General features: G+C 45.9%; 46 protein-coding genes, 1 tRNA gene, 2 riboswitches and 1 other annotated feature. Of the genes, 9 read left to right on the top strand and 38 right to left on the bottom strand.

Annotated elements, in window-relative coordinates; all coding sequences use genetic code 11:
- Positions 1–417: 417 nt before the first annotated feature.
- The 18 genes from lysS to DEALDRAFT_RS13560 form a co-directional block, all read right to left on the bottom strand.
- Positions 418–1,881, bottom strand: a complete 1,464-nt coding sequence (gene lysS, locus DEALDRAFT_RS13645) for a lysine--tRNA ligase (RefSeq protein ID WP_008518470.1) — start codon at positions 1,879–1,881, stop codon at positions 418–420.
- 45 nt (positions 1,882–1,926) lie between these two features.
- On the bottom strand, positions 1,927–2,397 hold the full coding sequence (gene greA, locus DEALDRAFT_RS13640; RefSeq protein ID WP_008518468.1) for a transcription elongation factor GreA: 471 nt from the start codon (positions 2,395–2,397) through the stop codon (positions 1,927–1,929).
- A 399-nt stretch (positions 2,398–2,796) separates the two neighbouring features.
- Positions 2,797–3,885, bottom strand: coding sequence for a shikimate 5-dehydrogenase (locus DEALDRAFT_RS13635; RefSeq protein WP_008518466.1), 1,089 nt, complete (start codon positions 3,883–3,885; stop codon positions 2,797–2,799).
- Between the two features lie 9 nt (positions 3,886–3,894).
- Positions 3,895–4,800 (bottom strand): PASTA domain-containing protein, encoded by a 906-nt coding sequence (locus DEALDRAFT_RS13630; RefSeq protein WP_008518464.1) that lies wholly within the window; start codon positions 4,798–4,800, stop codon positions 3,895–3,897.
- Positions 4,797–5,345: a helix-turn-helix domain-containing protein gene (locus tag DEALDRAFT_RS13625; protein WP_008518461.1), complete on the bottom strand. Its 549-nt coding sequence runs from the start codon at positions 5,343–5,345 to the stop codon at positions 4,797–4,799. The genes DEALDRAFT_RS13630 and DEALDRAFT_RS13625 overlap by 4 nt, the downstream gene beginning before the upstream one ends.
- Positions 5,346–5,434: 89 nt before the next feature.
- Complete coding sequence (gene dusB, locus DEALDRAFT_RS13620) at positions 5,435–6,394, bottom strand: tRNA dihydrouridine synthase DusB (protein WP_008518459.1); 960 nt, start codon at positions 6,392–6,394, stop codon at positions 5,435–5,437.
- A gap of 176 nt (positions 6,395–6,570) precedes the next feature.
- The gene (locus tag DEALDRAFT_RS13615) at positions 6,571–6,798 is read right to left on the bottom strand and encodes a helix-turn-helix transcriptional regulator (protein ID WP_008518458.1); all 228 of its coding nucleotides are present in this window, start codon (positions 6,796–6,798) and stop codon (positions 6,571–6,573) included.
- Positions 6,799–6,912: 114 nt separating this feature from the next.
- Positions 6,913–7,215: a YbjQ family protein gene (locus tag DEALDRAFT_RS13610; RefSeq protein WP_008518457.1), complete on the bottom strand. Its 303-nt coding sequence runs from the start codon at positions 7,213–7,215 to the stop codon at positions 6,913–6,915.
- Between the two features lie 12 nt (positions 7,216–7,227).
- Entirely contained in the window at positions 7,228–7,989 is a 762-nt protein-coding gene (locus tag DEALDRAFT_RS13605; RefSeq protein ID WP_008518455.1) for an ABC transporter permease, read from the bottom strand.
- The gene (locus DEALDRAFT_RS13600; protein WP_008518454.1) at positions 7,989–8,876 is read right to left on the bottom strand and encodes an ABC transporter ATP-binding protein; all 888 of its coding nucleotides are present in this window, start codon (positions 8,874–8,876) and stop codon (positions 7,989–7,991) included. The genes DEALDRAFT_RS13605 and DEALDRAFT_RS13600 overlap by 1 nt, the downstream gene beginning before the upstream one ends.
- Positions 8,876–9,274 carry a GntR family transcriptional regulator gene (locus DEALDRAFT_RS13595; protein ID WP_008518452.1) on the bottom strand — a complete coding sequence of 133 codons (399 nt, stop codon included), beginning with the start codon at positions 9,272–9,274 and terminating at the stop codon, positions 8,876–8,878. The genes DEALDRAFT_RS13600 and DEALDRAFT_RS13595 overlap by 1 nt, the downstream gene beginning before the upstream one ends.
- A 131-nt stretch (positions 9,275–9,405) precedes the next feature.
- The gene (locus DEALDRAFT_RS13590) at positions 9,406–10,374 is read right to left on the bottom strand and encodes an acyl-CoA dehydratase activase (RefSeq protein WP_008518450.1); all 969 of its coding nucleotides are present in this window, start codon (positions 10,372–10,374) and stop codon (positions 9,406–9,408) included.
- Positions 10,374–11,453 (bottom strand): hypothetical protein, encoded by a 1,080-nt coding sequence (locus tag DEALDRAFT_RS13585; protein ID WP_008518449.1) that lies wholly within the window; start codon positions 11,451–11,453, stop codon positions 10,374–10,376. The genes DEALDRAFT_RS13590 and DEALDRAFT_RS13585 overlap by 1 nt, the downstream gene beginning before the upstream one ends.
- On the bottom strand, positions 11,450–12,427 hold the full coding sequence (locus DEALDRAFT_RS13580; RefSeq protein ID WP_040379161.1) for an acyl-CoA dehydratase activase-related protein: 978 nt from the start codon (positions 12,425–12,427) through the stop codon (positions 11,450–11,452). The genes DEALDRAFT_RS13585 and DEALDRAFT_RS13580 overlap by 4 nt, the downstream gene beginning before the upstream one ends.
- Before the next feature lie 172 nt (positions 12,428–12,599).
- A complete protein-coding gene (locus DEALDRAFT_RS13575; RefSeq protein WP_008518447.1) occupies positions 12,600–13,121 on the bottom strand; it encodes a gamma carbonic anhydrase family protein in 522 nt (173 codons plus the stop codon).
- Positions 13,122–13,539: 418 nt separating this feature from the next.
- Entirely contained in the window at positions 13,540–14,796 is a 1,257-nt protein-coding gene (locus tag DEALDRAFT_RS13570) for an SAM-dependent methyltransferase (protein ID WP_008518445.1), read from the bottom strand.
- Positions 14,797–14,979: 183 nt separating this feature from the next.
- Positions 14,980–18,348 carry an MMPL family transporter gene (locus tag DEALDRAFT_RS13565; RefSeq protein WP_008518444.1) on the bottom strand — a complete coding sequence of 1,123 codons (3,369 nt, stop codon included), beginning with the start codon at positions 18,346–18,348 and terminating at the stop codon, positions 14,980–14,982.
- A 141-nt stretch (positions 18,349–18,489) separates the two neighbouring features.
- Positions 18,490–20,259, bottom strand: coding sequence for a dynamin family protein (locus DEALDRAFT_RS13560; protein WP_008518443.1), 1,770 nt, complete (start codon positions 20,257–20,259; stop codon positions 18,490–18,492).
- 106 nt (positions 20,260–20,365) lie between these two features.
- Positions 20,366–20,437, top strand: a riboswitch (Fluoride riboswitch).
- A gap of 43 nt (positions 20,438–20,480) precedes the next feature.
- On the opposite strand from DEALDRAFT_RS13560, the gene DEALDRAFT_RS13555 reads away from it, so the two are divergent.
- Both DEALDRAFT_RS13555 and DEALDRAFT_RS13550 read left to right on the top strand, forming a co-directional pair.
- Positions 20,481–21,716, top strand: a complete 1,236-nt coding sequence (locus tag DEALDRAFT_RS13555; protein WP_008518442.1) for a cation:proton antiporter domain-containing protein — start codon at positions 20,481–20,483, stop codon at positions 21,714–21,716.
- Positions 21,688–22,149: a CBS domain-containing protein gene (locus DEALDRAFT_RS13550; protein WP_008518441.1), complete on the top strand. Its 462-nt coding sequence runs from the start codon at positions 21,688–21,690 to the stop codon at positions 22,147–22,149. Before DEALDRAFT_RS13555 ends, DEALDRAFT_RS13550 begins: the two co-directional genes overlap by 29 nt.
- Before the next feature lie 58 nt (positions 22,150–22,207).
- Here DEALDRAFT_RS13550 and DEALDRAFT_RS13545 read toward each other — a convergent pair whose 3' ends face one another.
- The 11 genes from DEALDRAFT_RS13545 to DEALDRAFT_RS13495 all read right to left on the bottom strand — a co-directional run bounded on the left by DEALDRAFT_RS13545 (position 22,208) and on the right by DEALDRAFT_RS13495 (position 37,292).
- Entirely contained in the window at positions 22,208–23,584 is a 1,377-nt protein-coding gene (locus DEALDRAFT_RS13545) for a TrpB-like pyridoxal phosphate-dependent enzyme (protein ID WP_008518440.1), read from the bottom strand.
- Between the two features lie 47 nt (positions 23,585–23,631).
- Positions 23,632–23,877 (bottom strand) — a binding site (T-box leader).
- A 242-nt stretch (positions 23,878–24,119) separates the two neighbouring features.
- Positions 24,120–25,100 (bottom strand): DUF3231 family protein, encoded by a 981-nt coding sequence (locus DEALDRAFT_RS13540; protein WP_008518438.1) that lies wholly within the window; start codon positions 25,098–25,100, stop codon positions 24,120–24,122.
- 140 nt (positions 25,101–25,240) lie between these two features.
- On the bottom strand, positions 25,241–27,445 hold the full coding sequence (locus tag DEALDRAFT_RS13535) for a PAS domain-containing hybrid sensor histidine kinase/response regulator (RefSeq protein WP_008518437.1): 2,205 nt from the start codon (positions 27,443–27,445) through the stop codon (positions 25,241–25,243).
- A 26-nt stretch (positions 27,446–27,471) separates the two neighbouring features.
- Complete coding sequence (locus tag DEALDRAFT_RS13530; RefSeq protein ID WP_008518436.1) at positions 27,472–30,405, bottom strand: chemotaxis protein CheB; 2,934 nt, start codon at positions 30,403–30,405, stop codon at positions 27,472–27,474.
- 292 nt (positions 30,406–30,697) lie between these two features.
- Positions 30,698–31,669, bottom strand: coding sequence for a DUF3231 family protein (locus tag DEALDRAFT_RS13525; protein WP_008518435.1), 972 nt, complete (start codon positions 31,667–31,669; stop codon positions 30,698–30,700).
- 408 nt (positions 31,670–32,077) lie between these two features.
- Entirely contained in the window at positions 32,078–34,027 is a 1,950-nt protein-coding gene (locus DEALDRAFT_RS13520; RefSeq protein ID WP_008518434.1) for a methyl-accepting chemotaxis protein, read from the bottom strand.
- Between the two features lie 19 nt (positions 34,028–34,046).
- A complete protein-coding gene (locus tag DEALDRAFT_RS13515) occupies positions 34,047–34,547 on the bottom strand; it encodes a chemotaxis protein CheW (RefSeq protein ID WP_008518433.1) in 501 nt (166 codons plus the stop codon).
- Positions 34,548–34,621: 74 nt separating this feature from the next.
- Entirely contained in the window at positions 34,622–35,194 is a 573-nt protein-coding gene (locus DEALDRAFT_RS13510) for an HD-GYP domain-containing protein (RefSeq protein ID WP_008518432.1), read from the bottom strand.
- Between the two features lie 157 nt (positions 35,195–35,351).
- A riboswitch (cyclic di-GMP riboswitch) is annotated at positions 35,352–35,438 on the bottom strand.
- A 355-nt stretch (positions 35,439–35,793) separates the two neighbouring features.
- Entirely contained in the window at positions 35,794–36,450 is a 657-nt protein-coding gene (locus tag DEALDRAFT_RS13505) for a TMEM165/GDT1 family protein (RefSeq protein WP_008518431.1), read from the bottom strand.
- A gap of 274 nt (positions 36,451–36,724) precedes the next feature.
- Entirely contained in the window at positions 36,725–37,042 is a 318-nt protein-coding gene (locus DEALDRAFT_RS13500; RefSeq protein ID WP_008518430.1) for a type II toxin-antitoxin system RelE/ParE family toxin, read from the bottom strand.
- Entirely contained in the window at positions 37,032–37,292 is a 261-nt protein-coding gene (locus DEALDRAFT_RS13495; protein WP_008518429.1) for a type II toxin-antitoxin system prevent-host-death family antitoxin, read from the bottom strand. Before DEALDRAFT_RS13495 ends, DEALDRAFT_RS13500 begins: the two co-directional genes overlap by 11 nt.
- Before the next feature lie 176 nt (positions 37,293–37,468).
- On the opposite strand from DEALDRAFT_RS13495, the gene DEALDRAFT_RS13490 reads away from it, so the two are divergent.
- Positions 37,469–37,545: transfer RNA gene (locus tag DEALDRAFT_RS13490), tRNA-Pro, on the top strand.
- A gap of 71 nt (positions 37,546–37,616) precedes the next feature.
- On the opposite strand, the gene DEALDRAFT_RS13485 is transcribed toward DEALDRAFT_RS13490, so the two are convergent.
- Positions 37,617–38,810, bottom strand: coding sequence for an MFS transporter (locus DEALDRAFT_RS13485; protein ID WP_008518428.1), 1,194 nt, complete (start codon positions 38,808–38,810; stop codon positions 37,617–37,619).
- Between the two features lie 149 nt (positions 38,811–38,959).
- Here DEALDRAFT_RS13485 and DEALDRAFT_RS16250 point away from each other — a divergent pair, with 149 nt between their 5' ends.
- Genes DEALDRAFT_RS16250 through DEALDRAFT_RS13470 form a run of 3 tightly spaced genes read left to right on the top strand, consistent with a single transcriptional unit; the run spans position 38,960 to position 40,280 of the window.
- The gene (locus DEALDRAFT_RS16250; protein ID WP_008518427.1) at positions 38,960–39,565 is read left to right on the top strand and encodes a TetR/AcrR family transcriptional regulator; all 606 of its coding nucleotides are present in this window, start codon (positions 38,960–38,962) and stop codon (positions 39,563–39,565) included.
- On the top strand, positions 39,543–39,866 hold the full coding sequence (locus DEALDRAFT_RS13475) for a cupin domain-containing protein (RefSeq protein WP_008518426.1): 324 nt from the start codon (positions 39,543–39,545) through the stop codon (positions 39,864–39,866). The genes DEALDRAFT_RS16250 and DEALDRAFT_RS13475 overlap by 23 nt, the downstream gene beginning before the upstream one ends.
- 9 nt (positions 39,867–39,875) lie before the next feature.
- Positions 39,876–40,280 (top strand): OsmC family protein, encoded by a 405-nt coding sequence (locus DEALDRAFT_RS13470; RefSeq protein ID WP_083798809.1) that lies wholly within the window; start codon positions 39,876–39,878, stop codon positions 40,278–40,280.
- A gap of 37 nt (positions 40,281–40,317) precedes the next feature.
- Here the strand turns inward: DEALDRAFT_RS13470 and DEALDRAFT_RS13465 are convergent, their stop codons facing one another.
- From DEALDRAFT_RS13465 to DEALDRAFT_RS16580, 5 genes are read right to left on the bottom strand one after another with little or no spacing between them, the layout of a single operon-like run.
- On the bottom strand, positions 40,318–40,812 hold the full coding sequence (locus DEALDRAFT_RS13465) for a spore coat protein (RefSeq protein ID WP_008518424.1): 495 nt from the start codon (positions 40,810–40,812) through the stop codon (positions 40,318–40,320).
- Between the two features lie 46 nt (positions 40,813–40,858).
- Positions 40,859–41,503 (bottom strand): cyclase family protein, encoded by a 645-nt coding sequence (locus DEALDRAFT_RS13460; RefSeq protein ID WP_008518423.1) that lies wholly within the window; start codon positions 41,501–41,503, stop codon positions 40,859–40,861.
- Between the two features lie 20 nt (positions 41,504–41,523).
- Positions 41,524–42,276, bottom strand: coding sequence for an alpha/beta fold hydrolase (locus DEALDRAFT_RS13455; RefSeq protein ID WP_008518422.1), 753 nt, complete (start codon positions 42,274–42,276; stop codon positions 41,524–41,526).
- Positions 42,277–42,299: 23 nt separating this feature from the next.
- A complete protein-coding gene (locus tag DEALDRAFT_RS13450; protein WP_008518421.1) occupies positions 42,300–43,187 on the bottom strand; it encodes a toast rack family protein in 888 nt (295 codons plus the stop codon).
- Positions 43,184–43,585 carry a PspC domain-containing protein gene (locus DEALDRAFT_RS16580; protein ID WP_008518420.1) on the bottom strand — a complete coding sequence of 134 codons (402 nt, stop codon included), beginning with the start codon at positions 43,583–43,585 and terminating at the stop codon, positions 43,184–43,186. Before DEALDRAFT_RS16580 ends, DEALDRAFT_RS13450 begins: the two co-directional genes overlap by 4 nt.
- Before the next feature lie 186 nt (positions 43,586–43,771).
- On the opposite strand from DEALDRAFT_RS16580, the gene DEALDRAFT_RS17065 reads away from it, so the two are divergent.
- Entirely contained in the window at positions 43,772–43,948 is a 177-nt protein-coding gene (locus tag DEALDRAFT_RS17065; RefSeq protein ID WP_008518419.1) for a hypothetical protein, read from the top strand.
- A 105-nt stretch (positions 43,949–44,053) separates the two neighbouring features.
- On the opposite strand, the gene DEALDRAFT_RS13440 is transcribed toward DEALDRAFT_RS17065, so the two are convergent.
- Entirely contained in the window at positions 44,054–45,166 is a 1,113-nt protein-coding gene (locus DEALDRAFT_RS13440) for a DUF362 domain-containing protein (protein WP_008518418.1), read from the bottom strand.
- Positions 45,167–45,254: 88 nt separating this feature from the next.
- Here DEALDRAFT_RS13440 and DEALDRAFT_RS17060 point away from each other — a divergent pair, with 88 nt between their 5' ends.
- On the top strand, positions 45,255–45,398 hold the full coding sequence (locus DEALDRAFT_RS17060; protein ID WP_008518417.1) for an LDCC motif putative metal-binding protein: 144 nt from the start codon (positions 45,255–45,257) through the stop codon (positions 45,396–45,398).
- Positions 45,399–45,427: 29 nt separating this feature from the next.
- Here the strand turns inward: DEALDRAFT_RS17060 and DEALDRAFT_RS13435 are convergent, their stop codons facing one another.
- A complete protein-coding gene (locus DEALDRAFT_RS13435) occupies positions 45,428–46,582 on the bottom strand; it encodes a glycosyltransferase family 4 protein (RefSeq protein WP_008518416.1) in 1,155 nt (384 codons plus the stop codon).
- 206 nt (positions 46,583–46,788) lie between these two features.
- On the opposite strand from DEALDRAFT_RS13435, the gene DEALDRAFT_RS13430 reads away from it, so the two are divergent.
- Positions 46,789–47,784, top strand: coding sequence for a glycosyltransferase family 4 protein (locus tag DEALDRAFT_RS13430; RefSeq protein ID WP_008518415.1), 996 nt, complete (start codon positions 46,789–46,791; stop codon positions 47,782–47,784).
- Between the two features lie 33 nt (positions 47,785–47,817).
- Here DEALDRAFT_RS13430 and DEALDRAFT_RS16240 read toward each other — a convergent pair.
- The coding region (locus tag DEALDRAFT_RS16240) for a S8 family peptidase (protein ID WP_143753466.1) at positions 47,818–49,425 on the bottom strand (1,608 nt) is incomplete at its 5' end.

Here is a 49,425-nt window from a genome sequence, read left to right as displayed (position 1 = left end):
GTTAGAGAAGATTTGAATGGCTCCAATTTGTTTTGAAGCATTGTTGTTCGTCCGGTTCAGGGCCAAGCCCTGCCTTGACAAAACGTAAAGTGTTACATCGTAATCGATGTTACTTCGCATGGCATTTCCTGTTTAGTTTTCAAAGAGCAAATTGCCGAAAAATATGGCCGCTCTGTTTAGGAGCGACTCTATGAATGTTACCACACTTTCGGGCGTTTGTCCATCCCTTTTTTACCGTTAGATTCTGGTAATGGTGGCAATATTCTCGCTGCCGCAACAGCGAATATAAATATAACATCCGTGAGCAAGAAAAACAAACTGTCCTAATGAAGTCTATCACCAATTAGATAAAATTAAACGCTTTTACCTCAGGCAAAAGCGTTTAATCTACGTTTTTCACATTAATTTATCTGGATGTCATTCCTTTTCCCGTAAAGTGGGGAAGAGGATAACGTCGCGAATAGAAGGAGAATCGGTCAGCATCATAATTAAGCGGTCAATCCCGATTCCCAGACCTCCGGTGGGCGGCATACCATACTCCAGGGAAAGAAGAAAGTCTTCATCCAGCATATGCGCCTCTTCATCTCCGGCTTCTCTTTTTAGAACCTGCTGCTCAAAACGCTCTCGCTGATCCAGGGGATCGTTTAGCTCGGTGAAAGCATTGGCAATTTCACTGCGGGCCATAAAAGCTTCAAAGCGATAGGTCATGGACGGATCATCTGCTTTTTTCTTTGCCAGAGGAGAGACTTCAATGGGATAATCCATTATAAAGGTAGGCTGAAACAACTGACCTTCCACAAACTCTTCAAAGAGTTCATTCATAATTTCCCCGCGGGAAGTGCCCGCCTTTACTTCCAGGCCTTTTTGCTTTGCCGCTTCCCGGGCCTCTTCAGCAGTTTGTATGTTATTGAAGTTAATGCCTGCGTATTTTTCAATGGCCTCCACCATGGTTAAGCGGGGCCAGGGAGATGTTAAATCCAACTCCTGTTCCTGATAAGGAACCTTTAATGTGCCCAGCACTTTTTGCGCAACTGTGGTGATAAGTTCTTCTGTCAGGGTCATCATATCCTCATAATCGGCCTGGGCCTGATAAATCTCAACAGAGGTAAACTCGGGATTATGCTTGGTGGATATTCCTTCATTACGGAAGATACGGCCTAACTCGTAGACCTTATCCATCCCGCCCACCACCAGGCGTTTTAAATGAAGCTCGGTGGCAATGCGCAAATAAAGGTTCATATCCAGCGCATTGTGGTGTGTGATAAACGGCTTGGCCGAGGCACCACCGGCCAGGGTGTGCATAACCGGGGTTTCTACTTCCAAAAAACCATCACTGTTAAGGAAGTTGCGGATTTCCTGAACAATTTTACTGCGCAGAACAAAAGTCTTCTTCACATCCGGATTCACAATCATGTCCAGGTAGCGCTGGCGATAGCGCATATCTACATTGGTGAGGCCGTGCCATTTTTCCGGCAGAGGGCGCAGGGATTTAGCCAACAACTGTAGTTCCTTTACCGCCACCGTTACTTCTCCCCGCCGGGTACGGAAAACATCCCCCGTCAGGCCTACAATATCACCTATATCTAATAGTTCGAAAACATCATAAGTACGTTGTCCCACATCATCAAGCCGTACATATATCTGTATTTGGCCGCTTTCATCCTGTAGATTGGCAAAGGATGCTTTACCATGGGCACGCACAGTCATTAAACGGCCGGCCAGAGTTACCGACTGCCCGTCCAATTCATCAAAACGACCGATAACATCGGCCGCATAATGTGTAACAGGATATTTATTGCCGTAAGGCTCGATGCCCATTTCTTTTAGCTTGTCCATTTTTTGCCGCCGGACAGCTTCATGCTCACTCATCATTTCTGTCATTTAAAAAATCACCTACCAAAAACTGCAGCCAGGCCGCAGAAAGAATTACGATATTTTTACGATTTGATATTTGAGAATCCCGGCGGGTACAGATACTTCCACAACATCATTGAGTTTTTTACCCAAGATGGCTTTGCCCACTGGTGATTCATTGGAGATCTTGTTCTCTGCCGGATTGGCTTCAGCAGAACCTACAATAGTATACTCAAAGTCTTCATCAAACTCCAAATCCTTAAGGATTACGGTAGAACCGACGGAGACGGTTTCACTGTCGGTTTCTTCATTAATTAACTTCACATTGCGCAGCATCTTTTCCAAGGTGATAATGCGGCCTTCAATAAAAGCCTGTTCGTTTTTGGCATCTTCATACTCTGAATTCTCAGAGATATCCCCAAAAGAAATCGCTGTCTTAATTCTATCTGCCACTTCACGACGCTTAGTGGATTTCAGATAGTCAAGCTCCTTCTCTAATTTCTCCAGGCCTCCCTGAGTCAAAATTACTTCTTTGCTTACCATATCTCTCGCTCCTTTGCAATAAGCATGCTCTCAAGTATATTCAGGCAGAGCAAAAATGTTTACTACAGATTTCACATCTGCAAGAAAGGCGCGTCGGTCAAACCTTACGCGCGCTTTACAGTGAACGGTCCCGCTGCTGCTTTGCAAATTGCAAAGCTCAATAATTTCCGGCGGCACAAATTAAATAACGAATCGCCAAAACGGCGATTCAACTCAAAAAACAATATTTTACTTTTTCCTATTATGGCTAGTCCGCGCCCAATTATTACAGCTTATGATTTGCAATTTTTTCTAGTCCATTATAAAACAGGAATTATTCTTTGTCAAACAACAAAAAACAAACGTAACACCAACGTAATGATTTCTTAACGGCAAAAAAAATAGCCAGGGATTACCTGGCTAGCTTTGTGACAGTTTCTGCGTATTGCGTTGAGCATTTTTGCGAATGTTCTCGATGGTTTCCGGAGAAATAGCCCGTTCAAAGCTACGAAAACCGGAAATCTTAAAGCCGTGTTTTTCCGCCAGGCGGGAGATGTCATCTACCTGGGCAACAGACAAATCCCTTCCCAATGTAAAGGACTCATACTTGCCCTCCAGGGACAGAATCATGGTCTCTGCCATACAGGCGTACGATGTGCGCGGCGGAAAACCGAAGTTAAATCCAAAATCCACATCTCCCGGCACATCCACCACACCACCTTCGATGACCAGCACATCATCACGGAGCTCAGCGGCCCGTTTGGATACATCACGGGGTCGGGCCACATCACAGACAATGGCCCCGGGTTTCAGATCCATCACGTCAATCACCGCTTCTGCAGATCCGGTAACCGCTATAATAATATCAGCCCGCTGTACCGAGCGCTTAACATCGGAAGAGACTTTTGTGGCCAGACCTGTTTCCCGCATAATGCGAGCCGATAATAGATCAAGTTTATTTTTGTCACGGGCCAGAAGAGTTAAAAACCGGGCATCCCGGGCCAGAATTCTGGCACAAACGCTGCCGATGGAACCGGTGGCTCCCATAACCAACACTTCTGCGTTGGCAAGATCGATACCCATTAACTCTGCTGCCTTTTTCGTGCCCTGCAAAGCCGTGGCCACCGTATAGCTGTTTCCGGTAGTCACTGCAATATCAAGATTTTTGGCAACGGTGATACCGGCATCGCCCACAACCGATGTCATGGCACCAAGGCCGACAATTTTTGCGCCCAGCTTCTCCGCCACTTTCCCGGCCCGGATAATTTTATTTATAACTTTATCCTCCGGAAGCTCCACCATCTGTTTTGAGGTCAGAGGGCAGGAAACAAAGTGTCCTGATGTTTGCGCATAATCCGACTGCACACCGGTTATCTCCGAAACTTTAAACGGTGGCAGTGCTTTAACTACCGTTTCCACCACCGGCACAGGCCAGCTGCGCATAAATTTTAATTTCCTGAAAACATCATCCAGTTCAATTGGATGAATTATAAAAGCAAAATCTCCCATGATGCCCTCCTATACCTCATTCAAATTTGTAATACGCGGGACAAAATTTACCGCATCAAGTAACGCTTCATACTCCCCTGAATCCAGCTCGCGATCTTTACCCGACAGAGCCACCAAAAGCGCCTCCATCACATTGGTGCCAAAGGAGCGCCCGTTTAATTCAGGAGTTGTGGTGATAAGGGTTGCAACGCCACGCTCTTTTAACAGGGCCACATCATCACTGGTGGTGGTGTTTGTGATGATTGTTTTGTTTTTCATATTCTCCGGCATGTACCGCCGGATAAAATGGAAATCCCCTGCAATAACATCAGCCTCGGCAAACAGTCCGGAGGCTTTAGGCTTGTTTTCCTCCTGTTTTTTCCCTGTGGGATACAACATGGATAAGGGAAGCTGACAGATAAACGGAGCAAGTAATCGTGCCACCTTTTCCAGCGCCTGCAGTGAGCGCAAAGGAACCGGAATCCCCACCGTAAATACCAAATCACCCAAAGTTAACCTGCAACCGGCCGCATCAAGGGCCTGTGCCATGCCAAACCGGTCTGCGCCGGACATCATCAGCACCTTTGTATTTTCATTTAGAATTTCAGTCTGTTCAAGTAAATATTCAATTACTTTCCGCTCCAGGGTATTCTTTAACCCGGAGCCGTCAACAATGGGGGAAAGCTTTGCAGCCCGCACCACGTTTTTGGCATCGCGCAGAATGTAGCGCGTCTGACCGGCATATACATATAGATCCATACCGCCAAGCCCGAAAGCATCAACCTTACCATCCAGCCTGGAGATCATCTCCACCATTTTGGCCATATCACCGTCGGTACCGATTCTTTCCACCCGGCACAGCTCTCCTGCCATTTCCACTTCCACCGCATGGTTCCGCTTAGAGGAACCAAGACTGATACTAATAACTTGCTTCACCGTTTTCCCTCCCCATAGCTGTCCTGCATAAACGGCTTTAGCATATTCTCCACATTTTGTGGATTCACATAAACATCGCCGGTAATGGGCGAAGGCCCAATTTCCGTGGTCAACACTTCATTATCCAAAAGTGCCGCCGCCAGACGGTTCCATTTTGCCGAACAAAATACTAAAACTATGTCACACTGCTGAAACTGCTCGATTATGCTAATGGCATGGTTAAAAAAGTCTATACCGCTGCCGCCCTTAACCAGCTGCCAGCGTTCATTGTCTGATAAAATCAGGCGCTGTTCAATACCATAGCGGTCGGCCAAATCATTCAGCTCTTCCTTGTTTTCCACCGGAAAAGCCATGAGGCCCAGGCAACCGCCCTTCCTTACACTGCCAATGGACTCCAGGCGCGAAATAAATGTCCTGTCCAGTTGCAATTTGGCCGCAACTTCCTGCTGCGACAATCCTTCGCTGCGCATCTTCACTATACGGCGCACAATTTCATCTATTTTTGCCACGTTAATAAGTTTTTCACCAATTCGCACAAACTCCATAGCTCTTACCTCTATCTTTATTCATGTGCACAAAATTGTATACAACCGGATTCTACCATAGTTTAGCATTCTGCGCAATCCTAAAAAAATTATTGTCCGGGCAGGTTCTCCAATATCGCCGTCATTTCCTCTTTTGTTTTGGCCCGCATAATTTCATTGCGGACCTGAGCTGCTCCGCGCATCCCTTTTAGATACCAGGCCATGTGCTTGCGCATTTCACGCACTCCCATGTATTCACCTTTTTCATCTACAACCATCTTCAGATGCCGACAGGCCAGTCGTACCCGTTCAGCCATTTCCGGCTCCGGCAGCAGTTCTCCGGTTTCCAGGTAATGCACCGTCCTACGGATTAACCAGAGATTTCCCAACACGCCGCGGGCCAACATTACCGCATCACAACCTGTTTGCTGCAGCATTCTTTGTGCATCCTGCGGTTCCCAGATATCCCCGTTCCCAACCACCGGAACACGCAGAGCCTCTTTCACACGGGCAATTACCGACCAGTCTGCCCTGCCGCTGTATCCCTGCGCCCGGGTGCGCCCATGAACCGTAACAGCGGCAGCACCTGCTTCCTGTACGGCCAAAGCCACCTCAACCGCGTTTACCTCAGAATCGTCCCATCCCTTGCGCATTTTCACCGTCACAGGCATGGTCGCAGCGTCGCAAACCGCTTTGGTGATGGCATATGCTTTATCGGGATCCCGCATTAAGGCACACCCTTCGCCTTTGCCGGCCACCTTTTTTACAGGACAACCCATATTAATATCCAAAAGGTCCGGAGCCTGCCCGTTACAGAGCTCGGTGGCCCGGGCAAAAATTTCCGGATCGCTGCCAAACAGTTGAATACCAATGGGGCGCTCTTGCGCAGTAAAACGGGCAATTTTCAACGTCTGCTCCGGAGCGCATACCGCACCTTTGGCACTGATCATTTCCGTAAAAACCAGCGCACATCCCATCTCCCGGGCCAAAATACGAAAACTGCTGTCTGTTACTCCGGCCAAGGGAGCAAGTATTACTTTATTCTGCAATGCCAGGCTACCAATCTGCATTCTTGCACTCCTTTAACAAAAATAGTCTCTGTATAATATAGTACAGCAAGCCTGACAAAGCAAGAAAGGCGCGCTTATTCGGTTCCCTCAGCGCGCGCTTCAGTACTGTATACAGCTGCAGCTTTTGCAAATGCAAAGCGTTATAATTTCTACAGTAAAAAAAAGCACCCGTTATATTACGAGTGCTTTGCCACGTTGTTTTCAGGCAACACAAAGAGGTCTTCCAGCGGCACGTCCAGGACGCGCGCAAACTTTTTTATCAAATCAACCCTGGGATATTTACTACCCCTTTCAATTGTGGAAAGCATACTGACCGAAATCCCTACCTCACTGGCCAGATCATGCTGTGTTAATCTTTTTAACCTGCGTAATGCCCGCAGACGGCGCCCTAACAGTTCGGACATGTGCCATCATCCCTCCTTGTTGTTACAATAATTTCATTTCTGCACTTTTCGACATAAACATCAAAAAATCCTGCCTGTCAGAACATTTTCTGACAAGCAGGATTTTTACTCTCTTTATATTTTAACCGCTGTACCATAAACATAGATTTCTGCGATTCCTGTGGAAATGGTGGACGATGAATAACGCATCCCCACAATGGCATTAGCTCCCAGATTTTCCGCTTCAGCAATCATATCTTCTGTGGCACCGTCACGCACCTCGGTCATCAGGTCGCCGTACTCAGATACATCCCCACCGGTTATCTTGCGAATGGAAGCCATAATGTCCTTTCCCAAATGAACAGCCTTAACCCGGTTACCGCGCACAATTCCCAACACCGTGTAATCAACCTTTAAATCTGTTGTGGTCAGCAGCATAATAATTCCTCCTTAAAATTCTTTTCTTTCCAACATATTCATCCCCGTCATCAGGAATACTCCACTTAACACCAGCATAATCAAAACCGGCCAAACGGGGAAAACGCCTCCAAGGAAATACTCGGCACCACCCATATGGGTAAAAATAGAATATACTCTGGTGGCATTAAACCACCCCAGAACTGAGTTAACCAAAAGCACCACTGCCGCCACCCCAGCAGCCTTCACCGAATCATCCAACAATGTGGAAACAAATACGGTAAACAGATAAATGGTGGTCAGACCCACACCGGTTATTAGTGTGGCTACAAATAAGCGGCCAACCTCTACAACCTCCGGCCTGGCAAGTACTGCATACAGAATCATGACTCCGGTAGACACTGCAATAATTAACCACAGCATAAGCGACCCCGCTATTACCTTACTGAAAAATACAGCACGGCGGGAAATGGGCCTGGTCAACAGGAAGCTGATGGTCTTATTGCTAACCTCCCCGGCTATTGTGCTCATGCCTAAAAGAATAACCACAATGGTACCTATCTGGTATAAATTCTTGGCATTCCACTGGCTCCACAGGAATGCGGAGAAACTACCCATGATTTGTGGTGGAATCAGCTCGGCAATCCACCCCAAATCGCCAAAACCTTCATACATCCCTATGATTGTGTCATACATCAGTGGCAGTGATAACGAAAGCAAAGACATCACAATGAGCCCCAAAACAAGTTTCCAGCGGTTCTCCCTGAACTCCTTGGCTATGAGGGTCTTACTCATCAGCTATCACCCCGCTCTTTCTCGATAAAGATGTCCTCCAGGTTACGGTCGATTACATCCAGAGTAAAGTGAGGTACGCTTTTAAAACGCTGCAGAATCTCCTGCAGATTATCTTCCACCGACACCACGTACGCACTTCCCTCTTTTACCACATTAACAACTCCCGGAAAGGAAAACAAATCATCTTTAGGTTCATGCTGAAAAACAATTCGTATCTTCTTTACTGTAGTCTTTAGCTGATCCACATCACGGACCTCTATTAGCCTACCCTGATTTATGATGGCCACATGATCTGCAATCCGCTCCACATCATGCAGCAGGTGGGAAGAAAAGAAAACGGTTCTTCCCTGCACCGCCAGCTCCTCCAACACAATTCGCAAAAATTCCTGCCGATTGATAGCGTCAAGTCCTGATGTGGGCTCATCCAGTATCAGCAATTCCGGCTCGGGAGCCATGGCAATCACCAGCGCCAGCTGGGTTTTCATCCCCTTAGACAGATTTTTTATCTGTTGCTTTTTGGGCAGGTCAAAAAATTTAAGATACTTGTCGGCAATCTGTCTGTTCCACTTTGGATAAAAAGGACGGCAAAATTCCAAAATCCCCTCCACCGACATATATTCATACAGACTCTGCACCTCTGCCACATAACCAACCTTCTGCCGCAATGCCACGGAGTGCTGCGCAATATCATGACCGAGGATTTTCCCGCCACCCTGGTCAGGTCGTAGCAACCCAAGCATCATTTTTATGGTTGTGGTCTTACCCGCCCCGTTTGGGCCAAGAAAACCAAAGATGCTGCCTTCCGGTATCTGAAGCGTCAAATCTTCCACCGCTACTTTTTCCCCGAACGTTTTTTGCAATCCCTGCAGGTCAATTGCCCAGTGCATTACTCATCCTCCCCCTTTAACCGGTCCTGCCAGACCGCCATTTTTTTTGCAAACTTTTCTTGCAGCACAGCCGGCGAAGCCCCCAACTGATATGCTTCTACAAACAAAGTTTCCAACGCCTTATCCAAAGCGGCTTCCTGCACTCCTCCAAAGTCCTCTTCCCGCTCTGCCACAAAAGTGCCCAGGCCTCTGGCCACCCTGATAACACCCTCCCGCTCCAACTCCTGGTATACCTTGGCAACGGTATTGGGATTTACCGTAAGCTTTAGCGCCAGTTCACGGACGGAAGGCAGCTGTTCTCCCGGCTTTAACACACCGCCGGCCACCGCTTTTTTTACCTGCTCTTTAAGTTGTACATAGATTGGAACTCCACTGTGCGGATCCACATAATACCACATAACGCCTCCGTAGTGCTGTACTATATCACTAATACACCCTAAGAATATTACACCCCATAGCTAAAGTCAAGGCGCTACACAAAAAAAAGAGCTGGTTTCCCAGCCCTTTTCTAAATAATATAACTTTATTGCTACCCTGTTTTCTGCAGCGTCTCCCACTTACCGCATCTTCCACCCCAGCGGGCCAGAATCTCATCATCCACGGAAATATTAACAATCTCGCATAAGTTGGGGCAGCTCTGACACTCAAAACTAGACGCCTGATAGTCCATCTCCGAGACAGCAAAGCCGCGGAAATCTGTTTTTTGTTTTTCTTTGGCCGTAGATTTTGCTAAAAGCGCAGCACCAACAGCACCCATCACACTATAGTGCTCCGGGATAACGATGTCTACACCCAGCGCCTTTTCAAACGCCGCCCTGATCCCCACATTAGCCGCCACGCCGCCCTGAAATACAACGGGGGAAAGGATTTCCTTACCCTTACCTACATTGTTTAGGTAATTGCGCACCAGCGCGTCACAAAGCCCGGCGATAATATCTGGAGCAGAGTGCCCCATCTGCTGTTTGTGGATCATGTCCGACTCGGCAAAAACGGAACAGCGTCCGGCAATTCGCACCGGCCCCTTGCTTTGCAGTGCCAGGGAGCCAAACTCCTCAATAGGTGTGTTGAGCCGTTCTGCCTGATGGTCAAGAAATGAGCCGGTTCCCGCGGCACAGACGGTATTCATGGCAAAATCCACAACAATGCCGTCCCGCAGCAATATAATTTTGGAATCCTGTCCACCGATTTCAAGAACGGTCTGAACATCGGGCACCATAAACGAAGCTGCCACCGCATGGGCGGTGATCTCATTCTTCACAGTGTCGGCACCCACAATAACACCGGTTAAAGTCCGGGCACTACCGGTGGTTCCCACACCACATATCTCAACATTCTTGCCTCTGATTTCCTCTTCAACCTTGCGCATCCCTTCCTGTACAGCTTTAATGGGCTGTCCCTGGGTGCGCATGTACAGATTGGCCAGCACCTGGCCTTCTTCATTGATAATTACCATATTGGTACTTACCGAGCCAACATCAATGCCTAAGTATGCATCCATCAAATCGCCTCCTGCTTATTGCGCTTCTCCTTCAGTAAATCTAAAAATGCTTCCATCCTTGTTTCCACACCTGCGCGGCCGGTCTGTTCATCCAAAAACAGCGTCATTACCGGTATTCCTTTATCACGGGTAATGGTGGGCATAATACTTTTGGCCACAATCTCCGGAATACAGGTAAAGGGAGCCAGCTGGATCACCCCGTCAAAACCCTTATTGGCATAAATCACAGTCTCGCCAATACTGTTTTGTCCATGCCCCCCCACCAACTGATTAAGGTAGGGAACGGCCATTGCCCGAATGTCTTTTTCACCATTGGATACCGCATTATCTTTGGTCCAGTTGGTGAGAAAGATTGAGCGGTGCACATACACGCCCATATCTCCCAACATCTTTTCAATATCATGATTGACAAACGGCTCCAGCACCACATAGATTTCGCCGATAATACCAATTTTCAGCGGTGTAAACGTTTCATCCACCGGTACAGCTCGCATATCCTGAAGAGCCGCATCCTTTGCTTCCAAAACCTTAGACACCGAACCGGCATCGTCAATATATCCCAAGCCACGCTCATACGTCTTTGTAATCTGCTGCTTGGACACGGCCAGGGGCCGTAATTCATGGAGCAACCCTTCCAATTCATCGAGCGCCCGCAATTTTTCCCACGCCACACGAAAGACACGGTAGAAGTTAGTCCAACTGGAAGTGGGCCGCACCAGGCTTTTTACATTACGGTAAAAAGTAAGCGGAGCCATCAGGGGCGGCTCCAGCACAAGCATCTTTACAGGATAACCCATATCATGGAGAATGCGTTTGTGCAGCTCCCCATAATAACCGGCCCGACACGGGCCAAAACCACCGGAAGTAGTAAGGCTGTCGGCACCTGCCTCCACCGCCTCCAGATATGTTCCCATAAGTATTTTAAAAGGCAGGCAGGCAAACTCCGGCGAATGCTGCACACCCAAAGAGAGTGTTTTTTTAGTGGGCTTGGGAGGATAAATAACCTCGTGCCCCAGGTTTTCCAGCAGGTAGCTGATAGCGATATGCGAAGTCCCCATATAAGGAAATGAAATCTTCATAGTATCCCCTTCTTTCTTTTTAAAAGGTCCACAAAAGCTTCCACCCGTGTAGCCACACCGGCTTCCCCGGTGTGCTCGTCAATGGTAATGGACATCAAGGGGATCTGACTGTTTTCCTTTGCTTCCAGTTCAATGAGCCTGTTGGTCATGGCATCGGGGCCACAGCCAAAGGCCGTCACATGAATCATACCGTCCACCGTTTGGTCGCGCAAGTAATGCTGAGCAGCCCAAACCACCCGGTTGCTATAATACCAGAAAAGATTCTTGGGCAACGTTTTGCTCATCTTTTTCAAATCTTTTTCCGAAACCATCTCCGGTGTCACAACATTAACACCATGTTCCTTCAGCTTCTTCAATAAGCCCACGCTGACATAATTGTCATAGAGAGCATATGGATAACCCAGTACCGCCAGCTTTATAGCATCCCCGGTTTCCGCCGCCTTGTCAGGCTCTTCCCCACTTTCCAAAAGCGGAAACGCCTCGGCGGGAGTCAAACCATGTAATAATAATTTCCTGTAGCGGGAAAAATTATACCTTGCCTGCCAGATTGCCCGCAGGATTTGCAGCTTATTATCTGTAAACCGCTGCCCCACCCGGAACATAAAGCGATACAATTCAAACCTGCTCTTTTTCATGTCCAACCGGTTTTCTATGATTTCCGGCAGTTCAGAAATGGAATATCTCACCATATCAGGAAGGCCCAAAAATTTTGGACACAGTGTGTTTTTCCCATCCAGAGAAACCAAGCGGGGCAGAAACAGAATATCTACTTTGTCTTTTAATGCAGATACGTGTCCGTGTAACAGCTTAATAGGGACACAGGCATCGTTTACTGTTTCTTTAACCCCTTCATCCAGAAGTGCTTTGTTGGAGATGGGTGAAACCACTACTTCCGCACCCAATCCCTCAAAAAACGGTTTCCAGAGAGGATAGAACGTAAAAAATGACAATGTCATTGGAATTCCGACTCGCATAGCTTCACCCCTTTTCTCCCTTTGCGCACACGCAAAGTCGCATTCCCAATATTCTTCTATTCGCGGATTAGCCAAATATTCCTGCTCATTTACATTAACAAGACCTTAACATCATCGCGTATTTCGACAAAAACAAAACCCGCACAAAGAGAAAACAGCCTAAAACAGGCTGCTAGCGTATTTCTTTAAGTGTTTTACGATACTCCTGGGCTCGCTGGGCATAGATTTCTGTGACCCGTCGTATGCGGTCAATCTCCTCCGGCTTTAGTTCTCTCACCACTTTGGCCGGAGAACCCACAGCCAAAGTGCCGGCAGGTATCTCACCGCCTTCCCGCACCAGCGCCCCTGCTCCAACCAGGGCATTCTCTCCCACCTTGGCCCCGTCTAAAAGCGTGGCACCCATGCCGATCAGTGCACCGTCTCCCACGGTACAGCCATGCAAAATGGCCTTATGGCCCACCAGCACATGATCACCGATCACCGTTGGGTAGGCACCGTCTACATGAATCATGGAATTATCCTGGATATTGGTGAAGCGCCCGATTTTAATTTCATTTATATCTCCCCGCACCACAGTATTAAACCAGATGCTGCTGCCTTCTTTTATTTCCACTCGGCCGATAATATGTACCCCGGGCGCAAGAAACACATCTTCTGCCACTTTAGGCTCATAGTCCAGGTATTTATAGATCATAAGACCACCTCCTACCGCTTATATTTCCAGATAAACAGAAAAAATCCTCCGCTTCCGGAGGATTTTACTTTTATTCTTCAGCTATTTCACGGGGCCAAGTGCAAAAACCTGCTTTCTCCTCGGCCACTTTTCTGTCGACTCTCTCAGTTGTATCCTTGGAAACAATGTAGCGAACCAGCCACGAAAATCCTAGAAAAACGGAAAATAAAACGACATAAGCCAGTGGACCCATATGCACACCCCTTTCTTCAATAATCCTTCTTAGTTGTCAGCCGACAACCCCCATCGTCGGGCATTTTTGGTTAAGTAATTATATTATATGTATTTGCAAGCGAATTGTCAATAAATTCTGACAAGTTAATTTAATAACTTTTATCGTTACGTTCGTAACGTAACAAGGCCGGACAAGCAGGCTCTATCAGCCTGCTTGTCCACCATATAAGTATTCCCGTGTTAACGGCATTTTGTTATTTAGCCCGTTGGAGAACAAGAGCTGGTGGATATCAAGCCCTGTACGCTCAAAGGACACACTACAGCCGGTCAGATATAACCGCCACATCCGCACAAACTCCTCTCCATACCGTTCTTTGACACTGTCGGTGACCCGCTCATAATTCCTTGCCCAGCAGTCTGTAGTCATTGCATAATGCATGCGCAGGCTTTCCGCATCCAACAGATGAAAGCCATGTTCAGGCAGCTCCCAGGCAACCTCTCTGAACGAAGGAATGTATCCCCAGGGAAAGATATATTTCTCCAGCCAGGGATTTGTGGCTCCTTCACGGGGGCGGGTGATGGTGTGTAGCAAGGACAGTCCCCCTGGCTTGAGCATGGATTTAATGGCTTTAAAATATTCAGGAATGTTTTCCTTGCCCACGTGCTCAAACATCCCTACGCTGACAACCTTGTCAAAGGTTTGTTTCTCTTTTGCTAATTCGCGGTAGTCTACCAGCCTGACAGACACTTTATCATTAAGCCCCTCTGAATCAATTCTACGCTGAGTCTCCTTTAGTTGCTCCTCACTGAGGGTAACACCCATTGCTTTAACACCATACTGTTTTGCTGCCCGAATTATCAGCCAGCCCCAGCCGCTGCCTATATCTAGTAGCTTCTCGCCCTCCTTTAAATTCAGCTTACTGAGGGTATGATCTATTTTTTGCAGCTGTGCCTGGTGCAGGGTATCCTCAGGTGAGCGAAAATAGGCACAGGAATAACTCATGGTATCGTCTAGCCAGAGTCTGAAAAAGTCATTCCCCAAATCGTAATGGTATCGGACTCCTTCAACTTGAGCATCTTTTGATGTCTGTTTCTGCCTGTCCAAAAAACCCTTCAGCAGCGCGTGCAGGTCTTCGGAAAAAGCCTCTTCATTATCAACTGCCAGCCGGAAAACGTCCCTTAAATCACCCTCAACATCAATTTTTCCCTGCATATAAGCTTCCCCAAAGCGGACTTTGGGGTCTGCCAGCATCTCCTGCAAAGGCAGCTCCTCCCGGAAAATCAGGCGGAATGCAGGGTTTGCAGTCCGGCTTGTTTCATCACCATAGAACTCTATGCTCCCATCCCAATATTTCACCTCAAACGGTATCCCCTTCATCCTGGAGAAAACCATTTGATAGCAGGATTTCTGCAGCTGTGCCTGACCCTGCTCAATCTTCTCTTTAATAGCGCCGGTACTCATATCAACACCTCCAAAACTTATTTGCGTAATCCTGTCCGGCTTTCCGTTTGAGGGCCTGCTAATTTTATTGTAATATACTGAATATTTGATTTTACTAATAAATAGTTAACGATACTCGCTCATACTACAAAGATACCTCCGCTCCAAAAGGAGCAAGAGGCATCCGTAAAACCTTGATTTAGTTTACTTTTTTGAGGACTGGCGGTTAGTTAAATTAAACGGCCACCAGTTATTTTGCACCAGTATTGTGGCCATGGCCGGGATAAATAGCGGCAGCAAAAAGACAACGTAGAATATCAGCCCGGTAATAATCCAGGTACCTATCTGCAGCAGAGACAATACGCCGGAAAACATCATTGCTCCGAAAGTGGAGGCCACAATAATTGTGGCCGACAGAATGGGACTGCCCACCCTTTTCATTGCAGAAATCATAGCTCTTTTTACAGATTCTTTGTCCAGATCACCCTTTTCTTTTTCAATTTCCTCCCGGAAGCGGTTTATCAGAAATATTGAGTAATCCACACCCAAAGCCATGAGCATGGCAAAAGCAAAAAAGGGAACGGACCACATAATTCCGGGATAGCCCAGTAAGTTGATAAAGATCAGCTCTGTTAACGCTCCGGAAGCCAGATAGGCAACCCCTAAAGAAATCAAAGTATAAAGGGGCATCACCATTGATTTAAAAAGAATAACCAAAACAGCAAAAATGCCAATTGTAATAAAAGTACCTGTGCGCACAAAATCATTGTGGGATAAGTCCCGTAAATCCCTGTTATGAGCAGGCAGGCCCCTGACCGCAAAGCGCTCCTCTTCAAATGCCGTATTTGTCAAAGTAAACGCGGTCACGTCCTCTATCTCAGAGACAATTTCCATGGCTCTGTCGCCATAAGGGTTTACGTCGCTTATCACCGGCAAAAAAGCTACTCTTTTATTTGCCGTCCCGTACCCTTCCCATAAATCGCCAAACAATTCTTCATACGTTTCTAAAGGAACAAAAAAACCTTCCAGAGGATTCTTGTCCTGATTGCCAATTTCTTCAAAAATATTTTGCAGATCCGACAACCCGGTTTTTAATTCACCGAAGCCGGCGAGAATATCTTCCATTCCGGCCGATAAAGCGCGCAACCCCTCTTCCATTTGCTGTAGCTGTTCCAATAACATGGACTGACCTCTGGCCATTGAATCAAGCTCTGTACTTAGTGTTGCAGCACCTCTCTCCAGTTCATGCAGCCCCAGTGAAACTTCTTCCAAGCCGTGTTTCAACTGCCTGACATCTGAGAGCATGGCTGCAAATTCCCTCTCCACAGGTAGAAATGCCTGCTCGATATTATCCTCCAGAGCCGCAGCAAAGTTACTTAACTGCGCTACGATCTCCTCAAGACCGGCATAGTAATCTTTATCTTTAATGCTGTCCTTGGCCGCAGATAACTTTTGTCTAACTGCTTCCATATCTTGAATGCTCTGCACACCTTCATAAATCTCTGCCAATATTTCTTCTACCTGTTCAAAGCGCTCCCCTAATGCTGCCAGCTTATTTTCAAGCGGCACAAAAGCATCCTTAATTCCTTCTTCCTTTTCGGGCACGATTTCAACAATCCGGATTTTTATGGCCTCAACTGTTTCTTCTTTATACTCAATTCCGGCAAGAATAGCAGATAGCATGTCCATCTTTATTTCCAGAGCTTTTTCTAAAGTTTCTCCTCCTTCCATCTCAGGGAGGTTTTCCAATAGCTCCTGGAAATGATCTTTAAAGTCTTCAATCTCTGCTAATACTGTTTCAATTTTTTCTTCCAGCGGCAAAAAAAGTTCGCCGATTTTTTCCTCCAGCTCAGGGATAAGGTTAGTAAGCTTCTTTTTCAGATCCTGTACATCGGCATAATATGCTTCCACCTGCTTTTCAGCTTCCTCTATAGCCGCCAGTATTTCATTTATCCCGTGGCGGCTTTGCCGAATTCCGGCTGACAGGTCGCCGGCCCCTTTTGCCGCTTCCCGTGTTCCCGTAACCAGCTGATACAGTGCTGCCTGACCTTCTTTTAATCCGGCCTCTGCAGCCGATATTTCCCCAAGCATTACTCTTATGCCGTCTTCCATTTCCCCCATGTCGGACAACCCTTCATCCAGGTTGCCGGCTATATCACGGGCCAGGTGGGGGATAGTAAAGTCCTCCAACCTATCTCCCTGCGGCCTTGTAACGGCACGAACGGTGTGGACATCGTCTATCCTTGTCAGGTTCCCTGCCAAAAGCTCAAGATGGGAGATAATCTGAGGATCATCCCAGTCGCTCTGACTGGCTTCCACCAGTAAGGTAGGGTAAAAAAATTCTCCCTGGCCAAAGACATCTTCAATGATGCGAAAAGCTTTAACTGAATCATAGTCTTGATCTATCTCTAATAAAGAGTCAAACGATCGCTGATTATCGTAAGTCAAAAGCAAAGGAACAGTCAAAAGGAGTATTAACAACAGAGTGATCCCCGGGCGCCATGTTGCCCACCTGCCCAGCTTCTCCCAGAATGCATTGTCAACTTTTTGCTTTTTTAATTTAGCAGGCCAAAACATTTTTTCACCAAGAATACTCATCATCAGAGGCGGCCATACCCAAATTGCCATGATAAGAATAATTATAGCAATGCCCACATTTACTGCCGAACGGTATAAATTAAAACCCGCCAGTCCAATGGCAAAAAAGCCGATGCAGCCGGTAACGGCGCTGTACAAAACAGTGGAAGCGGTGGTTTTGTATGTTCTCACCATTGAACTTCGCCCATCCGGGTCCTTCTTCAACTCCTCCTGATATCTTTTCATTAACAAGACACTGTAGTCTGTCCCTATCTCAAAGATAATTGTCAGGATAAAAATCTGTGTAAACTGCGAGACAGGGAAACCGGCATGCTCAATCAGTAAAGCTACCACAGAAACACTTAACAAATATGAAGCTCCTAAAGTCAAGAGGTTCACCAGGGGTGCCACAGGTGAGCGAAAGATGAACAAAAGAACCACAAATATCAGCGCTACCGTAAACCCCTCAATGGTTCTCAGGCTCCTTTCGGTGGTTCGGAGCACATCATCCTGGATTATGGCATTGCCGGTAATGTAATGGGTCAACCCTTCTACTTCCGCACTTTTTTCCAGTTCATCCCTGACAAACGATATCTCAGCCCGGTCCATCTCTAATTCCAGAATAGCAAGTGTAATATTTTCCGATTCATCCACCAAGACATCTTCCATCGCTTCCCCGTCGGTAGGAAGAATCAGATTATGCACGTTGATTTCTTCTGTTTCAGACTCCAGCCGCTGCAAAGTTTCTTCGATATCATCCAGATAGTTGTTGATGTTATCTTCACTTTGATAAACAATAACAATCTCTTGGCCCACTAATTCTGCATTATCTTCCAAAATGTTTTCTGCTATTTTTGTGGGATAGTCCTCAGGTATTTCAAAGAATGTATGTTCTCTAACGAGCCTGTTCATATCCGGCGCCAACCAAAACAGCACTCCGGAAACAACCACCCAGATAATTGCCAATATATAAATGCTAACCCGAGAATTTTTCACTATGCTTGACCTGCCCCATATTTGACATTTATAAATAAAACTTCGCCTTTTGCTGAGCCTGTCCTGCATCAGAGGGAAGCGGATTTATGAACACAATATAAAAAAGGAGGCTTCCGGCAAAACAATTTTACCGTAACCTCTTTATCTTCCGCAGCAACCAATTTTTTGTTGTATTTCATCCATTTCGTTCTTTAAGTTCTGCATATTCTCTATCTCCGGTGTTAGTGAACGGGAATGATTAACGCGCTTTTCCCTGACCGTCTCCATGGCTCCGTATGTAGAAACTATGGTGGACTGCAGGCGTTCATCTAAAACAGAGGCAAAAGTACGAAAAGCATGGTCCAGGTTTTGCAGGGTTGCCCACCGTAGATTTTCCACATTATTGACAACCAGTTCCCGGATTTTTTCTTTATAGCGCTTCGATGTCATGGAACGCTGCATGCCGGAGGGTAAAAGTCTGCCCAGCATAGCCTTTGGCAGTGGGCTTAATGCTGCATCCAGTTTATGTGTTACCCAGTACGGTTCCTTTTTAGCCAGGAAAGCATCTGCGCTTTCGGGAGCAAGATAGGGTACGTCAAAAAGCTCCGCCGCAGCTTTACTCATCTCACCAATTAATTTATCGGCTCTTTGCTGATGCCGCCCCAAAACCTCCGCCACCTTCTTTTGAAACTCTTCAGCCTTGGCTCTAAGCTCCTTTTCAAAAAAGAGGGGAATTTCGTCTGTTATTTTTGCAACTAAATCCTGCTCGTTGAAATTATCTCCTGACCTTGCCAGAAACTCGTCTACCATGGCGGAAAAATGTTCATTTGCTTTACCCCGCAGCTCTTCTGACTGCTCTTCCAGATAATCCACCAGGCGCTTGCGGTCCCCGGCCAGCAGATCTTTTGCAACCACTCTTTGCTGTTTGGCCTCTTCTATCTTATCTGCAAACGTCTCCAGATTTTGTTCCAGCTGAGAAAGGGGCATCTGCATTGAATTTAGCAGCAACTGCAACCGCATTAGTGCCTCGGCTATTATGGCTGAAGCCTTCCCTCTTAGCGCTTGCTGCAGCACATCCTTCTTCTCTTTGTTTATAAAATCAAGCAGAAATGCCTGCACTTCCTTTAACCCGCTCTTAGCCAGCAAATCGTCATCCTGTTTTACAGCAGCCTCCAGACCCTGTAGCGCAGACACAGCAAAGATTGCCTTTACTTCATTAAACCCGGCCTGTTCCTTTAACACCTTTTCCAAAAAGGACAGATAGGTTTTTTTCTCCTGCTTATCCAGATAGTCTGCTTTATTTACAATGAAGAAAATCCGGGCAACTGCCTTTTCAACCTGTTTTAAAAATTCCACTTCAACCTCAGTTATAGGGGGGTCTGCAGAAACCACAAACAAAGCCGCATCACACTGAGCCAAAAAATCCAATGTCATTTCCGTATTATGCTGGTGAGTTGAACCGATACCCGGAGTATCAATGAGCACAACCCCATTGTTTAAAAATGAAGACGGATACAATATTTCCACATAAGAGATTCCTTTTTCATTATGCGGATTTCCTTCTTCTGTAACAATCCGGGCAAGTGTATCCTTTAACGCTTCCTTGGACAAATTACGCTGCGTATCACTTGTTTTATCATTTTGATAATGAACTGTAACACCTATTTGCGGACTCCAGAGTAAAAACGTGGGAATAGCCGTCAGCGGGACAACCGAAGTTGGCAGCAAATCTGTCCCCAGCAAGGCATTGATAAAGGTACTCTTTCCCCGTTTAAACTGGCCTAACACTGCCAGGTGAAAGCGTTCATTCGCCAAACGCCCCCAAAGCTCCTCAAGCCGGCCCGCCTCTGCAGCAAATTCCTGATGGGATTCCAATATCATTTTGGCCTGTTTGATAAGTCCAGCTAAGTCAAACTGCTGATCCCACTCCATCAACAACACTCCTGTCACTAACTATACATTGAATTATAATGCCCCAATTTTCCCGGCCGTACAAAATTCAGAAAAAATTGACTGACTGTGTTTTCTGCTATATAATTTTAATTAAGGCGATGGAGCTCGCCGGGGCATTGCCCAAACCGCACAATGTGCTAATAGCTCCTGCCATGTATATTTTGGCAGGAGTTTTTTATTTTCTCCGGGAGGGGTGCATCTTGTTAAACAGTCTGTTAATAATCTTTTTTTTAGGGCTTGGAGCCAAAAAGCTCTTTGAAAAATTTAAACTGCCGGGCCTGGTTGGCTTGGTTTTGGTGGGGATACTGACCGGCCCCTTTGTGCTTAACTTGCTGGAACAGGACATTCTCGCCCTTTCCACCGAAATTCGTCTCCTGGCCCTGATAATTATCTTGCTGAGGGCCGGACTGGGCCTTGACCGGCAAATCTTAACGCGAATAGGTTCTTCAGCTATAAAAATGAGTGCCATCCCCGGCATCTTTGAAGGCACAACCATTATGATATTATCCCGCATCTTTCTGGACTTTAGCTGGGCGCAGGCAGGCGTGCTGGGCTTTATCATCGCCGCCGTTTCCCCCGCCGTTGTTGTCCCGTCCATGCTGGATTTGCGGGACAGAGGCTTAGGCATGGATAAAAACGTCCCTATATTAATCCTGGCGGGAGCCTCCATCGACGACGTTTTTGCCATCACCGTGTTCACCGTGTTTTTAGGCCTGGCCGGCGGCACAGCTACAGAAGCAACACCACTTATCAGCTTTGCCATGATACCGGTTGAAATTGTGGGAGGGGTATTGCTTGGGCTTATCATAGGCTATCTTCTTGTCCTGTTATTTAACAGGTTCACCCTCCATCGCATAGAACAATTACTGCTGGTAACAGGTTCGGGAATTGTTGTCACTTTAATTGGCGAAGCAGTCTCCCTGGCCGGCTTGCTGGCGGTAATGGGCCTGGGATTTATCCTCCTTGAAAAAGGCAACGGTCATGATTATATCTCCCAATTGGAAGAAAGTCTGAATCATCTCTGGTTAGGCGCGCAGCTTTTCCTTTTTATACTTATCGGGGCCGCCGTCAATATCCAGGTAGCCTGGCAGGCCGGGGCACTGGGAATAATGATGATTGCCCTGGGCCTAACCGCCCGCTCCATTGGAGTATTAGTTGCCACCTGGCGCTCCGGGCTGTCCTGGAATGAACGAAAATTCTGCGCCGCAGCCTATCTGCCCAAAGCCACCGTCCAGGCGGCCATCGGCGGAGTACCCCTTGCCGCAGGCATACCCGGCGGAGAAATAATTCTGGCCATTGCCGTTCTTTCCATCATTATTACAGCACCTTTAGGAGCCATTGCCATTAAACGGTTGGCTCCCCGGCTCTTGAATCAGTGCGAACTAACTGAAGGGGGGGAATGGAAGGTTGAAAGCCAAAGAAATAATGACAACTGACCTGGTAACAATTGCAGAAGATAAAACCCTACGGGAAGTTATTAAACTTATGGTGGAACAAAACATCAGCGGCATACCGGTGATAGATGAAACCGGCAACCTAATGGGTATCGTAAGTGAGTCAGATGTTATCCGCCTGAAACGAAAAACACACATGCCGGACTACATTCAACTGCTGGAAGCAATGCTTAATGAAGCGCAGCCGGAGCAATTCAGTGCTGATGTTATACGCTCACTAAATATGCCGGTTAAAGATTTTATGACCAAGAAAGTAGTAACAGTAAAGGAAGATACCACCTTGGCAGAAATAACCCGTCTTATGGTGGAACACAACATTAACCGCATCCCGGTTGTACGCAAACAAAAGTTACTGGGAATCGTTACCCGGCGGGATGCAATTCTCGCCATGGCAAAACTTAGCCCAGACACATAGACCAATAAAAAGGTTTCCGGCAAATAAATCTTGCCGGAAACCTTTTTTGTTCTGGTATTTACAGGTCTACGTCTACGTCCGGCAAAGAGGCGAAACCTTTTTCAAGATCCTCATCTGTGGGAATGTAGTCTACAATTGAGCCTTCGTTGTAGCTCATATAAGCACCCAGATCGAAGTAGCCTGTCCCAGTGAGGCCAAACAGTATCGTCTTCTTCTCTCCGGTTTCCTTACACTTGAGCGCCTCGTCCATAGCAACTCTTAAGGCATGTGCAGATTCAGGAGCCGGCAGAATGCCCTCGCAGCGGGCAAACGTAGTTGCCGCATCAAAAACCTTGGTCTGCTCCACAGAACGGGCTTCCATATAACCATCATGATACAATTTAGAAACAATGGGGCTCATGCCATGGTATCTAAGCCCACCAGCATGGTTTGGTGCCGGCATAAAGCCAGAGCCTAAGGTGTACATTCTGATAAGCGGTGTGGTTTGTCCGGTATCACCAAAGTCTAAGGCGTATTTGCCTCTGGTCATGGACGGGCAGGATGCGGGTTCTACGGCAATGAACTTAATGTTATTTTTCCCGTCAATGTTGTCTCCCATAAATGGAGCAATCAAGCCCCCTAAATTAGAACCGCCTCCGGCGCAGCCAATGATAATGTCCGGGTTAATATCGTACTTCTCGCAGGCAGTCTTTGTTTCCTGGCCGATTACGGACTGATGCAAAAGAACATGATCCAGAACGCTACCAAGCACGTAGCGGCAGTTGTCGCTCTTAGCCGCAACTTCCAGCGCTTCTGAGATGGCACAGCCCAGTGAACCGCCTGTTTCAGCGTTGTCTGCCAGAATCTTTTTTCCTGCTTCGGTGGTGTTGGATGGGGAGGGCACCACTTGTGCGCCATAGGTTTCCATGACAGCCTTCCGGTACGGTTTCTGTTGTGATGAGATCTTAACCATATACACGGTTAACGCCATGTCGTAATAGGCGCAAGCCATTGAAAGGGCAGTACCCCATTGACCCGCACCGGTTTCTGTGGTTAGCGATGTAAGTCCCTGCTGCTTGGCATAATAGACTTGTGCCGCTGCCGAGTTAAGCTTATGCGAACCGGAGGTGTTATTGCCCTCAAACTTATAGTAAATTTCAGCCGGGGTATCCAACAATTTTTCCAGACAATAGGCACGGACCAGAGGTGAGGGACGAAACATTTTATAGAAATCTCTGATTCCCTCCGGAATTTCAATGTACTTGTCCGTTGTATTAAGTTCCTGATCCACCAAATCACAGCAGAATACCGGTCTGAGATCATCTGCGGTACAGGGCTTTAGTGTACCCGGATGAATAAAGGGAGTGGGAAGCTCCTTCATCACAGCTTTTAAGTTATACCAATTTCCGGGCATCTCATCTTCGCTTAAATAAATCTTGTAAGGTATCTTTGTCATAGTCAGTCAGTCCTTTCTTTTTAAATAAAAAAGTCTTTGTCCTTATAGTAAGGGACAAAGACTCTAGTCTCTGCGGTACCACCCAAATTGCATAAAATGCCTCTCGCTTCATGTACGATCATACATGTTCCATTGATAACGGGTGGAATTCCCGGCTAGCATACTCATCACAAGAATTTCTGCATCGCCTTCATGAGCCCATTCACTATAAACTTTACCACCGCAATTCCAGCACCTGCGGCTCTCTGAAGATAAAGCAACTTATAGTTACTACCCTCATTCAATAGTTTAAGTCTATTTCCTATTATCTTACAGTTCATTTGAACCTTTGTCAAGAGATTTGTATAAAGGGTTTCCTGGAGTCAATCTCGCCGGAAACCCTTTTTGTGCTATAAAACTGCCAATTTACTGCAATACGTTTCCTCGAGGGCGACCATATAGGAAGCGGCCATTTCCTGTTTGCCGGGTTATTGTTTTGGGAGCCGGAGCACAAAACAAGCTCCAAAGGTATAAATTTACACAAACTAATTCATAATCAGTTATTACCGACCTTATACATTGGTACGGGTCTTAGCCAACCCTTTACTTTCCCATATTTTACCCATACATTTAATGTTGATAGCTCTTCCTCTATAAATTTGATATAAATCTTTCTTATTCTATCGTTTGTAGTACATTGTTTTATTGCTGTTGCATGTAGCTCTATCATAAATTGCATTCCGGTAAAAACATCACGATACATTGATTCATCTTCGAACAGTTCCATGCCTTCAGTCATGTTTACACTCTTTGGAGGCCTTAAAGGCAATGAAATTCCAAAGTGGTTACATTCTTTTTCAAGGATGTTAACCTGCTTTTCCAGTGTTTTTTGCAGACCCAGCAGAAGCATCGCTTTAAAATCAACATCATGGGCAAAGTTATGGTATTTTTGCGTTTTATCTATAGAGTCATACCTGGAACTCAGGTGGTCCCAAATATGAGATGCTTCTCCTGCGTCAAGATACTCCTTGTTTTCCGGTGGCACCTGCTTATACATGGGAGGAAGTCCAAGCCAACCCTTAACCTTTACATACTTTAAAGCTTTGTCGTACAGCTCAATTTCTTCCCTGAGGAAATTAGTAAACACGCTTCTTAATGAGTCGTTCGTCAAAGACGTACGAATAAACCGCAATTGTTGTGTTACATTTTCCTGGACCATAGATATGATACTGCCTGCGATAAACCTGTCTTCATATGCTTCAGTATTCGCTGGGGTACGGACACTTTTAGGTGGTCTTTTGGGTAGGGCAAGCTGGTAGTTATCCATTAATTCTTCAATCTTCTTAGCCTGCTCATCCATTACTTTCATTAGCGAGTTTTTTAACAAAAGGTGAAAATCGGGATCGTGGACAAAGTTCTGCCAGATTTGAACTTGTTGAATTGTATCATAACGGGAAGAAAGCGCGTCCCACAGATTATATGCCTCTTGGAAATCCACCTGAGTCGGTTGTTTTTTTTGCCCTAAAAGCCCTAACATGATTTAATCCCCCAATAACGTTTGTTTCAGCTATTTTCCCAAAATAAACTTAATATAATTCGTAATCAATCCACTTTTTTGGGAAAAACAGCGCCTCCACAGAGGGTGCTTAAACTTTTAAGACAACTTAAAACCTTTGATTAAACCGTTCCTAAGATAACCTGGTGCAATACATCAGCCAGCTCTTCCAACTGATACGGCTTGCTGACCATACCCTTAAAACCATAAGCACGGTAATCGGACAGAACCGCATCATTTGAATAGCCGCTTGATACAATGGCCTTTACTTCCGGGTCTAGCTCCAGAAGTTTTTTCACTGTATCCTTACCGCCCATAGCACCACGGATTGTCAAATCAAGAATCACCGCGGCAAAAGGTTCTGTTGATCTAAATGCTTTGGCATAAAGTGCGATAGCCTCATTGCCATGGCGGGCGAATTCAGCGTCGTAACCAAGTAAGGGTAACATTTCAGCGGCCAGCCTCAGAATCGCTTCTTCATCGTCCATTACCAGCACTCGTCCGCTGCCTGTTTTAAGCTGCCTGCTGAGGTTTGACTCTTTTAGCATAATACCCCCAGAAGCCGGCAAGTAGAAAGCAAACGTTGCTCCGGCTCCCACCTGGGAATCCACAGTAATATGCCCCCCGTGCTGCTTGATAATAGAATAACTGGTTGTCAGGCCTAATCCTGTTCCTGTTGACTTTGTTGAAAAAAAGGGAGTAAAGATCTGCCTGCGTACTTCCTCTGGGATTCCTTCGCCTTCGTCACGGACAGATATCTGTATATAATTACCTTCCTGCAGAGGCAGGCTACTCGTTTTATCAACTGCTATATTCTCCACGGAGATAAATATAGTTCCACCTCCGGGCATCGCTTGCACAGCATTTATAATGAGGTTGTTTAAGACTTGGCTGATTTGTCCGCGATCCACCTCAACAGGCATGAGATCATCCGCGAACGCGAACTGGCATCTGACATTGGAACCAGACGACGTAAACATTACAGTTTCTTCAATCAGCTCCTCGATTGATGCGGCACTTTTTACAGGTGCTCCGCCTTTGGCAAAGGTCAGCAGCTGTTTTGTCAGGCCTATTGCCTGGATGGTTGCTTTTTCTATTTCTTTGAGATGAGAGTAAGTCTCTATACTCTTACCTGCATTGAAAGGTTTCCTGACGACGGAAAGGTACCCCAGTATAATTGTCAATATGTTGTTAAAATCGTGGGCAATGCCGCCGGCAAGGATACTGATGGATTCAAGTTTTTCGGCTTTGATGATTTCTTCCTCTATTTGTTTGCGTTCAGTGATATTATAAGCTGTAACCTGGACAGCCGGTACGTTTTGATGAGCAAAAGGTATTAGTGACAGCTCTATATCAATATCTGCTCCTGCCACTGAGACAAACTTTGCGCTGAATGTTTTTTTTTCAACTCTTTCATGCAAGACGCATTTTAATAATTGTTCAAACTGCACCTGATCATCTGCATGTAAAAATTCCACCAGAGCTTTTCCCAGAAGATCCTGAGTATCTGCGGCTTTTAACAGCTCCGTTGCTGCGGTATTGGCAAAGATAATACTATCTTCAGTATGAGCAAAGATTGCTACAGGCATAAGTTCCACCATTTTGCGAAAATGCTCTTCACTTTTCTGCAGTGCAGCTTCTGCTTTGTTACGTTGCTCGATTTCAACCTGCAGTTTTTGATTGGCTTTTTCAAGCTCAGACGTTCTTTCGCGAACCATGTGCTCTAGTACAGTGTGGGCATTTTTTTGAATTTCTTCCGCCTGCTTTAGTTGCGTGATGTCCATGATAACCGCGCGACATACCGGTGCACTCCTGTCATGACCGTTCACAACGGTCATTTCCAGACGTATCCAGAAGCAGGAACCGCCTTTTTTAACAAGCCTCAGCTCACAGGCTTCCTGTTTTTTTGTTTTCCAAAGCTGTTTTCGCTTTAGGTAGTAGGTATCCTGGTCTTCTCTGTCGATGAAGCGGGTAAACGGTTCACCGGTCAATTGGCTTCTTTCCGTGTCGACCATCCGGGCAAACGTAATATTGGCATCCCGAATAACGCTCCACTCATCCATGATTACATATCCAAAAGGAGCCAGGTTGTAGAGGTCGAAATACAGTCCGCGCGAAGCTTCAAGTTCCAATTGTGCCCGGCGCAGTTCCTCATTCTGCATCTCAAGCTCCACCTGATAAACCCGCAGTTGGTGGAGCAGCCTCCGTGACTCTTCAGGCGGCAGGGCCTCCAGGGTATCGGGAATCTCACGAAAGTTCCCCTTTATCTCTTCCTCGGCTTGCCTGCGCAAATCATGAAATTTTTTATGGTCATCATTTTTAGGCAAAATTACTCATCCGTTCCAGTTTTATTTTATTCACCGGCCAGCCGTTCAGTGGTCGCAACAGCATAACGTTCTCCTTTCTCATTCAAAAGTACTGTGGCCGTCATACATACTTCCACAACGTGTCCATCTCGGGTAATGCGACGCGCCTGGAACGGCTCCAGGCGCTTATTTTCGGCCAGCTGCTTAATTATTTTCAGTGCGTTTTCTCGTTCACTTTCCGGAATCGTGTCCCTGATATTCATCGACAGCGCCTCTTGCTCGCTCCAGCCGTAGATTTTTTCCGCTCCCGGATTCCAGGCCAGAATCCGCCCCTCAAAATCCTGCATTGTTACCGCATCGTTGGAGTCACGAACGACGACGGCCAAGCGGTTCATCCTCTGAAACATTTTTTGTTCCGTGAAATCAATAAAATTAATTACCGCGCCTTCGATTGCGTTTTGCGAAGTACGATATGGCAGAATGCGCATCAGGTACCACTTTTCGGACTTGGTCCGGACTTGTACCTCCTTGGGCCTCAGGGTGTCCAAGACTTCCTGCACGTCTTCACCCAGATTATGATAGTTCATTATGTTAGATACAATATGGGTTATGGGGCGGCCTAGGTCGGCATGTATCAGATTAATCAACTGGGTGGCAACAGGAGTAAACCGCTTTATTCTCAGCTCGTGGTCCACAAAGACCGTGCCGACGCCTGTGCCGGCCAGCATGTTATTCATATCGTTGTTGGAGCACGATAGCTCGTCGATCTTTTTCTGGAGCTCTGCGTTGACAATCATCAGTTCCTCGTTGAGCGACTGCAGTTCTTCCTTTGATGTTTCCAACTCTTCATTTACGGACTGAAACTCCTCGTTGGTGGACTGCAGTTCTTCGTTTGAAGTCTCCAACTCCTCTATGACGGTCTGAAGATATTCCTCCTTATTTCGAAGCTCCCTCTCCAGGGCAAAGACCCGCTCGTCTGCGACAGTTTCACCCGTGGCCGCTACCTCTTTCCACTTGTCACATATTTCAGGAAGCACTACTTCCTGAAATACAACCATAATCAGAGATGATAAGGCGGAAATACCCTCAAACACCGGGCTTACCGTTACATTCACTCTGGTGTTTTCTCCGTTCCCCATAACTTGTAGTCCCGGGATATGAATGGGCTCTTTTTGCACCACAACTTTACGGATAGCAGCGTTTAGCTCCAGCTTTAACCCTTCACGTGCCATTTTTAAAATGTTCAGACTGCCTTCTCCCTGCGCTGGCTCGAGGTACTTGCCCGTGCGTCCGTGAATGTAGAGGATATCCCCGTTTGTGTCGGTGACCACGCTGGGAGGAGAAAATTGCTGCAATAATGCATTTTCAACCAGTTCCCTGAAGCTGCTCTTACCGTCTTTGAGGATGGCCTTGTTCTGTGAGCACTTTTTAATCAGGGGCGAAAGAAAATTTTTCGGCACCGAGTGTAGTGCCATAATCCCCTTACTTTGATACAACCGCCATTTCCGGTCTACGGTCTCGAAAAAGTCCCCAAACTCACTGATGGTTTCGGATGTTCCAAGAAAGAGAAAACCGCTGTGATTAAGAGCATAGTGAAACAGGTGCAGTACTTTTTTCTGCAGTTCATTATCCATATAAATCAGAAGGTTGCGACAGCTAATCATATCCAGCCTGGAAAACGGCGGATCCCCGGTTGCGTTTTGCTCGGCAAATACCAGCATGCTGCGAATAGTCTTCCCGACCTGGTATGTGTTAGAGCCCGGATCCCAGGTAAAAAAGCGTTTCAGACGTTCCGGCGAAACATCAGCCGCAATACCTTCGGGATAGAGACCGGTACGCGCATATTCTATGGCACCACTGTCGATATCGGTGGCAAATATCTGGACTTTGTAATGTTTTTTCATTCCCTGCAGGTATTCCTGGAGCAGGATGGCAAGTGAATAAGCTTCCTCTCCGGTAGAACAGGCAGGCACCCAAATACGTATGGAATCACCCGGCCTTTTATTTTCAAAAAGGCGGGGGAGAACTTTTTCCGTAAGTGCAGCATAAGCTTCCGGGTCGCGAAAAAAACGGGTGACTCCCACCAGTAGCTCTCTAAAGAGTGCCTCCACCTCCATGGGATTTTGCTCCAGGTAAGAGAGATAATCATCCTGGTTCTCAATCAGATTGACGGCCAGACGCCGTTCAATCCGCCGCACTATGGTGCTTTGCTTATAACCGGAGAAGTCATGCCCTGTATGGGCATGGATCAGGGTTAATATCTGTTGCAGCGAGTCGGTGTCATTACGTGAAAGGAGTCTCGCCAGCTTTTTGCCCTTGCCGAAAGAGTGTTGAATATAAGCAATTAAATACTCCGGCATCTCATCCGGCGACAGTACATAGTCCACAAGGCCGGATTCGATGGCATTGCGCGGCATACTTTTATACGCCGCTGTATCGGGGTCTTGGGCCATGGCCATCCCACCCTCATCCTTGACGGCTTTCAATCCCAGAGTTCCATCGGTACCGGCGCCGGAAAGGACGATACAAACAGACCGCTCCTTTTGCTCCTGAGCCAGGGAACGAAACAGAATGTCGACAAACAGGCACAAGCCCCGGGGCCTGCCCGGCTCGCTAAGATACAACCTGCCCCCCCGTATGGTTAACTCCGTGTTGGCAGGGATAACATAAACAGAATTGGGTGCAACTGCCATACCGTCTTCAGCTTCATGAACCTGCAAATTTGTATACTGTTTAAGCAGTTCGGACAAAATGCTTTTGTAGTCGGGCGGCATGTGCTGAACCACAATAAAAGACATTGCTATTCCCGTATCTTCAGGCAGGTTGAAAAAAAACGTTTCCAGCGCCTCCAGCCCTCCGGCCGAAGCACCAATGGCGACAATGGGGAAGCCATCCATATGTACGGCTTCCCCATGGTTATCAGAATCTTTATGACTCAGCTGAGTTTCTTCCCTCGTGCCGGATTGCTTTTTGGAAAACATTTAAACTCCTCCGTTTACCATTCTCTGCGTAGATTACAAGATAGTGAAAAATTTTCCATATACGGACAACTTTCTCCCAAAACTTTCATTCTCCTGCCATATTCTCTGGGAGATATAAATTTAACATATTAGCACTGCTGCCTTGAACGCATAAACTAAAATTTAAAATTGCTATAATAATGACTGCCAGACAGCAGAAGACAAAAAAAAATAGACAGAGCCTGTCTGTCTTGATTACATAATCTTACGTTGTCACCCAAAGCGATACACAAGCTGTTTTCTATCTGCATCATTACTGTGGTTCGTTGTAAAGCGGCGGGGTGGTCACCCACCCTTTCATCTTTCCATATTTAAGCACCGCTTCATATATCTTTATTTCATCCAGCCAAAAGTTCATCATCATGTGACGTAATGAGTCATTTCTGATGGCTTCAATCGTAGCGCGGATATGCAAATCGACTGCTTCCTGAATACCTGTAAATATTCTATTAAACATATACCTGTCCTGCATTGGTTCCGGATCCATGGGAACCGATACATGAGAAGGGGGCCGCTCGGGTAAGGCTATTTCAAATTTAACAGCCTCCTCTTCCAGTTTCCTTGCCTGCTTATCTAATGTTTTCTTGCCAAGCATTAAAACAGCCCTGAAATCTTTGTCATGCGCAAAGCCGAGAAAAAAGTCTGTGAGTTGTGATTGTTGATATCTCTGACTTATGTTGTCCCAAAGATGAAATGCCTCCGTTGTGGACAAAGGCTCATTACCCACGGGTTTCATAGACTTAAAAGCGGGGGGATCTTCCTGCCATCCTTTTAGTTTTCCGTATTTATAGAGTATCTCGAAATCTTTTAGATGCTGTATCAGGTCATCTTTAAGAATGCCTCTCAAGTGATCATTTGTTGTGGTTGAACGATATGCAGTCATCAGGGAAAATAACTGCGACACGACACCGTTGTATATATTACGAAATATATAGCTGTCCGTAATCACATCAACCTGCGCTGATGTTTTTATTTTGTACGGAGGCCTCTTAGGGACCTCTATCTTGAATTTTTTTCCTTCCTGTTCCAGAATGAGTGCCTGTGTCTCATAATGATTTAACAAGCGGTTTAAAACCAAGTCGAATTCACGGTCATGGACAAAGTTCATGAAAAACTTTACGGTTTCCATGCTGTAATATCTTGCTCTTAGAACATTCCAGATGTTAAATACTTCCTGTATATCGATTTTTTCTTTATCGCCTTTTTTAAAAATAGATATGGGCATACAATACCACCTACGCCAGAGTCTTACAGTTATCTTTACACGTTGATTGAAAATAATTCATTACATGCAATAATTTTTTATAGTGCATTCATGTTACGCAGGCCAGTTATAGAGGTTTAGACGGAATTGTAACCGCATCCAGTGGTATCTGATAATCCCACGAGTCCTTATTTCATCGCAAGTCTTGCAATACCTCGGCGTTATGTTACGATAATCTTTGCGTCGGGGCGTAGCGCAGCTTGGCAGCGCGCTTGGTTCGGGATGATGAACCAAATTTTAACACAACAACAAAAGATATTGATAAATAAAGGGTTTCTGGCAAGCATAATCTCGCCGGAAACCCTTTTGGGTATTATAAAACTGCCAATTTACTTCAGTTAGGAATGCGGGTTAATCTTCGGGGATATTTTAACTATATTTGAACCGATTCAGCTCCTTAATCAGAGCATCGGCATTTTCCCTCAGCTCCTCAGCAGAGGCGTTAATTTCCTCCATAACTGAGGTCTGCTCTTCTGTTGAGGCGGCAATTTCTTCACTGCCTGCACTAATCTCTTCCGCCGCTCCTGAAACCACTTCAATTTTTTGTACAATGCTATTTACGCTATTGACAATTTCTTTGAATGTTTCACCGCTAGCCAGAACAACTTCAGAACCGCTACGAACCGTATCCACGCCCTTTTCCATACTATTTACTGCATGGCTGGTTTCTTCCTGCGTCTCACGTACCAGCTTTGATATTTCTTCGGCAGCAGAACGAGACTGCTCAGCAAGCTTACGTACTTCCTCTGCCACAACTGCAAATCCCCGACCCTGCTCACCTGCTCGGGCAGCTTCAATCGCTGCATTTAACGCTAACAAGTTTGTCTGTTCCGAAACATCGGTAATAAGCCCTACGATATTGCCGATATCCTGCGAACGCTTGTCCAGGGCCCCAATGACAGTTCTCAGTTCTTCAACCATAGTATTAATAGCACTCATTTGCTGAACTGCGTTATCCACGGCTGCGCTACCGTCTGCAGCATTTGTTGCTACTCGATTTGACAGCTCGGCCATTTCCTGAGAACTTGCACTCATCTCCTGAGTGTTGCTGGAAAACTGATTAGTACTGGCAGCCACCTCTTCCAGTGAAGCACTTACTGATTCTACAGCCTGAGACAATGCTTCACTGCCCTCATTAACACCTGTAGCTGTTTGCACAGCCTGGCGAATGAGCTGACGCAAGTTGTCATTCATGGTATTAAAGGCATTACCCAATTGTCCAATTTCATCATTTCTTTTAATGTCCGTTGACACAGTAAAGTCACCGCCTGCTACCTGCTGAGCCACTTCTGCTATGGCTATAATCGGCTTGGCCGTGTTGGTTGCAATAAAGACACCCGCAACAACCACAAGAATAATAGCAACAGAAATTATCGTAATCATAAGGCGTCTCATGGTGTTAGCACTGGCAAAAGCCTCGTCCTCGCTGATTTCTATCACCAGACCTGCATAATCGCTGCCGAGGCGCACAACTTCCACTTGTCCAAGGACATTATTCCCCAGATAGTCTGTATACAGACCGTTTTCGTGATAATCTACTTCTCCCTGACTGATTGGCCCTGATAGCATACGCACAGATTCTGTGTCAATTGTTTCAACTAAAGCAGCATCTTGTGAAAGGTCCCCCTGCATGGCATTTGACAACATAAGTCCCTGTGCGTCTATTAGATAAGAATTCCCAGTTTCACCCAAATCGTCGATTCCCCTGTGAATAATACCATCCAATACTCCCTGCCTGATGGCAAAATTCGCTGTCCCAACCATTTCTCCGGACAGGCCATTTTCTCTTACAGGCAGTGAAAGTACCATTGCATTTTCTTCGATGACATCAGAGTAAAATAAATCAGACCAGTTAAGCTCTCCGTTAAGTGATCTCTGCAAATAGTCCCGCCCAGTTAAGTCTGCACCCTCAATTCCGGACTCAGTACTATAAACTGCTATGCCCTGTGGATTTGTGAGAAAAATAAAGCTGTACCCGTACTCCTCCACCACTAGCCTGGTAAACCTGTCTAATTCACTTTTATGTGCCAGCCAATCCTCATCTGATTCACTCCATTCTCCTTCTCTGAGCACATTAAGTGATTCAAAAACATTAGTTGATGACACAAAAACCCGTGCATCTGCTTCCCGCTGCACAAAGTAATCTTGAACTTGAGAACTGTTCGAATCGGCAAACATCTCTAATGATGAAAAGACTTCTGATTCTATATTGCTCCTTGAATTATAATAAGACAGTCCCGCAACAGATATTGCCGGAATCAGCCCAATCAAAAGAAACATCAAAACAAATTTAAACTTTAAGCTGACATTTCTTAACATATGTTAAAACCTCATTTCATTAAGTTATCACTACTTCATTGCCTGAGATATTAGAACTCAGTTGTAGTAGTTCATTAATAGCAAATATTTTTTCTAAGTTAATAATAATGTACATATCTTCTTTTTCAAAAACAACTCCTTCAATATAGCGGTTTGCTGTTTGCTCAATAATCTGAGGCTGCATTTGGATCTCATGTAAGTTTATCTTTTTTACTTCATTAACATGGTCTACTATTAAGCCAACAACTTCCCTGCCACTTTCGGCAATTATGATTTTTGATGATTCTTGAATCCCATTAACAGGCAGCCTAAATCGTTTTTTCAGATTTATCACGGGTATAACCTTGCCCCGTATTGTTACAACTCCTTGAACATAATCTGCTGTTCCAGGCAATTTAGTAACTTCAGGAATCTTAATTACCTCTCTAACCTGATTTACAGGCAGAGCAAATTCCTCATTATTTAAATTAAATAACACAATCAATTGCTCAGAAACACTTGTGTGACTGCTCTGATTCATAATCGCCCCCCTTTCATTGATAAATTGCTAAACTGAATATAATTGCCTGAAATTTTGACTACTAAGTAAGAGTATTATCCGAAAGCATTAGCTCCTAAATATAACTGTACGTCTTCGCTTATTTGTGAAATCAGCTTTTGTGTTATGAATGGATCAAGCCCACCTCCCTCTGCCTGAATCTTTAGAATGCTAATTGACTCTTGCAAAGAGTGAGCTTTTCTATACGCTCTGTTTTCTGTAAGAGCAGCATATACATCGGCAACAGCAATAACCCTGGCCTCATAAGGTATGTCCACCAAACAACAGGGATACCCATTTCCCAGGCAACGCTCATGGTGAAAGTGTGCTGCGTTAACAACCTGCTGTGGAAAGCTGTTTTTATGTAAAATATCCCTGCCTAAAGCGGTGTGTGTGCGGATAGCCATAACTTCAGTATCTGTTAGCGCAACTTCCTTTTGCAAAAGGCTAATGGGGATACTGATTTTCCCTATATCATGAAGCAGTCCACAAGTATGAAACAACGCCCTTTCTCTATCAGTAGTTGCTAACTGCTGTGCAATTTCCGCTACCCGTAAACTGTGCTGAGCGGTCATAGGGCAGTGCTTCTGTAAACGCAAAAATAAAAATCTAACCTTTTTGTCGTTCATAATTGCCTCCCATTGTTAATTAGAGTCTTATATCCTGCCCTCTTGTGGATACCATTTAGAAACCAGCAACGCACTCTTTTTATATATGTTTACTAGGTTATGCCAGAAAAACAAAGCCTTCTTCTGCATGACAGAAAAAGGCTTTACTTTATAGACATGGGGCAACCCGGCTATCATGGCCTTTTAAGGCTTTAGACCCGTGGCTTTGCGCCCGTTCCTTTCAGAACGTTTGCCTTTTTCACCTTTTACGATATTCGTCACACCAGAGACCAAAATGAACAAAACTAATTATAAAAATATAAAAAATTTCTGAATAGTACGTTGATTATGCCATACCACCCCAATCATGTCAATACAATATGTTGAAATTATGCATAATATTGATAAATTTGTTTTATTTTGTCTATAAGCTAAGCTTTTTAATTCATTTTGACGCTATAGCGATTCATTTTGTTCCATTTTTTTTTCAATCTTTAATTATTTGCTCATAAATTAAAGCTCCCCTGCTTGCATCCTTGATTTTTCTTCACTAGCGCAGCTTGGAAGATCGCTTAATGCGATGAAACTTTTTCCCAAATGGGTACGACACACAACTTCTATCAAGCCCTCTTTGCCTTTTTCTTTAAAATAACTGCAACCAAGATTGCAAGAACACCTAAAAAGATAAAGACATTAGGCATAGTGAGATATTTTGCCGGCAATGCTTCGTAGAGCTTTATCAAGCCAAAAAGCATAAATACCGAAGCGGCCACCAACTGAATTGCCTTTTCAGGAATCTTATGGCCTAATTTTTTTCCAACTATGATACCTATTGCTCCGGTAACAATCATGCCCAATACAGCACCTGCCAATATCCCCGCTGGATAGGTGGCATCGGTTGCCAGTGTTATAACCGCCAGTTGGGTCTTGTCCCCAAATTCGCCGATAAAAAATGCTAAAGCCACTGTTACCACCGGCCCATAACTAATTTTCGGCTCTTCTGCTTCCTCATTATCCCCTTCAGTTTTTAATGTCCAAAGGGCAAAACCGATAAAAATCACACCGGCGATAATTGCCATGACGTTAACAGGGACAAATTCTGCAATATAGCTCCCCAACAATACCGCCAATCCATGATTAAGCAAAGATCCCAGGAAAATCCCGAGAAGAACTTTCTTTACCGGAAATCTTGTAGCAAAGGACATGGCCAGAATCTGCGTCTTGTCCCCCATCTCCGCTATAAAAATCAAGATAAATGCCCTGAACAACTCAAGCACAAGATTACCCCCTATCATGCCGGATACCCCTTATCCAAACAAAAAGCGAGACAGATAGATCAGCAAACCATCTAAAAATGGCCTGTTGATCTAAAAGTCTCGCTCCTTTAAGAATATCTTAAAGTAAATAAAACCAGGATTTCTCCAGCATGTTGATTTTATTTATGGCTGTCTGTCCACAGCTACTCCCTTTTAGAACCTGCCTTCAATATAGCACAGCACAAAATACCTGTCAATTTATCTGCTAAAAAGGTGTCTTTTTAATTGTCTCAAGTTAAATATATTTCTCATAATCCATGCTGCCATAAAAAGCCCTTGCAATGATTACAGTTTTACTTTCTTCATCAACAAGGTATAGAACTATATAATTATCAATAACCAATTTTCTATAGCCTTTTTCCCGTAACAGTTCATTTCTTGACAATTCACACCGAAAGGGGAAATCACAAAGTTTATAGATGTCTTCTTCAATTCGACCCATTAAGCGTTGTGCTGTTTCGGGTGCCAGCAAATTGTTACTGATATAAATATAAATCTCATTCAAATCAGATTCTGCACTGGATGTGAACTTCAACTTATATTTACTTTCCATACTTGGACCTTAGTTTTGCGAAAACCTCATCACCATCAAGTAACTCGCCATTTTTAATTTGGCTCTCTGCAATAGCCAATTTTTTATATACATCAGCCAGCGCTATTTCTCTCTCATAGGTTTCAATGCTCATGATAACAAGATCGCCATATCCATTTTTAGTGATAAAAATCGGCTCTTTCTTGCTATGACAAAGCTCAGATATTTCCGTTGTATTCCGTAAGTCAGTTATAGGCCTAATACTTGGCATACTAATCACCTCACATTCATTATGTACATAATTATAGCATAGTTATGCCTGAACCACAAAACAATTAATAGAAAGCGGTGGGTTGCCATAACATTATTGGCGGCAAATACCACCAGCTCAAACCACACCAAATGTATTGCAATTAAATCCCCGGTATGTTACAATAATCTTTGCGTCGGGGCGTAGCGCAGCTTGGTAGCGCGCTTGGTTCGGGACCAAGAGGTCGCAGGTTCAAATCCTGTCGCTCCGACCATTAATATGGGTGAAAAGACTTCTGACGGAAGTCTTTTTTTTATACCCAGGTCTGATTTTTGATTAATAATATTAAACCTGACCCCCAGGTTTTTTCTGCAGAGCTGCAAAAATTGCCGGCACAAAAACCACCACTCCTACCAGCAAAAAAGTTGTTGCCAGGCCTAACCTTGTGCTACCGATGCCAACAAAGAATGCGCCCACAGCCACAGTAACATCAATGGTGCTTTCCTGAAGACTTAAGGCGGTGGCGCGCAAACGGTTACCCGCCACCGCCACAAGCCAGGAAATAAAAACCAACAGACTTCCCGCCACACCAATTCCGGTCAGCAAACTGCTGACAATCAGTAACCCCGGATAAGCGGGCAGAAAGTATAATACCATATTGCCTGCGCCAAGTATCATCAGAATCGGCCCGGCCACCCTCTGATAACCAAAGCGGTCGGACAAATAGCCTACCGTCAAATTGGCCAGAAGCCCGGCCAACCCAAAGTAAGAAAAGAATATACCCGGATTAGCAACTGCGGTGACCTGGGTAATATAGATAACTACAAATGTCAACAGGGCACCGTAACTCAGAGAAGTTAGGGCAATATAAGTTAGAATCTTTATAACGTGAGGTATTTTTAATACCGTAAATGTATCAGAAAATGCTCCTGCCCCTTCTGCCGGAATACATTTTGGAGTTTTTACCGGTAGCAGCAGCAGGCACGAAAAAAGGCCGATTATCAAACTAAGTAAAAACCATTGGCCATAACCCCTTTGATTAATTATATAAAGGGCGGTGGAAGGCCCCACTAATATAGCAAGAGTTAAAACATTGCGGTAGAATCCCAAATATACGCCGGTTCTCCCCGGCGGCGCTAAATCTGCCGCCAAAGAACTGCCGGCGGAAAGATATGCCGCCAGACCGATAGCCTGATATATGCGTGAAAATAAAAGCATGTTGACGCTGGAGCTGAACCAGAAAAGTCCCGGGGCAGATGCAAAAACAAAGGCGCCCACCAGTAAAGGGATTTTTCTGCCTCTTCTGTCTGCCAGGGGCCCAAAGTAAAAACGGAGCAGCACTGCAGTCATAAAAAATACTGTGTTTTGCAGGCCTGACTGAAATTCTGTACCGCCAAGCTCTAATAAATACGGTGGCAAAACGGTAAGTGAAACAAAGAAATTAATAAAAACCAGAAATGTCCCGGCAAAAAAAACTGCCAGGTTGCGTTTTGAATACATAATACTGTTGCAGGTGACAGAATTTCCGTCTTGGCTCACTCTGATAAATGCTCCTTTAGCAAAAGGTAGGGCAAAGCCGCCAAAGCCTTCATTATCAAACTATTCGTGCGGAGTCTGTACGTTCCTGCTTGAAAGATATATGTCTTCCTGCTATAATATGAATGAACGTTCATTCAGGAGGTGGCTACATGGATAAAAAGCAGTTAATTATCAAGCATGCCGCGGATATTATTGCAGAAAAAGGGTATCACGGTGCAACTCCCAAAGTCATCGCCGGCAGAGCCGGTATCGCTGTTGGCACCATATATCTGTATTTTAAAAGCAAGGAAGAAATCCTCGATTATATTTTTGTGGAAGAGTTTAAGAAGCGGGAAAAATTCCTTTTAGGCCTCAATACAAAGGAATACTCCTTTTATGAGAAACTGGAGCTTTTTCTGGACTTCCATTTCGATGAACTGGAAAGTGATGAAAGCACGGGTACGGTGTTAATCCAGGAAAGCACAAACCCGCAGCAGCAGAGCCTGGAAGGGGTGCAAAAATTCCTTACCGAACTGCCGGAAATCTTTGCCGATATGCTGCAGCAGGCCCAGAAAAATAACGAGATTCGCGCCCTGGACAGTCAATTTGCAGCCAGGATAATTTTTCACTCCATCAGGGGGGCGGTTATGGAATTAAAAAAGGAAGCTGTGCAAAAGGGCCATGAAGACATTAAACACGAGCTGAAAACTTTTTTCTGGAATGCCATTAAAAAAACGGAAGGAGTATTACCAAATGAAAATCATCAGGATGAATGAAGTTGAAGGCAAGAAGAATCACCGGGGAGTTAATGCAAAAAAATTGATTCAGCATCAACATACCACCGTTATGAATCTGATTTTAAATCCCGGCGAAATAATCCCCGAGCACAGCGTACCGGTAGATGTTTTCTTTTATGTTGTTGACGGTAAAGGCACCATTCAGATTGGAGAAGAAGAGGCTGTGGTTGGGGAAAAAGATATTATCCTTTGCCCACGGGAAACCACAATGGCCTTAAAGGCCGATCAGGGCCAGCGGTTTGAAGTCTTAAATGTAAAAACACCCAGTATCAAATATTGAGGAGGGTTTATGATGAAAACTAAAGTTAAGTGGATGGGTGAGCAAAGCTATGTGGCGGTGGATAATAACGGCCTGGAAGTTAAAATCAGCCCCAAACCGCAGCAAAACGATATGCTAAAGCCCCCGGATCTATTATTGATGAGCCTGGGGAGCTGTACAGGTCTGTTTTTTCTTCCTGCCGCCAAAGAACTGGGGCTTGCAATTGAACACTTTGAAGTTGTGGTCACAGGGGAAAAGGCTAATAATCCGCCTAAGCTGTTTTCCTCCATTCATATCCACATCGACGTCTGGGGCCAGGTTACAGAAGATAAGGTGGAAAAGGCCATTGAAAAAGGGCACGATAAATGCTTTATCCTCCACAGCTTAAACCCTGATATTGAAATCAAGACTTCATTCGAGTTAAAAAATAGCTAACTAAAAGTTCCCGGGAATTTTCCCGGGAACTTTTGAGTTAGCTGGGATTGTACATATTGTTCTGCTGCATGTAGTTAAAAATTCCTTCGCCATGCTGCTGCTCTTCTTTTTGAATGTGATTCAGCGCCTGGCGCACCTGAGAGTTGGTGACCTCAAAAATTGCGGTGTCATATGTGCCGGAAACATATTTTTCCGTCATCAACATGTCGTTGCAGAGATCCGCATCTTTTTTGCTGGCATTGGCGCCGGGTTGCTGGGTCTGCTGTTGCTGTTGTTGTTGTTGCTGCTGTTGCTGTCCTTGCTGCTGTTGTCCCTGCTGCTGGCCCATCTGCTGGGGTGAGGGCGCCTGGCCGCTTAGAATTTGATTAACCGTGTTTAAGTGCTGCTGCTCGGCCTGCGCATAGCTATTAAAAAGTTGTTGCAGTTGGGGATCCTGGGCCTGATTGGCATACTCATTGTACTTTTTTACACACATCTCCTCGTGCTTTTTCTGGTCTTGCAAAAGCATCTTTTCTTTTTGTGTAAGTTGCATAAAAACACCTCCTGTCTGCATTTTTTGCAAACCGGAGGTGCATTATTCATATTTTATCCAGTATGGCCACAGCCCGCACCGGTGAACCGTCCGCCGTAGAAATTTTCAGCGGAAAGCAATAAAAGTTAAATTGCCGCCCCACAAGAAGTTCGAGATTAGTGAGGTTTTCAATAATCAATGTGTCTTTGGCAAGAAAAGTTTTATGAACAGAAAAATCCACCGTCTCCACCTTATCTACCGAGATTGCATCGACACCAACCCCTTTTAGGCCGAAGTCGGCCAGAAACCGGGCTGCATCGGCGGACAAAACCGGATAATCTTCAAAGTAAGTATGGCTGCCCCAGAGTTTTGACCAGCCGGTGTACAGCAGCACAAAATCGGCTTGACGGATTAAATCCGCATACGGCAGCACATCATTTTCTGTAATAATTGATCGGCTGAAGTCGTTAAAGTCCAGAACAACTCCTCTGCCCCAAAAGCCGGAGACCGGGTAGCTGTCCAGAGTCTTTCCGTCGGGGAAAATATGGGCCGGAGCATCCAAATGAGTGCCGGTGTGAGTAAAGAGAGTAATTTCCTTCTCCACAAACGAATCTTTAGACAAGGTACAGGCCGTTTTCATTTTTGGTGGTTCGGTGCCGGGATATACCGGCATATTAGTAGAAATCAGATGGCTTAAGTCTATTGTACGCACCAGTGCCTCCGTTTTTACTTTTAATATTGTGCACAAAAATCTGCAAGAATCCTGTTAAAGTGCTCCGGCTGCTCCAGCATTACCATGTGCCCGGCATCAGGAATTCCTTCCAGACGGGCATCTTCAAGATGCTCTGCCAGATACTCAGAGTACTTAAACGGGGTAAGCCGATCAGCTTTTCCACACACAATCAGAGTAGGAAGACGGATTTCTTTTAATTTTGTGCGGATATCAAAATGATTACAGGCTGAAAAATCCCGCAGATAAGCCTGAGGCGTGGCACTGCCAAAGATGCTGTACCATTCTTTGATCTGCTCCCAGCCGGGAACCGGGCCGTAGGCCACTTTCGCCAGTAAATCTTCTACTTTGGCCACAGCACCACCTCTGCAAAGATCCAGAATGATATCGGAGACGCCAAGCTTGGCTCCAGTACCCACCAGAATGATGCCGCGCAGCAGTTCGGGCTGCTGCAGGGCCACGGTCATGGTAATGGCACCTCCCATGGAATGACCCGCCAGCAAATCGCAGCCACCAAATTCTTTTATGGCCGCCCCTACCCACCGGGCGTAGTCGGTGATGTCCTTCATGGCGGAACCTTCGGATTTTCCATGGCCGGGCAGATCCGGCGCCACCAGGCGCCAACCGGGCGGGGGCTCTGTTTCCATCCAATGCAGGCTGTTACCGCCTGCCCCATGAATCAAAAACAGTGTTTTATCACCGCTGCCCCTCACAGCAAAATGGGCAGAAACACCTTCTACTACCAGTTGAGTCAAGCCAAACCCTCCCCTGACTTAATCTAGCGTGCCCGGCGCAGGTTAACGGAACCCACACCGGCTTTTACTTCTATATCTACCACCGCAGCTTTATTATCCAGATTTTCACTCTCATAATCGCCGCCGTCCAAACGTTTCAGATTTACCTCGCCTGCCGACACATTGAGCAAGCCGCTGGTCTGCAGGCGCACTCCGGTGTTATCGGGTACGTAGAAAGTTATGCTGCCTGCGCCACCTTCCACCAACACCTGGCTTTCAACCTGGCCTAGTCGGACAGTCAGGTCTCCTGCTCCGGTCTGAACAGACAAGTCATGTACCTGCAAACGGGACAAATCTAAATCAGAGCGACCCGCTCCGGCTCGCAGGGAAATTTCTGTGGGAATATCTTCTGCAAGCTCTAAGTTCCACCGGTTAGTCCTATTGCCAATGGTCCAGGAGTGGGCTTCATCCTTAATTTCCACCTGAAGCGTACCATCACTGACTTCCTGTTCAATTATCGGACGGGGGGTTCCGGTAAGACTGGCCCGAAGAATATCGGGGCCTGCATGAGAAGAAAGATAAACCTCACCGGCTCCCTGGCGTAGGTCAAGGGTGACGTTTTCAACTTCGTCGCTGGCCGGGATGGTAACATTGGTGGTTTCGGTCCCGGGGGATGGCCCTTCTATTCCGGGAAGATATACCCCAAACAAGCCGCCAAAAAAGAACAGAAATACCAGGATACCAATCAGGCATCCGCCCAAGCCACTGCCCTTACCCAGGATAAGCAACACTCCCCACAGGATCAGAAGCAGCGGCCAAAAACGCCATAGCTCACGGGCGGCAACGGGCGAAATCACGCCAAAGTTCACTAAAAACCAGACTAACCCCAGAACAGCCAGGCCCAGTCCCAGGACAATTCTGTCAGCCTTCATCTCTTATCACCCCTTAGTCCACCAAACATGATGAACAATCCCAGCGCAATCAAAGCGGCGGGCCAGAAAAAATAACGGAAGATCTGCACGTCAAAGAAGTTGCGCATTAATAAATATGCTCCAATAACCACAATTATCAGGCCGATGGTTTTGTTGTCTGCTGAAACTCCGGTGGAAGAAGATTTATCTGAAACATCAATCACCTCATCTGCACCTGCCGGCTCCTCGGGGATAACAATCCAGGCAATAATGTAGGCGGGGACGCCGGAACCACCCATAAGGCCAAAAACCACCCAGATTAACCGCACTAAAGTCACATCCACGTCAAAATAGCGAGCCAGGCCCATGCAGACTCCGCCAAGCATTTGATTATCCCGGGAACGATACAATTTTTTCATCTTGTCACCTACTTTCTCTTCTATTACTTTCATTATAAAAAGTGCTTATAAACAAAAATAAAACAATTTCTGAACATCCGGGTCTTTGAAGGCGAAGAACAGACGGAGGAGAGAAAAAACTTACTTATTTACATTATACATATTTATTAAAGGCAGGGAAACATTATTATTACGGGAGGTGAAGGCATGGAAATCAAAGCCTTTTTGCAAAAAGCAATGCTTAATGAACAGGAACAGGTTCGGGATTATCAGCGCTTTGCACAAACAACCGATGATGAAAAAGTGAAGCAGGCTTTTTATGAGTTTGCAGAAAGCAGCGGGCATACCGCCGCCAAAATAAAGGACCTTCTCGATCAGCTCTAGGGTTAATACCAAAAAGCCCCCTGGGGCTTTTTTTATACCGGAAATTATAAAGCTTGCAGTTTGCGAAGCTGCTAAAGTAACCATCATTCAAATGCGCGCGCTTTCTTACCGCAACAGGCGTCCCAGTCCTCTGTATTTCAGCTCAATGGCACCTTCGGGGCACATTTCCTGGCAGCAGTAACAGCGAATGCAGGCACCTTCCTCAATCTGAGCCGCTTCCTCCATGGTGATGGCACCGGCAGGGCAGGCATGTTGGCATATTTTACAGCTAATGCAACTGTCAACTTTGACTTTGGGGTGTGCCGTCAGTTGATTACGCAACAGGCGTTTTAAAAAAGGGGATAAATTTTTCAGTGCCGAATGAGAGCCGCTGACTGTTTTAAAATCCGAGATACGGACATCATCTAAGGAGGCACCGATAACTTCGATTTGTTCCAGCATACTACAGCCGATGCCGCGGCGGCGCGCCGCCTGCAGAGTAGGTACCGTTGCCGGATCAAGGCCGATAATGTGGCATGCCACCGTATCCACGGCCACCGCATCTTTTCCGGCCAGCAAAACCCCAGCTTTTCTGGGGTCACCTGTGCGCGGTCCGCTTCCCTCCATGGCCAAAATTCCGTCCACTATGGACACCGCCGGGTTCACCGCAAGATAGACATCCAGCAAATAATCTGAGAATCTATCAATTTCTTCCATGCGCAGATGCATCTGGCCCTTTAATTTTCCGGGAAGACAGCCAAAAAGATTTTTCACAGCCCCGGTGTAACGGGTCAGGCCGTGAGTTTTAAGCTTGGCAATATTTATTACCTCATCTGAGCCCACAACAGCGGAGGACAGAGGAACACTGTTAGTTTTTGCTGTTTGGGGAGCCTGGATACGCTGAGGGTCGCAAAAGTCTGTAAGCTCTACGTTCTCTTCACTGCAGACCTGATGAATACCTGCGGTTCTGGCCACACTGCCCGTACTGCCAAACCCGGGGCTGTCTCCTACCTGCACCTGTTTAGCGGATAAATTCTGCAGGACGGAACGCACCACTTCCGGATGTGTGCAAACAGCATTTTGGGGAGGTGCTCCCACTAACAGGTTGGGTTTTACCAACACCTTCTTGTCACTAAACTCCTCCTCCAACTGCAAATGTCGCCATAATGTCCCCATAGCCTCGTACAGTGCGGCCGGCTCATAATCATCCAACTGAAAAACAAATACCCGGTTGTCCATTTACTCATCTCCTATTGAAACAGTAGAATTAGTATGTTATACTATAGCTAAAGACCCCTCCCCAGGGGGTAAGGCAAGGAGGATTATTATGTTTGCTGCATTTCGCCGTTTTTTGGAGAGGCTGGCTAAATCCAATGAAAAGGAATTTAAAGGTGACGCCCCTGATTGCTGCACTGTAAATCAGCCTGATGCCAAACCAAAAGTTAATGAAGACAACAACAAACAGAAGTAAAAATGCCCCGTGAGGGGCATTTTTTCATTTCATACTGCAGAGAGCCGTTTCTTGTCATCAATGGTCTCCATGTACACTCCCAAGAGCTTTTTAGCCATGGCAGTGGAGGAAATGTGCTCCGCTTCTATTAGGGCCCGCTCTGCCATAGCCTGGCGGAGTTCATCGTTTTCCAAAAGCTGCTCAATGCGTTCAGTAAATTTATCCATATCAAGGGGCGTTAAATAACCGTCTACGCCATCTTTAACCATTTCCGATGCACCCAGCGCTTTTACCGCCACACTGGGCACTCCCGCAGCTTTGGCTTCACCCAAAACCAGGCCCTGTGTTTCAGTGGTGGATGCGAAAATAAATAAATCAGCACCGGCATAGCTGTCCACCACATGCTCGCGCGAAAGCGGCCCGGTAAACAAAACCTTTTCACCAAAATCCATACTTTTGGCTTCTTCAATTAACCCTTCCCGCTCAGGACCGTCTCCCACAATAACCAGCCTGGTGTGAGGATGATTCTTGCGGATCTTGTTATAAGCCTGAAGTAAGAAACCCACATTTTTTTCTTTGCCCAGCCTGCCCAAATGCAGTAGGATTTTTTCATCAGGACTGATATTATATTCCCGCCGAAGCCAGGTACGGTCGGCGCCATCAAACTCGTCCACTTCAATTCCTGTGGGAACCGCCTCTACCCGGGTTTGGACATTGGGGGCCACAATTTTGCGAATCACTTCAGTGGGCGTAATCACCAGATCACAACGGTTACAGAAGTTACTGGACAACTTCAGCACCACTTTACGGGAAATATCCTGTGCAAAAGGCAGGTAATGAACATACTGGTCATACATCGTATGATAGGTAAAAACCAACGGCAAATCATACCGCTTGGCTGTGCGTGCCCCCAACAGCCCCATGGAAAAAGGTGAATGGACATGAATCACATCCAAATTCAAGCGCTTAATGGTTGATCTCAGGTAAAGGGAAAAGGGCAACGCAATGGCAAAATCGGGATATGTAGGTGTTGGAACCGAAGCAAAGCGAAAAACACCGGCCTCTTTTTCATAATCCGGATACTTGGGAGCAAAAATGTATACTTCATGGCCCAGCTCAGTCAGTTTACCGGCGGTGGTTTCTATGGAGCGAACCACACCACTGGTATACGGCCTGTAACTATCGGTAAACATGCCGATTTTCACTGGAAGACCTCCTAAAAGTTTATAGTTGTTAAAAAAGCTGTATTTGCAGTCTATAACATCATTATTTCCAACTCAATGTAATAATACGTTCGACACACTGCATAATTCCCCCTCTTTTTCCGCTAAATAAGGGTACCCGCAGAACTTGGTTCTATATCACCCCTCACCTTAATACTTCATAAACTAAGGCAGAAAGGGGTGAAATCGTGAATGTTCTCCATTTAAACCGTTTTTTATCTTCCGGTCAGACAAAGCAGGTGTTTTCCCTAATTCGGGAGCAAAGAAATCTGGGAATAAATGCACAGTTAATTATGGACGGCAATCCCACCTATCAGACGCTGTCACGCTATAAACATGACCTTGACAACTTGGATGCCAGAATAATCAGATCCGGGGATGTTACCACCCTTAAAGAATACGCCAAAGAATTTTCGCCTACCCTCATTCATGCTCATTGCTCACCCACATATTCTCTGGCCTGTAATCTTGCAAATAAACTGCAAATCCCTTTTACCATCACCTGCTACGAGTCGGCAAACAGACAGGAATATCACTACCTGCAGGAAGCTGCGATAATATTTTGCACTTCCGCCAAAATAGCCAATAAGTTAAAGAAGTTTTCAGCTAAAACCATTATTCTTCCTCACGCTGTGGATTTGCAGGAATTGAGACCCGGTGAAAAAAACGATCCGGTTAAAATCGTTCTCTTCTTCCAGGTTGAACCGGCAAAACAAAAAGCATACGATCACTTTTGCAAAGCCGTCGACCTGCTGGAAGGAGTGGAGTTCTTTGTGGCAGCAAATAAAAAACCCAAAAGCAGCACAGCCAGATTTTTGGGGTGGCCCGATGATACGGCAGATCTGCTTGCATCCTCAGATATCGTGGTGGGCACAGGGCGCGTGGCCATTGAAGGGCTGGCCACCGGCAACGCTGTGCTTATCTTGGGCCGGACGTTCCAAGGGCTCCTCCAACCGGAAAAAGCAGCACAGAAGCTTCCAGATGTAAGTGGATTGTCAGGTGCCGATGCCTGCTATAAAAATATTTTCTATGATCTGGCCAAACTGACCCAAAACCAGATCTATTTACGCCAACTGCAACAACAAGGCCGCAAACTGGCGGAAAAGCAGTTCTGTAACACCAAGCTGACAAGACGCATGATTGATGTATATAAAAATGTAGTGCATAACAATGAAATCAAATGAGAGGCCCGCAAAAGGAGCCTCTCATTTAACTTGTTATTTTGTATAACTATTATCCGGTGTATCTCTGTCCCAGTCCACGCCGTCCGCCGTCACATCTGTAACATTTGTAGTATAGGTTCCGGATGGGGCTTGGTTATATGCAAAGGTAACTGTCCCGTTGCTACCGGTTGTTCCGGTCCTCTCATCAAGGTACTCCGAACCATTGAGATAAAGCTGAATATAAACAGTAGCTCCATCCACCGGATTACCGAAATCATCCACTAGCCGCAGTGTCACATCAAGGTGACGACCACGTGCTCTGTAGTTGATTTCCGTTACTGAAACAGTAGTAGGTTCAGCAGGCTGCGGGCCATGAGTGAAGGTGACGGAACCGCTGCCCGTAAGCTCTCTTTCATCGGTGACGGTGACGGTTACTATGTATTCGACGTCATCATTTTCAGGTAGCTGGAGGCTACCGATATAAACACCGTCTGCCTCAAGTTCTATATATTGGTTATCTTCGGGGGAAACATCATAGCCGTTTATATCAGTTGTAAAAGCATCGCTGTCCAAACCGCTTATCGCTGCACCGTTCTCATCGGTTACAGTAACAGTGATAGTCGCTTCTTCGCCTTCAGCATAAAAATCCTTATGGGTTTCGACAGTGACGTTTACTGCAGGCTCGGGCGGCTCACTTTCGGCAACAGCTGCAACAGCTGCAACAGCATTCACCATGCCGTATCCATAATGGTTAGGGTAGCCCAGGCCCTCGGACGAATTTTGCAGCAGTGCGCGAAGATCTGCATTACTCAAATTGGTATCTTGCGCCCAGACCAGAGCTGCTACGCCGGCTACATGGGGTGATGCCATTGATGTACCATTGTATGTTGTATAACCATCTCTCAGATAGGTACTGTAAATTGCAACACCTGGTGCGGAAAGCTCAACCTCTTGGCCGGTGCTGGAAAACCTGGCGCGATTGTCACTTTCGTCTGTGGCAGCTACAGCAATTACCCATTCCAAAGCTGCAGGATAAGCTACATTTTCCCCTATACCATCAGCATTGCCACTGTTTCCCGCAGCAGCAACAAGTAGCATACCCTCTTCATAAGCAATCTTACATGCATCAGCTACTGCTTGAGAGAGGCCAGATGAACCCAAGCTCATATTGATAATGTCCATATTATTCTGTACAGCCCACTCAATCCCGGCCGCAATACTGTCAGCTGTACCAAATCCGCTGTTATTTAAAACTTTCACAGCATAAAGTTCGGCAGCCGGAGCTACGCCTACTGTCTTTACAGTATTTAAAGCTGCTATTGTACCTGCGACATGGGTACCATGTCCGTTTCTGTCGTCATAATTGCCATTATTGTTAACAGTATTCCATCCGCCCCTGACAATCAGGTCTGTGTGCCTGTCATCAATCCCGGTATCCAGGACTGCAACTTTTACATTTCCTCCTTCTATCCCGTCGTCCCAGACCTCAGGAGCCCTTACTCTGTCAATACCCCATGAATCAGCACTAGCCCCCAAAGCAAACATCTGAATATTTGGCTCAACATAATCTACTAAAGGGCTTCGCTGCAAAGCATTAACGGCCCTTGCCGGTAAATTGACCGTTATAGCAGGGATAATAGAAAACTCTCTGGTATTCCGCAC

Source organism: Dethiobacter alkaliphilus AHT 1 (genome assembly GCF_000174415.1).
In the GTDB taxonomy this organism is placed as follows: Bacteria; Bacillota; Dethiobacteria; order Dethiobacterales; family Dethiobacteraceae; genus Dethiobacter; species Dethiobacter alkaliphilus.
Note: the sequence above shows the minus strand (reverse complement) of the source record. Positions and strands in the feature narration are given on the sequence as shown.

Coding starts and splice junctions, on each gene's coding strand:
- lysS (WP_008518470.1), bottom strand. CDS start 1,881: ATGACAGAAATGATGAGTGAGCATGAAGCTGTCCGGCGGCAAAAAATG.
- greA (WP_008518468.1), bottom strand. CDS start 2,397: ATGGTAAGCAAAGAAGTAATTTTGACTCAGGGAGGCCTGGAGAAATTA.
- DEALDRAFT_RS13635 (WP_008518466.1), bottom strand. CDS start 3,885: ATGGGAGATTTTGCTTTTATAATTCATCCAATTGAACTGGATGATGTT.
- DEALDRAFT_RS13625 (WP_008518461.1), bottom strand. CDS start 5,345: ATGGAGTTTGTGCGAATTGGTGAAAAACTTATTAACGTGGCAAAAATA.
- dusB (WP_008518459.1), bottom strand. CDS start 6,394: ATGCAGATTGGTAGCCTGGCATTGCAGAATAAAGTAATACTTGCTCCC.
- DEALDRAFT_RS13615 (WP_008518458.1), bottom strand. CDS start 6,798: ATGTCCGAACTGTTAGGGCGCCGTCTGCGGGCATTACGCAGGTTAAAA.
- DEALDRAFT_RS13610 (WP_008518457.1), bottom strand. CDS start 7,215: ATGCTGCTGACCACAACAGATTTAAAGGTTGATTACACGGTGTTGGGA.
- DEALDRAFT_RS13605 (WP_008518455.1), bottom strand. CDS start 7,989: ATGAGTAAGACCCTCATAGCCAAGGAGTTCAGGGAGAACCGCTGGAAA.
- DEALDRAFT_RS13600 (WP_008518454.1), bottom strand. CDS start 8,876: ATGCACTGGGCAATTGACCTGCAGGGATTGCAAAAAACGTTCGGGGAA.
- DEALDRAFT_RS13595 (WP_008518452.1), bottom strand. CDS start 9,274: ATGTGGTATTATGTGGATCCGCACAGTGGAGTTCCAATCTATGTACAA.
- DEALDRAFT_RS13590 (WP_008518450.1), bottom strand. CDS start 10,374: ATGGATGCATACTTAGGCATTGATGTTGGCTCGGTAAGTACCAATATG.
- DEALDRAFT_RS13585 (WP_008518449.1), bottom strand. CDS start 11,453: ATGAAGATTTCATTTCCTTATATGGGGACTTCGCATATCGCTATCAGC.
- DEALDRAFT_RS13580 (WP_040379161.1), bottom strand. CDS start 12,427: ATGCGAGTCGGAATTCCAATGACATTGTCATTTTTTACGTTCTATCCT.
- DEALDRAFT_RS13575 (WP_008518447.1), bottom strand. CDS start 13,121: ATGATCTATAAATACCTGGACTATGAGCCTAAAGTGGCAGAAGATGTG.
- DEALDRAFT_RS13570 (WP_008518445.1), bottom strand. CDS start 14,796: ATGAGTACCGGCGCTATTAAAGAGAAGATTGAGCAGGGTCAGGCACAG.
- DEALDRAFT_RS13560 (WP_008518443.1), bottom strand. CDS start 20,259: ATGGAGTGGGATCAGCAGTTTGACTTAGCTGGACTTATCAAACAGGCC.
- DEALDRAFT_RS13545 (WP_008518440.1), bottom strand. CDS start 23,584: ATGACAAAGATACCTTACAAGATTTATTTAAGCGAAGATGAGATGCCC.
- DEALDRAFT_RS13540 (WP_008518438.1), bottom strand. CDS start 25,100: ATGTTAGGGCTTTTAGGGCAAAAAAAACAACCGACTCAGGTGGATTTC.
- DEALDRAFT_RS13530 (WP_008518436.1), bottom strand. CDS start 30,405: ATGTTTTCCAAAAAGCAATCCGGCACGAGGGAAGAAACTCAGCTGAGT.
- DEALDRAFT_RS13525 (WP_008518435.1), bottom strand. CDS start 31,669: ATGCCCATATCTATTTTTAAAAAAGGCGATAAAGAAAAAATCGATATA.
- DEALDRAFT_RS13520 (WP_008518434.1), bottom strand. CDS start 34,027: ATGTTAAGAAATGTCAGCTTAAAGTTTAAATTTGTTTTGATGTTTCTT.
- DEALDRAFT_RS13515 (WP_008518433.1), bottom strand. CDS start 34,547: ATGAATCAGAGCAGTCACACAAGTGTTTCTGAGCAATTGATTGTGTTA.
- DEALDRAFT_RS13510 (WP_008518432.1), bottom strand. CDS start 35,194: ATGAACGACAAAAAGGTTAGATTTTTATTTTTGCGTTTACAGAAGCAC.
- DEALDRAFT_RS13500 (WP_008518430.1), bottom strand. CDS start 37,042: ATGGAAAGTAAATATAAGTTGAAGTTCACATCCAGTGCAGAATCTGAT.
- DEALDRAFT_RS13495 (WP_008518429.1), bottom strand. CDS start 37,292: ATGCCAAGTATTAGGCCTATAACTGACTTACGGAATACAACGGAAATA.
- DEALDRAFT_RS16250 (WP_008518427.1), top strand. CDS start 38,960: ATGGATAAAAAGCAGTTAATTATCAAGCATGCCGCGGATATTATTGCA.
- DEALDRAFT_RS13475 (WP_008518426.1), top strand. CDS start 39,543: ATGAAAATCATCAGGATGAATGAAGTTGAAGGCAAGAAGAATCACCGG.
- DEALDRAFT_RS13470 (WP_083798809.1), top strand. CDS start 39,876: ATGATGAAAACTAAAGTTAAGTGGATGGGTGAGCAAAGCTATGTGGCG.
- DEALDRAFT_RS13465 (WP_008518424.1), bottom strand. CDS start 40,812: ATGCAACTTACACAAAAAGAAAAGATGCTTTTGCAAGACCAGAAAAAG.
- DEALDRAFT_RS13450 (WP_008518421.1), bottom strand. CDS start 43,187: ATGAAGGCTGACAGAATTGTCCTGGGACTGGGCCTGGCTGTTCTGGGG.
- DEALDRAFT_RS16580 (WP_008518420.1), bottom strand. CDS start 43,585: ATGAAAAAATTGTATCGTTCCCGGGATAATCAAATGCTTGGCGGAGTC.
- DEALDRAFT_RS17065 (WP_008518419.1), top strand. CDS start 43,772: ATGGAAATCAAAGCCTTTTTGCAAAAAGCAATGCTTAATGAACAGGAA.
- DEALDRAFT_RS13440 (WP_008518418.1), bottom strand. CDS start 45,166: ATGGACAACCGGGTATTTGTTTTTCAGTTGGATGATTATGAGCCGGCC.
- DEALDRAFT_RS17060 (WP_008518417.1), top strand. CDS start 45,255: ATGTTTGCTGCATTTCGCCGTTTTTTGGAGAGGCTGGCTAAATCCAAT.